At 51.7% G+C, this 57,671-nt stretch carries 54 protein-coding genes and 1 other annotated feature (2 of these 55 running past the window's edge); of the genes, 39 read left to right on the top strand and 15 right to left on the bottom strand.

All coding sequences use genetic code 11. The features are described 5' to 3' along the window. The 4 genes in view from EYB31_RS22650 to dmpG are tightly spaced (at most 29 nt apart) and all read left to right on the top strand, a layout consistent with a single transcriptional unit that may run on beyond the window. Positions 1–306 carry the 3' portion of a UxaA family hydrolase gene (locus tag EYB31_RS22650; protein WP_338119972.1) on the top strand. The gene continues 6 nt to the left of window position 1, outside the view, so the window shows 306 of its 312 coding nt (coding positions 7–312); the start codon falls outside the window, past its left edge; its stop codon occupies positions 304–306. Continuing rightward, a complete protein-coding gene (locus tag EYB31_RS22645; RefSeq protein ID WP_420819464.1) occupies positions 290–1,468 on the top strand; it encodes a UxaA family hydrolase in 1,179 nt (392 codons plus the stop codon). Before EYB31_RS22650 ends, EYB31_RS22645 begins: the two co-directional genes overlap by 17 nt. Positions 1,469–1,497: 29 nt before the next feature. Continuing rightward, positions 1,498–2,391 (top strand): acetaldehyde dehydrogenase (acetylating), encoded by an 894-nt coding sequence (locus EYB31_RS22640; protein ID WP_131015689.1) that lies wholly within the window; start codon positions 1,498–1,500, stop codon positions 2,389–2,391. Continuing rightward, a complete protein-coding gene (gene dmpG / locus EYB31_RS22635) occupies positions 2,391–3,407 on the top strand; it encodes a 4-hydroxy-2-oxovalerate aldolase (RefSeq protein WP_131015688.1) in 1,017 nt (338 codons plus the stop codon). Before EYB31_RS22640 ends, dmpG begins: the two co-directional genes overlap by 1 nt. A 73-nt stretch (positions 3,408–3,480) precedes the next feature. Here the strand turns inward: dmpG and EYB31_RS22630 are convergent, their stop codons facing one another. Further along, positions 3,481–3,690, bottom strand: coding sequence for a hypothetical protein (locus tag EYB31_RS22630; RefSeq protein WP_131015687.1), 210 nt, complete (start codon positions 3,688–3,690; stop codon positions 3,481–3,483). 225 nt (positions 3,691–3,915) lie between these two features. Here EYB31_RS22630 and EYB31_RS22625 point away from each other — a divergent pair, with 225 nt between their 5' ends. From EYB31_RS22625 to EYB31_RS22610, 4 genes are all read left to right on the top strand, one after another. Next, the gene (locus EYB31_RS22625; RefSeq protein WP_131015686.1) at positions 3,916–4,584 is read left to right on the top strand and encodes a GntR family transcriptional regulator; all 669 of its coding nucleotides are present in this window, start codon (positions 3,916–3,918) and stop codon (positions 4,582–4,584) included. A gap of 112 nt (positions 4,585–4,696) precedes the next feature. Continuing rightward, the gene (gene gucD, locus EYB31_RS22620; protein WP_131015685.1) at positions 4,697–6,154 is read left to right on the top strand and encodes an alpha-ketoglutaric semialdehyde dehydrogenase GucD; all 1,458 of its coding nucleotides are present in this window, start codon (positions 4,697–4,699) and stop codon (positions 6,152–6,154) included. A 27-nt stretch (positions 6,155–6,181) separates the two neighbouring features. Next, positions 6,182–7,087, top strand: coding sequence for a dihydrodipicolinate synthase family protein (locus EYB31_RS22615; protein ID WP_131015684.1), 906 nt, complete (start codon positions 6,182–6,184; stop codon positions 7,085–7,087). Position 7,088: 1 nt separating this feature from the next. Beyond that, positions 7,089–8,258: a mandelate racemase/muconate lactonizing enzyme family protein gene (locus EYB31_RS22610; protein WP_131015683.1), complete on the top strand. Its 1,170-nt coding sequence runs from the start codon at positions 7,089–7,091 to the stop codon at positions 8,256–8,258. Between the two features lie 132 nt (positions 8,259–8,390). Here EYB31_RS22610 and EYB31_RS22605 read toward each other — a convergent pair whose 3' ends face one another. After that, positions 8,391–8,942: a CcdC protein domain-containing protein gene (locus tag EYB31_RS22605; RefSeq protein ID WP_131015682.1), complete on the bottom strand. Its 552-nt coding sequence runs from the start codon at positions 8,940–8,942 to the stop codon at positions 8,391–8,393. Positions 8,943–9,261: 319 nt separating this feature from the next. Between EYB31_RS22605 and yhfH the strand changes: the two genes are divergently transcribed. Beyond that, a complete protein-coding gene (yhfH, locus tag EYB31_RS22600) occupies positions 9,262–9,444 on the top strand; it encodes a protein YhfH (RefSeq protein ID WP_131015681.1) in 183 nt (60 codons plus the stop codon). Positions 9,445–9,463: 19 nt separating this feature from the next. Here the strand turns inward: yhfH and EYB31_RS22595 are convergent, their stop codons facing one another. After that, positions 9,464–9,676, bottom strand: coding sequence for a hypothetical protein (locus tag EYB31_RS22595; RefSeq protein WP_131015680.1), 213 nt, complete (start codon positions 9,674–9,676; stop codon positions 9,464–9,466). Positions 9,677–9,863: 187 nt separating this feature from the next. On the opposite strand from EYB31_RS22595, the gene EYB31_RS22590 reads away from it, so the two are divergent. The 18 genes from EYB31_RS22590 (at position 9,864) to EYB31_RS22505 (ending at position 32,248) form a co-directional block, all read left to right on the top strand. Next, entirely contained in the window at positions 9,864–11,006 is a 1,143-nt protein-coding gene (locus EYB31_RS22590) for an MGDG synthase family glycosyltransferase (protein ID WP_165452553.1), read from the top strand. A gap of 99 nt (positions 11,007–11,105) precedes the next feature. Then, positions 11,106–12,281 (top strand): MFS transporter, encoded by a 1,176-nt coding sequence (locus EYB31_RS22585; protein WP_131015678.1) that lies wholly within the window; start codon positions 11,106–11,108, stop codon positions 12,279–12,281. Between the two features lie 241 nt (positions 12,282–12,522). After that, positions 12,523–13,284, top strand: coding sequence for a DeoR/GlpR family DNA-binding transcription regulator (locus EYB31_RS22580; RefSeq protein ID WP_131015677.1), 762 nt, complete (start codon positions 12,523–12,525; stop codon positions 13,282–13,284). 85 nt (positions 13,285–13,369) lie between these two features. After that, positions 13,370–14,464 (top strand): zinc-binding dehydrogenase, encoded by a 1,095-nt coding sequence (locus EYB31_RS22575; protein ID WP_131015676.1) that lies wholly within the window; start codon positions 13,370–13,372, stop codon positions 14,462–14,464. 230 nt (positions 14,465–14,694) lie between these two features. Further along, a complete protein-coding gene (locus EYB31_RS22570; protein ID WP_131015675.1) occupies positions 14,695–15,747 on the top strand; it encodes an ABC transporter ATP-binding protein in 1,053 nt (350 codons plus the stop codon). Next, a complete protein-coding gene (locus tag EYB31_RS22565) occupies positions 15,740–16,618 on the top strand; it encodes a carbohydrate ABC transporter permease (protein ID WP_131015674.1) in 879 nt (292 codons plus the stop codon). The genes EYB31_RS22570 and EYB31_RS22565 overlap by 8 nt, the downstream gene beginning before the upstream one ends. Before the next feature lie 125 nt (positions 16,619–16,743). Further along, on the top strand, positions 16,744–17,484 hold the full coding sequence (locus EYB31_RS22560) for a carbohydrate ABC transporter permease (protein WP_240762742.1): 741 nt from the start codon (positions 16,744–16,746) through the stop codon (positions 17,482–17,484). A gap of 39 nt (positions 17,485–17,523) precedes the next feature. Next, positions 17,524–18,888, top strand: coding sequence for an ABC transporter substrate-binding protein (locus EYB31_RS22555; RefSeq protein ID WP_240762736.1), 1,365 nt, complete (start codon positions 17,524–17,526; stop codon positions 18,886–18,888). An 84-nt stretch (positions 18,889–18,972) separates the two neighbouring features. Then, positions 18,973–19,746, top strand: coding sequence for a glycerophosphodiester phosphodiesterase family protein (locus tag EYB31_RS22550; RefSeq protein WP_131015672.1), 774 nt, complete (start codon positions 18,973–18,975; stop codon positions 19,744–19,746). 1 nt (position 19,747) lies between these two features. Then, on the top strand, positions 19,748–20,812 hold the full coding sequence (locus tag EYB31_RS22545) for a phage baseplate protein (RefSeq protein ID WP_131015671.1): 1,065 nt from the start codon (positions 19,748–19,750) through the stop codon (positions 20,810–20,812). 123 nt (positions 20,813–20,935) lie between these two features. After that, on the top strand, positions 20,936–21,622 hold the full coding sequence (locus EYB31_RS22540; RefSeq protein WP_240762734.1) for a polysaccharide deacetylase family protein: 687 nt from the start codon (positions 20,936–20,938) through the stop codon (positions 21,620–21,622). Beyond that, positions 21,623–22,201, top strand: a complete 579-nt coding sequence (locus EYB31_RS22535; RefSeq protein WP_131015670.1) for a YkoP family protein — start codon at positions 21,623–21,625, stop codon at positions 22,199–22,201. A gap of 118 nt (positions 22,202–22,319) precedes the next feature. Then, positions 22,320–22,579, top strand: a binding site (T-box leader). 201 nt (positions 22,580–22,780) lie between these two features. Further along, entirely contained in the window at positions 22,781–25,867 is a 3,087-nt protein-coding gene (gene ileS / locus EYB31_RS22530) for an isoleucine--tRNA ligase (protein WP_131015716.1), read from the top strand. Positions 25,868–25,928: 61 nt separating this feature from the next. After that, on the top strand, positions 25,929–26,759 hold the full coding sequence (locus tag EYB31_RS22525) for a nucleotidyltransferase domain-containing protein (protein WP_131015669.1): 831 nt from the start codon (positions 25,929–25,931) through the stop codon (positions 26,757–26,759). Between the two features lie 112 nt (positions 26,760–26,871). Then, on the top strand, positions 26,872–28,776 hold the full coding sequence (locus tag EYB31_RS22520; protein ID WP_131015668.1) for a sensor histidine kinase: 1,905 nt from the start codon (positions 26,872–26,874) through the stop codon (positions 28,774–28,776). 136 nt (positions 28,777–28,912) lie between these two features. Then, positions 28,913–30,379 carry a protein adenylyltransferase SelO gene (locus tag EYB31_RS22515; RefSeq protein ID WP_131015667.1) on the top strand — a complete coding sequence of 489 codons (1,467 nt, stop codon included), beginning with the start codon at positions 28,913–28,915 and terminating at the stop codon, positions 30,377–30,379. Between the two features lie 29 nt (positions 30,380–30,408). Continuing rightward, positions 30,409–30,855 carry a DinB family protein gene (locus EYB31_RS22510; protein ID WP_240762732.1) on the top strand — a complete coding sequence of 149 codons (447 nt, stop codon included), beginning with the start codon at positions 30,409–30,411 and terminating at the stop codon, positions 30,853–30,855. 337 nt (positions 30,856–31,192) lie between these two features. Beyond that, on the top strand, positions 31,193–32,248 hold the full coding sequence (locus tag EYB31_RS22505) for a CapA family protein (RefSeq protein ID WP_165452552.1): 1,056 nt from the start codon (positions 31,193–31,195) through the stop codon (positions 32,246–32,248). Positions 32,249–32,418: 170 nt separating this feature from the next. Here the strand turns inward: EYB31_RS22505 and EYB31_RS22500 are convergent, their stop codons facing one another. Further along, positions 32,419–33,159, bottom strand: coding sequence for an SDR family NAD(P)-dependent oxidoreductase (locus EYB31_RS22500; RefSeq protein WP_131015664.1), 741 nt, complete (start codon positions 33,157–33,159; stop codon positions 32,419–32,421). A 122-nt stretch (positions 33,160–33,281) separates the two neighbouring features. Here EYB31_RS22500 and EYB31_RS22495 point away from each other — a divergent pair, with 122 nt between their 5' ends. Together EYB31_RS22495 and EYB31_RS22490 are read left to right on the top strand one after the other, a co-directional pair. Further along, positions 33,282–34,175 carry a LysR family transcriptional regulator gene (locus EYB31_RS22495; RefSeq protein ID WP_131015663.1) on the top strand — a complete coding sequence of 298 codons (894 nt, stop codon included), beginning with the start codon at positions 33,282–33,284 and terminating at the stop codon, positions 34,173–34,175. Positions 34,176–34,385: 210 nt separating this feature from the next. Then, positions 34,386–35,303, top strand: a complete 918-nt coding sequence (locus EYB31_RS22490) for an alpha/beta hydrolase (protein ID WP_131015662.1) — start codon at positions 34,386–34,388, stop codon at positions 35,301–35,303. 25 nt (positions 35,304–35,328) lie between these two features. Here EYB31_RS22490 and EYB31_RS22485 read toward each other — a convergent pair whose 3' ends face one another. The 3 genes from EYB31_RS22485 to EYB31_RS22475 form a co-directional block, all read right to left on the bottom strand. Continuing rightward, positions 35,329–35,691 (bottom strand): winged helix-turn-helix transcriptional regulator, encoded by a 363-nt coding sequence (locus EYB31_RS22485; RefSeq protein WP_131015661.1) that lies wholly within the window; start codon positions 35,689–35,691, stop codon positions 35,329–35,331. A 216-nt stretch (positions 35,692–35,907) separates the two neighbouring features. Then, positions 35,908–36,684: an alpha/beta fold hydrolase gene (locus EYB31_RS22480; RefSeq protein WP_131015660.1), complete on the bottom strand. Its 777-nt coding sequence runs from the start codon at positions 36,682–36,684 to the stop codon at positions 35,908–35,910. A 103-nt stretch (positions 36,685–36,787) separates the two neighbouring features. Further along, a complete protein-coding gene (locus EYB31_RS22475; RefSeq protein ID WP_131015659.1) occupies positions 36,788–37,252 on the bottom strand; it encodes a DinB family protein in 465 nt (154 codons plus the stop codon). 203 nt (positions 37,253–37,455) lie between these two features. On the opposite strand from EYB31_RS22475, the gene EYB31_RS22470 reads away from it, so the two are divergent. Both EYB31_RS22470 and EYB31_RS22465 read left to right on the top strand, forming a co-directional pair. Further along, the gene (locus EYB31_RS22470) at positions 37,456–38,367 is read left to right on the top strand and encodes a LysR family transcriptional regulator (RefSeq protein ID WP_131015658.1); all 912 of its coding nucleotides are present in this window, start codon (positions 37,456–37,458) and stop codon (positions 38,365–38,367) included. A gap of 51 nt (positions 38,368–38,418) precedes the next feature. Next, positions 38,419–39,042, top strand: coding sequence for an NUDIX hydrolase (locus EYB31_RS22465; protein ID WP_131015657.1), 624 nt, complete (start codon positions 38,419–38,421; stop codon positions 39,040–39,042). A 66-nt stretch (positions 39,043–39,108) separates the two neighbouring features. Here EYB31_RS22465 and EYB31_RS22460 read toward each other — a convergent pair whose 3' ends face one another. Further along, positions 39,109–39,537: a DUF4395 domain-containing protein gene (locus EYB31_RS22460; protein WP_131015656.1), complete on the bottom strand. Its 429-nt coding sequence runs from the start codon at positions 39,535–39,537 to the stop codon at positions 39,109–39,111. Between the two features lie 110 nt (positions 39,538–39,647). On the opposite strand from EYB31_RS22460, the gene EYB31_RS22455 reads away from it, so the two are divergent. Then, the gene (locus EYB31_RS22455) at positions 39,648–40,595 is read left to right on the top strand and encodes a helix-turn-helix transcriptional regulator (RefSeq protein WP_131015655.1); all 948 of its coding nucleotides are present in this window, start codon (positions 39,648–39,650) and stop codon (positions 40,593–40,595) included. 80 nt (positions 40,596–40,675) lie between these two features. After that, complete coding sequence (locus EYB31_RS22450; protein ID WP_131015715.1) at positions 40,676–41,209, top strand: DinB family protein; 534 nt, start codon at positions 40,676–40,678, stop codon at positions 41,207–41,209. Between the two features lie 121 nt (positions 41,210–41,330). Here EYB31_RS22450 and EYB31_RS22445 read toward each other — a convergent pair whose 3' ends face one another. The 7 genes from EYB31_RS22445 to EYB31_RS22415 all read right to left on the bottom strand — a co-directional run bounded on the left by EYB31_RS22445 (position 41,331) and on the right by EYB31_RS22415 (position 51,014). Next, positions 41,331–41,651: a hypothetical protein gene (locus EYB31_RS22445; protein ID WP_131015654.1), complete on the bottom strand. Its 321-nt coding sequence runs from the start codon at positions 41,649–41,651 to the stop codon at positions 41,331–41,333. A gap of 236 nt (positions 41,652–41,887) precedes the next feature. Beyond that, the gene (locus EYB31_RS22440; RefSeq protein WP_131015653.1) at positions 41,888–44,395 is read right to left on the bottom strand and encodes a beta-mannosidase; all 2,508 of its coding nucleotides are present in this window, start codon (positions 44,393–44,395) and stop codon (positions 41,888–41,890) included. A gap of 49 nt (positions 44,396–44,444) precedes the next feature. Further along, a complete protein-coding gene (locus tag EYB31_RS22435) occupies positions 44,445–46,037 on the bottom strand; it encodes a helix-turn-helix domain-containing protein (protein WP_131015652.1) in 1,593 nt (530 codons plus the stop codon). Beyond that, a complete protein-coding gene (locus EYB31_RS22430; RefSeq protein WP_131015651.1) occupies positions 46,018–47,784 on the bottom strand; it encodes a sensor histidine kinase in 1,767 nt (588 codons plus the stop codon). The genes EYB31_RS22435 and EYB31_RS22430 overlap by 20 nt, the downstream gene beginning before the upstream one ends. A gap of 41 nt (positions 47,785–47,825) precedes the next feature. Next, entirely contained in the window at positions 47,826–48,710 is an 885-nt protein-coding gene (locus EYB31_RS22425) for a carbohydrate ABC transporter permease (protein ID WP_131015650.1), read from the bottom strand. A 17-nt stretch (positions 48,711–48,727) separates the two neighbouring features. Beyond that, complete coding sequence (locus EYB31_RS22420) at positions 48,728–49,603, bottom strand: carbohydrate ABC transporter permease (protein ID WP_131015714.1); 876 nt, start codon at positions 49,601–49,603, stop codon at positions 48,728–48,730. 79 nt (positions 49,604–49,682) lie between these two features. Then, positions 49,683–51,014 (bottom strand): extracellular solute-binding protein, encoded by a 1,332-nt coding sequence (locus tag EYB31_RS22415; protein ID WP_131015649.1) that lies wholly within the window; start codon positions 51,012–51,014, stop codon positions 49,683–49,685. Positions 51,015–51,217: 203 nt separating this feature from the next. On the opposite strand from EYB31_RS22415, the gene dgoD reads away from it, so the two are divergent. From dgoD to EYB31_RS22385, 6 genes are all read left to right on the top strand, one after another. After that, positions 51,218–52,360, top strand: coding sequence for a galactonate dehydratase (gene dgoD, locus EYB31_RS22410; protein ID WP_338119971.1), 1,143 nt, complete (start codon positions 51,218–51,220; stop codon positions 52,358–52,360). Positions 52,361–52,624: 264 nt separating this feature from the next. Then, positions 52,625–54,019 (top strand): ABC transporter substrate-binding protein, encoded by a 1,395-nt coding sequence (locus tag EYB31_RS22405; RefSeq protein ID WP_131015647.1) that lies wholly within the window; start codon positions 52,625–52,627, stop codon positions 54,017–54,019. A gap of 18 nt (positions 54,020–54,037) precedes the next feature. After that, positions 54,038–54,985, top strand: a complete 948-nt coding sequence (locus EYB31_RS22400) for a carbohydrate ABC transporter permease (protein ID WP_131015646.1) — start codon at positions 54,038–54,040, stop codon at positions 54,983–54,985. Beyond that, entirely contained in the window at positions 54,978–55,814 is an 837-nt protein-coding gene (locus EYB31_RS22395) for a carbohydrate ABC transporter permease (protein WP_131015645.1), read from the top strand. The genes EYB31_RS22400 and EYB31_RS22395 overlap by 8 nt, the downstream gene beginning before the upstream one ends. Further along, the gene (locus EYB31_RS22390) at positions 55,815–56,615 is read left to right on the top strand and encodes an IclR family transcriptional regulator (RefSeq protein WP_131015644.1); all 801 of its coding nucleotides are present in this window, start codon (positions 55,815–55,817) and stop codon (positions 56,613–56,615) included. It begins immediately after the preceding gene. An 88-nt stretch (positions 56,616–56,703) separates the two neighbouring features. After that, positions 56,704–57,671: the 5' portion of an MFS transporter gene (locus EYB31_RS22385; protein ID WP_240762730.1), read on the top strand. It continues 259 nt past the right edge of the window; only the first 968 of its 1,227 coding nucleotides appear in the window; the start codon lies at positions 56,704–56,706; its stop codon lies beyond the right edge, outside the window.

The raw sequence follows: 57,671 nt of genomic DNA, 5'->3' as shown, positions 1-57,671 counted from the left end.
AAATCGGAAAGCGCGTACCGGGCAATCATGATGAAAAAAATCGATAATGTCGCCACAGCTTTGGTGGACATTCCGGCAGGCATACCGGTGGAACTGCAGGTTGAGGGGGCAAGTCTCACGGTAACATTGCTCGACCCGATCCCATTTGGCCATAAATTTGCCGTTAAGCCGATCTTTGAAGCGGAGGACATTCTTAAATACGGTGAAGTGATCGGCATGGCGAACCGCAGTATCCAGCCGGGGGAACATGTGCATGTGCATAATTTAGACGGAAAAAGAGGCAGGGGTGATCGAGTTGGAGCTTAATACGAAGTTTTGGGGATACCGGCGGAGCAACGGAACGGTTGGCGTACGCAACCACGTATTGATTTTGCCTACGATCGTATGTGCGACACAGTCCGCCATGCGCATTACGGAATTGGTGCAGGGCACCGTATCGTTTGTTCATCAGCATGGCTGCGCGCAGGTCGGCGTCGACTATGAGCAGACGTTTCGCACGTATGTCGGCATCGGCTGCAATCCGAACGTGTACGGGGTTGTTGTGCTTGGTTTGGGCTGCGAAACGCACCAAGGGCGCAGCGTAGCAGATGAAATCGCCAAACGGACGGGCAAGCCGGTTGAGCTTGTGTCGATCCAGGACAACAGCGGTACGCTGATGACGATCGCCAAAGGCGCTCAAGTGGCGGCGCGTATGGTGCAGGACGCATCGATGCAGCGCCGGGAAGAATGCGACATCAGCGAACTGATCGTCGCAACCGAATGCGGCGGATCGGATGCCTGCTCCGGCTTGTCGGCCAATCCGGCGGTCGGCGTCGTCAGCGATATGGTCGTGGACGGCGGCGGCACGGCGATATTGGCGGAAACGTCGGAGATCATCGGGGCCGAGCATCTGCTTGCAGGCCGGGCGGTGGATGACAAAGTGGCGAAACGTGTCTACGAAGTGATCGCAGCGATGGAGCAGAAGGCGATCTTTATGGGTGTCGATATCCGCACCGGCAATCCGACTCCGGGTAACATCAAGGGGGGCTTAAGTTCGCTTGAGGAAAAGTCGCTGGGAGCGGCAGCGAAAGCGGGATCCCGTCCGCTGCAGGAGTTGATCGAATACGCGGAGCATCCGACCAAAAAAGGTCTTGTCTGGATGGATACGCCAGGCCAGGATATCGAGCAGTTGACCGGCATGGTGGCCGGCGGAGCGCAGGTTGTCTTGTTCACAAGCGGGCGCGGCACGCCGACAGGTTCGCCGATCGCTCCGGTGATCAAAATTGCGACCAACACGCGGATGTTTGAAAATATGGCCGATAACATGGATATGAACGCTGGAACGATCATTGAAGGAATGGAATCCGTACAGGCCGTCGGCCGTCGTATTTATGACGAAGTGCTGCACGTCGCTACAGGCAAATGGACCAAAGCGGAAATTTTGAAGCAATACGATTTCGGAATCAACCGGATCGGTCCTACGTTTTAACGATCGGTGCGGAGGGAGAGAGACGAGATATGAACAAAATCAAAGCAGCGATTCTGGGATCGGGCAATATCGGAACGGATTTGATGTACAAGCTGGAGCGCAGCGACGTGATTGAACTGACCGCGGTCATCGGCATCGATCCGGAATCGGACGGGTTGAAAAGAGCCGCTTCCAGAGGATATGCAACGTTTGCGAGCGGCATTCAGGCGATTGTCGAGCATCCGGACATCGCAGATATCGTATTTGACGCGACATCGGCCAAAGCGCACGTGCGGCATGCCAAAATTTTAAAAGAGTTGGGCAAAACGGCGATTGACCTGACTCCGGCAGCCCGCGGGCCTTTTATGAGTCCGGCGGTGAATTTCGCCGACCATTTGGACGCTCCGAATGTAAATATGATCACCTGCGGCGGTCAGGCAACCATTCCGATCGTTCACGCGGTCAATAAGGTGGCGGATGTCGTTTATGCGGAAATCGTCGCCACCATATCAAGTAAAAGCGCAGGGCCGGGCACCCGTGCTAACATCGACGAGTTTACGTCGACGACGCGGCGTGGTCTGGAGGAAGTGGGCGGCGCAGACCGGGGAAAAGCATTGATTATTTTAAACCCGGCCGATCCTCCGGTCATGATGCGCAATACGGTGTACTGCGAAGTGCGGAACATGGATCAGGCGGCGATTACCGGCGCTGTGCATGAGATGGTTGCGCAGGTCCAGCAGTATGTGCCGGGCTACCGGTTGAAGCAGGACGTGCTGTTCGACGAAGAGAAAGTAACGATATTGCTTGAGGTGGAAGGCGCGGGCGATTATTTCGAGCCTTACGCGGGCAATCTCGACATTATGACGGCTGCCGCCGCCCGGATCGCAGAACAATTCGCCCGTCATAAGTTGTCTTTGGCAAATAGGAAGGAGGCGAACGCATAATGACGACAAGTCATTCAGCTCCGCTGCGCATAACGGAAGTATGTTTGAGAGACGGCAGCCATGCCGTCGCCCATCAATTTACAACGCAGCAGGTTCGCGACGTGGTCAATGCGCTGGACGATGCGGGCATGCATTATATTGAGGTCAGCCACGGCGACGGGCTGGGAGGTTCAACGCTGCAGTACGGGCGGTCGCGCGTCGACGAGATGGAGCTGATCGAAACCGCTGTGGCCGAGTGCAAGCGCTCGAAAATCGCCGTGCTGCTTATTCCCGGCATCGGCACCGTGCAGGAATTGAAGACGGCGCATTCGCTCGGAGCAAAGCTGGTGCGGGTCGCTACACATGTCACGGAGGCCGACGTGTCGGCTCAGCACATTCAAGTGGCCCGCGAGCTTGGCATGGAGGCGCTTGGCTTCCTGATGATGGCTCATTCGGCTCCCGTGGAGGTGCTGGTGGAACAAGCGAAACTGATGGAAAGTTATGGCGCGCAGGCCGTCTATGTCACCGATTCGGCGGGCGCCATGCTGCCGGAGGATGTCAGAGAACGCGTACGCGCACTGCGTAATGCCGTCTCGTGCGAGATCGGTTTCCATGCGCACAACAACCTTTCGCTGGCCGTGGCGAATACGCTGACCGCGATTGAAGAAGGCGCGACGCGGATTGACAGCAGCGTCCGCTGCCTTGGCGCAGGATCCGGCAATACGCAGACCGAAGCGCTGCTTGCCGTGCTTCAGCGGCGCGGCGTCGATCTGGGCATCGATCTATTTAAAATGATGGATCTGGCCGAACACGTCGTCGCTCCGATTATGCACCGCGTGCCGGAAATCAATAAAGGCAGTCTGGCGATGGGTTTTGCCGGTGTGTATTCCAGCTTCCTGCTGCATGCCGAACGTGCCGGCAAACGGTTTGGCATCGATCCGCGAAGCATTCTCATCGAACTAGGACGCCGCAAAGCAGTAGGCGGTCAGGAAGATATGATCGTTGACGTCGCCGCCGAACTGGCGAAACAAAAATAACCGATGCGTAAATTAGACCGTTATTTCCATACATGCCGTCTTGGCCGATGGAGGAACGGTCTTTTTGCTATTGTCAGTGTCCGTGACGGTGCGCTTCTTCGACGAAAATTTGCATCACTTCCGCAGCAGCAATCAAGATCGTGCAAGCAATCAGCATATATCCGGTCCAACGCACCATTTTACCGCTCCAGTTAGATTGGGCGGGCGAATGGGGTGCTCGTAAAAACATCCATCCAACGGCGGCCAAAATCGCCATCACAACACCGGATTGCACATATTCCATCAAAAGGTTCCTCCGTTTCACAGCCGATTTAGCGCCATGATCGATTGGGCACAGCAGCGCAGATTTCTATATGTATTAAAACTCCCGGGAAAAGGAAAGGTTGCATGTTGATCGTAGACTGGACAAACGCACCTGCCGGTCCACCGATTGACAGAAAGAAATCGCCATTGATATCATATATCTGATATATCATATCCGCAGCAAATAAAAAGGGGAAACATACAGATGGTCCTACGAGTCGACATAAGCGCACAAGTCACATCCATTCGCGAAATGGTTTACGATACGTTAAAAGAAGCGATTTTATCCGGTCAAATCGAGCAGGGAGCGCATTTGAAAGAAAGGGATATCGCACACAATTTCGGTGTCAGCACGACGCCGGTGAAGGAGGCGCTGCGCCGTCTGGACCAGGAAGGTCTTGTCGTGACGAAGCCGCGGGTCGGCACTTTTGTGTCCAATAAAATCATGAGCTCGATCGAGGAGATCAGCTGGGCGCGGTCGGCACTGGAAGGCGTGGCGGCCCGGCTTGCCGCGATCAAAGTGACGGATTCGGACATCTCACGTTTTTCCGAGCATATGGATAAATTAAAGCTGGCTACGGAAGCCGGCGATGGAGCGTTAATATATCAATTGAACGAAACGCTGCACAAGATGATTTTGGACATATCCCAGAACGATTATATCGTCCAGCAAATCTCCGCCGTCCGCGCGTTTGACCGTGCCGTAAGAAAGCAGGCTTTATCCAGCGAAGAGGAGTTTGATCGGGCGTATGCCGAGCATTTTCTCATCTATGAAAAGATTGCAAACCGGGATCCTGACGGCGCAGAAGAAGCGATGCGCAGCCACATCCGCCGAACGGCTTCGTTTGTGACGCAATTAAACCACTCCAAATAAGGCTAAAAATATATGCTTGACGGGATAGGTGTATTGTGGCAATATCTGATATATCAGATATTATGTTTCAAATATTCGGTGTTAAAATAAGATATTAAGGATGTGACCCGGTGTGGCTTTCAAAGCAGGAGAAACGATTTTGAACTATATCAACGGAAGATGGACCGCATCCGTTTCAGGGGAAGTGGATGCCAGCATCAGCCCGGCCGACAAATCGCTGGCCGTAGGTTACATACAGCGTTCCAAGAAAGCGGATTTGGACGGGGCGGCGGTAGCCGCCAAAGCTGCGCAGATGGCATGGCGCAAGCTGTCGGGTCCGGCCAGAGGCGAATATTTGTACAAGGTGGCCGATATTTTGGAGCGGCGTCTGGACGAAGTCGCCGAAACGATGACAAGAGAGATGGGCAAAACGTTCCCTGAAGCCAAAGGCGAAACGGCGAGGGGTGTAGCGATTCTGCGGTATTATGCCGGGGAAGGGATGCGCAAAATCGGCGACGTCATCCCGTCGACCGACAGCGAAGCGCTGATGTTTACATCCAGAGTGCCGCTTGGCGTAGTCGGCGTCATCTCGCCGTGGAACTTTCCGGTGGCGATCCCGATCTGGAAAATCGCTCCGGCTTTAATTTATGGGAACGCCGTACTGTTTAAACCGGCCAGCGAAGCGGCGGTCACAGCGGCCAAAATCATGGAATGTTTCGATGAAGCGAAAATTCCGGCGGGAGTCATCCAGATGATTACCGGCAAAGGCAGCGAACTGGGACAAGCGCTGATCGATCATCCTGTGTTAAACGGAATCACGTTTACCGGTTCCAACCAGGTTGGCAAGCGGATCGCACAGTCGGCGGTGGCCAGAGGTATCAAATATCAGCTTGAGATGGGCGGCAAAAACCCGGTGATCGTTGCTGCTGACGCCGATTTGGAGCAGGCGGTGGAAGCGACGCTGAGCGGAGGCCTAAAGTCCACAGGGCAGAAATGTACAGCAACCAGCCGCGTCATTGTGCAAAGCGGCATTTACGAGGCGTTTAGGAACCGGCTGGTGGAACGGGTACAAGAGCTGAAAATCGGCGACGGCATGGATCCGCAAACCTGGATGGGGCCTTGCGCCAGCGCTTCGCAATACGAAACCGTGCTTTCCTACATTCAAAAAGGCCAAGAGGAAGGCGCGACGCTGCTTTTTGGCGGTACGGTTCCGGAGCAAGCGGGAGACGGCTTTTACGTGACGCCGGCCGTATTTGAAAAGGTAACCCCGGAGATGACCATTGCCAAGGAAGAAATATTCGGGCCGGTGCTTGCGCTTATCCAAGTGGAGACGCTGGAAGAGGCGCTGCAGCTCGCCAACGATTCCGAATTTGGCTTAAGCGCATCGATTTTTACGAAAAATATCGGCAATATGCTGTCGTTTATCAACGATATGGAAGCGGGGCTCGTTCGAGTAAATGCGGAAAGCGCTGGCGTTGAGCTGCAAGCTCCGTTTGGCGGCATGAAGCAGTCCAGCTCCCATTCCCGCGAGCAAGGAACGGCCGCTATCGAATTTTTTACCGCGATCAAAACCGTATTTATTAAATCATAATTTCTTATATCGAAAGGCGGTTCGCGTATGTACAGCCACATCAAGCAGAAAATCAGAGGCATCAATGCAATCAACGTCACACCGTTTGACGCCAACCTGGAAATTGATTGGCCGTCCCTCGAAAAAAACGTCGCTTTTTTAGTGGAAAACGGCATTCAAGCGGTGTATCCTTGCGGCAATACCGGCGAATTTTACGCGCTGACGCTGGATGAAGCCAAAGCGGTAACGAAGTTCGTTACCGACGTTACGGCCAAAAAGGCGCTGGTCATCGCCGGCGTCGGCTATGATGCGAAGACAGCCTGCGAGCTTGCCCGTCATGCCGAGCAATGCGGTGCGGACGGCCTTATGGTGCATCAGCCGATCCATCCTTATCTGATGGAGAACGGACTCATCGACTATTATGAACAAATAGCGGCTTCGACCTCTTTGCCTCTTATTTTATATGTACGTACGGAAACCATTTCGCTCGAAGTGATTCGTCAAACCGCAAAGCTGCCAAACGTAATCGGCGTGAAATATGCGGTGAATCATCTTCCGACCTTCACAAAAACGGTGCAAAACATCGATGAAGATATCGTCTGGATTTGCGGCACGGCTGAAATGTGGGCGCCTTACTTTTTTGCCGCCGGTGCGGAGGGTTTTACGTCCGGTCTGGTGAATGTCGATACAAAGCTGTCGTTCCAGATGCTCGAGGCGCTGCAGCAAGGCCGCTTTGCCGAAGCGATGGCGGTGTGGAACCAGACGGTGGCGTTCGAGGAGCTGCGGGCCAAATTCAGCAACGGCAACAACGTTTCCGTGGTGAAAGAAGCGATGTTCCAGCTAGGCTTGATTCCGAACAGCTTGGTAAGGCCGCCGATCGGCCAGCTGAGCGACAAGGAGAAAGAGCAGGTAAGCGAGATTTTACATACTTGGGGATTAAAGGGGAGAGATTAATATGAAAATATCCGATTTGCGTCTGACGGTTGTAGGTATCCCGCGGCATACCGGTTTTGTGAGCAAACATGTTATCGTTGAAATCATGTCGGATGAAGGCGTCACCGGCATCGGCGAAATGTCCGACTTCTCCCACCTGCCCCGTTTTTCGCTGGATGTCACAGATTTGACGGCCGTGCTGAAATCAATCCTGATCGGGAAAAATCCGCTGGATATTTCGGCGATCAACAAAGAGCTGCTGAGCAACTTCCCGGAAATGATGTTTTATTATGAAAAAGGAAACTTCGTGCGCAACGGCGTCGATGCGGCGCTGCACGACTTAGGCGCCAAGGCGCTGGGCATTTCCGTAGCCGATCTGATCGGCGGGCGCATCAAGGATAAAATCAAAGTATGCTTCCCGATTTTCCGTCATCGCTTCATGGAAGAAGTGGAAGAAAATTTGGCGGTTGTGCGCAAACGCTTCCAGCAAGGCTTTGATGTGTTCAGATTGTACGTCGGTAAAAATCTCGACGCCGACGAAGCGTTCCTGGATGGCGTCAAGCAGGAATTCGGCTCCAAGGTGAAAGTCAAATCGCTTGATTTCAGCCATCTGCTGGACTGGAAGGAAGCAGCTCAGGCGGTGAAACGTCTGTCCGCTTACGATTTTCAAATGGTGGAAAGTCCGGCTTTCCAGAACGATTTTGAAGGGCTGCGCCATTTCCGCTTGAAAGTGGATCATCCGGTCAGCGAGCACGTATGGAGCTTCCGCCAGCAATCGGAGATGATTAAACACGACTCCGTAGATATTTTCAACATTTCCCCGATTTTTATCGGCGGATTGACCTGTGCGCGCAAAGCGGCTGCGGCTGCGGAAGTGGCGGGCAAAGGCTGCCTGCTTGGCACAACTCAGGAGCTGTCGATCGGCACAGCGGCTATGGCCCATCTGGGCAGCTCGCTTGTCAACTTGAACTACACGTCCGATCCGACCGGTCCAGAGTTGTACCAAAGCGATATCGTAAAAAATCCGGTCCAATACGAAAACGGCTATTTGATCGTGCCTGACCGCGATAAACCCGGCTTTGGCATGGAGCTTGATCCGGAATCGATTGCTAAGCACAAGGTCGACGATTTAAGCTGGGGCGACGTATCGGTGCACCAGCTGCAGGACCGCACTTCACAAACAAAAGCTTAATTTGGCATAACGAGAAATAAACAGAGGCCCGACCGGAAAGATTCCATTTCCGCTCGAGCCTCTTCTTTTTTGCAGGCATCATGTGCTGGCATTAAGCCGCGATACAAGCCAGGCCCTCGCCAAGACAAGCCGTTATACCGTTTGTCTGAGCCGTTCACCTGTAACAGACGAGGCCATCTTCCGTTTTTTCAGCAAAAGCAGGTAATACACGACATAATAGGCAAACATGATGAGCGACAGCCCCGAGGTCCATGAGGAATTGGCGCTATAGCCCATGAAAGATAATTTGTCAGCGGCTCCATGTCCGGTAGGTACACCTTGGGTGAATAGCACATACATCCGATAGGAAAATCTACCTAAAAACAGCAGGGTCACGGACCCGCCGATCCACATGTTCGTCAAATACTGCCACTTGCCGTCCCGCTGTTCAAGCTTGGTTAGCGCCGCGCCGTAGTAGGCCAGCACGGAGCCAAGCGCAATCGCCAGCACTTCGGAGATCAGATTGATTGGGTGCAAGCCCTCGGCAACCAAGAAGAGCAGCCCTAAGATGAAAAAGATCGCGGAGCGCAGCTTCATCTTGGTTGGTGACAGCGGCTGCCAGCCGATATTTTGTCTGGCGCGGCGGTAAATACGGAACAAAATGAAAATGCCGATCAGGCACATGATGATCGTTTTAAGTTCCATAACAGTTATGGCCTCCAAGTCGTTATTGGGATGGCTTCATCTTACCGCACTCCGCCAACGGCAACGACTAGCTTCAGGTAGAACTTCATGCTTCAGGTCTATATCTGCAGATAGAGGCGAACCGACACAACCGCACCGGAACAGGCAAAACTTTTTTTGGACTTTGCTGGACAAGTTCGCGAGTTTCTCGCATACAATGTATTATAACAGTTTGAATTTTTTAAAAACAATATTGAACAGTGTGTTATTGTGTTGTATAATAATTTTCATACAAATACACTGTTATACTACAAAATGAAATTTGCGGGAGGAATTGTTCATGCTTCAGAGTCCGGTTGCTTTTTTGGAAACGCTTGAGCCCAAATGTTGTGGGACGTGCGGGGAAGTGATTGAAGAATACGCCGATTGCTACCACAACATTTGTTATAATTGCACGGATACGACCTTTTACGCATTATCCCCTGTGTTTATTACCTTGTTTAATCCTGTTGCCGAGAAATAAACATGCCCTCATTTAGCTATCATATATAACGAACCCGGTCCTTTTCAGGAGCCGGGTTGTTTTTTTGCTCATACATAGCGCCAAACGCGATAAGAGCCGCTGTGATGCGTTTGCCGGTAGCGATCATACAAATTGCTTTGAAGGAAGACAAAGCGGTTACAGCGTGTACTGGAGGCGTGTAAATAGCCAAGCTTGACGGACCAACCCACACTTGAGAAGTTCTCGGCGGCATACACCGGCCTCCGCAATCCGTTATTCCGATATGCAATTATTCTGGCAATTCAAGAAATAAGAAAATTTTAAGACTTGCTTCACAGTCTCTTTATTTTTATTTATTATGATGAATAGGCAGCAGCAGAAAGAGTATCCATGTATTCTTTTGAATGGCTTGCTTATCATACATAGAAGAGGGGAGGCTGATGATGAAACACAATCCGCGAGTACTGATTCTGACCGCATGTTATGGGGAAGGGCATTTGCAGGCGGCCCGTTCATTAAAGCAATCCTTTCATGGTCATGGGGTCGATGACGTTGAGATTATGGATTTGATGAAGGAAGCTCATCCGGTCATTGATAAAATTACGGCCACCTTATATATAAAAAGCATGCTGACGGCCCAATTCGGCTTTGATTATTATGCATGGAGTTATTATATGACCAAAAGCGCCAAGCCTGACGCCGGCTTCGCCCGCTTTATCAACAACCTGGGCAAAAAGAAGCTGAAGGAAAAGCTGGAACGCGACCGGCCGGATGCGGTCATCTGCACGTTCCCTTTCGGGGCCGTACCGGAATTGTGCAGCAGACTTGGTATCGCCGCTTACACGATTGTGACGGATTTTACCATGCACTCCCGTTGGATTCAGCCCAAAATGGACAAATATTACGTTGCAACGGAAGAACTGATGCATCAGCTCGTCTCGAACGGCTTTGGGCGAGAGCAGATTGAAGTAAGCGGCATTCCGATCCGGCCCGTATTTGAGGAGTCGGCCCTGGAATGTAATCCGTACCGCAGCGTATTTGATCCCACCCGCAAGCTGATTCTAATTTTGGCCGGATCTTACGGGGTGCTGGGCAATGTGGATGAAATGATTCAGCAGCTGCAGCAGATCGAAGATGTTCAATTAGCGGTGGTTTGCGGGCGCAATGCAAAGCTTTTGCAGAAACTTAACGAAAAAGTTGCGGGTACAAACCATATTCACATTTTCGGATTTGTAGAGGACATTCATCATCTAATGCTCTTATCGTCCTGTATCGTCACGAAGGCGGGCGGACTTACTTTGTCCGAGGCGCTGGCATTGGAAATTCCGATTTTTATTTATAAGCCTTTTGCCGGCCAGGAGAAAGAAAACGCGCTCTACTTGCAGAACAAACATCTCGCGTTTGTTTCGGATCATACCGAAGCGCTCGCACGCCAGATCGAACAATTTCTTTCGGAAGAAATATACAACACCGACATGAAACGGCGTATAAGGCAATTCAAGAAAGTACAGTCCGCCGATTATATTATTAGCGACATTTTAAAACAAATACGTGCACCCAGGCTGGAACCCGTACTCGTTTAATTTTAACCGGGAAATCGCGGCATGAAATGGGATAGATGAGGGGATACCATAGAGGTAACAGCAAAATAAAAGGCTTTAGCTACCAAGGAAGGCGGACCGATGGGAGCAGAAACCAAATCGTTCAAAGCGGCCCATATGATCCTATACGGGACCGTGTTGTTTATGATTGAATTTGTGCGCGGCGCTTATCTTGTATCCTTCTTGCCAACCTACGCTGTAAATGTGCTGGGCTTCACCGCGGCGGTTGTCGGAATTTCGGTTTCCGTACATTATGCGATGGACACGCTGATCAAATGTTATGCCGGCTATTTGCTCGACCGCTTTCCCATTCGCTGGATCATTCAGGTCGGTTTGCTGATCTCTTTGGCAGGTTTATTGTTTATGCAATATGCGCAGCAACTGTGGGTTCTGATCGCAGCGGCTGCGCTGTTCGGCGTAGGTATCTCGCCATTCTGGCTCGTATGTTTAAGCAAGGTCAAACCGGAGCATCGAGCTGCGAACATGGGGCTTTTGTATACGTGCTGGTTAAGCGGAATCGGCGCAGGCCCGGTCGTGATCAATTTCTTGATCGATAAAAGCTACACGTTGTCTTTTCGCATTATGATCATGATCTGGATAGCGGCGTGGCTGCTTTCTTTGTTGATAACAAACGTGAAGCAATCGGCTGAGGTGCAAATTCCGATCAAACGCCAGCTTGTTTTGTTATGGGAGCGACTGTATACGATGAGGGTGCTGCTGCCGGGCATGATATTGCAAACCGCCGCGGCGGGGATGCTTGTCCCGATCCTTCCCGGCTTTGCCGCCAAGTATCTGGGGCTTCATTATTCGGAATACTCCTATGTGCTCCTTGCGGGAGGGGCGTTTGCCGTTATTTTCCTCGTTCCTATGGGCAAGCTGGCAGACCGTTTTGGGCGCAGATGGTTTCTTGTTCCCGGCTTTGCCGCATTCGCTCTGGCGCTTTATGCGATTTCCCTGGCCACTCTGCTCTGGCAAGCTTTAGTGTTGGCCGCATGCATCGGGCTCTCCTATGCCGCCGTGCTTCCTTCCTGGAACGCGCTGATTGCCCAATATGTGCCCAAAAACCAGCAGGGCCTCGGCTGGGGGTTATTCTCCAGCATCGAAGGCATCGGAGTGATTATCGGCCCCGTAATCGGCGGCTGGATTGCAGATGCTGCCGGGGAACGCCTGGCTTTATGGGTCAGTGCGGCGCTGCTTGCGGCAATCGCCGTATATTATGTGCTCATGCCGCCGGAAAAAGTAAAAGAACGCGCATAAATGCACAAACCAAACAAATCAGCCTTTTTCGGAGCGAAATTCCGGAAGAGGCTTTTTGGCATCACGGTTTTTCTTAAATTTTTGTAAAAGGTCAAAATATGTATTGACAGATTTTTTAGCTCGAGTTAACCTAAAAGAGTAATATCGAGCATAAACGAACACGAAGTTAATATAAAAAAGCGGCTTGGTGTTTGTTTGTACTTTATACCAATGAAGCTCATCCCACAAGAGGTGTTTAATCATGTTGGCTGCTGAAAGAAAAATGAGAATCGTGGAATATGTCCGGCAGCATCGGGTCGCTTCGGTGGCGGATCTGGCCGTGGAGTTCGAAGTGCATGAAGCGACGATTCGCAGAGATTTGGCCGAGCTTGAGCAAGAAGGTCATCTCAAACGAACTCATGGCGGAGTGATCGTGGAGCAGATGACGCATAATGAACCTTCTTTTAATGAACGTTCGAATGTGCGTCTTGATGAAAAAATACGTATTGGCAAAATGGCCGCCAGCCTCGTCGAAGACGGGGAGCATATCATCATCGATTCCGGTACGACAACGCTGCAAATCGCCAAAAATCTCGTTCACCGCTCGAACCTCACGGTAGTGACGAACGATATTAATGTTGCCGCCGAACTGCGCGATGCTCCCGGCGTGAAAGTGACTGTAACCGGAGGCGAGCTGTATCCGTCGAGTTACATGCTTAATGGCATGTTCACCGACCAGGTGCTCCGCTCCATTCATGTATCGAAGGTGTTTCTCGGTACGCCGGCCATTCATCCCAAATACGGACTCACGCATCCGGAGGCACAACTTGTGCTCGCGAAGCAAGGGATGATTAACGCCGCTCAAGAAGTAATCGTGGTCGCCGATGTGTCCAAGGTCGGCAAGCTCTCCTTGCATACGGTCGCCCCCAACAGCGCCATTCATACTTTAATTACCGGCAACGAAATTCCGGAATATGAGAAAAAGCTATTTCAAGATTCAGGCGTCAATGTACTGCTCGTTTAGACGCGGTTGATGAATCATTTGGCCTCCTAATGCGCGGCTGAAGTTCATATACATTTATATTTTGCAACCGGGGGTGTTTACTTTAGTGGCTATTTCAACAAACGGCATTGTAAAATCTCGCACATTGCGTTTAACCAAACCGCATGAGATTGAAGAATCGCTTGAGGAAAGACAACTGCCGGATGGGTATGTGGCGGTAGAGCCGACCATTGCCAGCATCTGTCACGCCGATCTGCGATATTTCGGGGGACTCAGAAAACCGGAGGTACTTGCCAAAAAACTGCCGATGGCGCTGCTGCATGAAGGGATTGGCATAGTGGCTATGAGCCAATCGGACCAATTGCCTCCAGGGACAAAGGTCGTCATCGTACCGAATTTACCGGGGTATATGCTTCTAGGCAAGCAGCCGGAGCAATGTTGTCCGGCATGCCGAAATGAGATTGAGGACAATTATTGCACGCATTCCAAGTTCCTCGGAAGCACCATCGACGGAATTGCCCAAAGCAGACTGGTTCTCCCTGAAGGCTGTGCAATCCCGATTCCGGCATCGATTCCCGATGAAATCGCCGTACTCGCCGAGTTGTGCAGCGTATCGTACCGGGCGGCCAAAGGCGCCAGCCATCTGTTTGATAAAGCGCAAGTCGCGGTATTCGGAGACGGGCCGGTAGGATATTTGACCGCAGCGATTCTGCATCATGCCTTTCAAGTCGGCAAAGACCGGCTGACCGTATTTGGCGCGATCCAAGAGAAGCTGGATCAATTCGATTTTGCCGATACGCAGATGGTGCAGCATTATGATTTTCAAAACGGCAAACCTATGGATGTCGTATTTGAATGCACAGGCGGAAGATTTAGTGAAAGCGCTATTAATCAAGGAATCGAGATTTTAAAACCGGGCGGTCATCTGATTGCTATGGGAGTCAGCGAAGAGTTTGTTCCGATTAATACACGCGATGTGCTGGAGAAGGGGATTACGCTGCGCGGCAGCAGCCGCAGCTCCGTGGCGGATTTTGAGCAGGTTTTGAAAGTAATGGAAAATTCGGAGTGCCAGAATACGTTAAGAAAACTGCTTCCGGATCAGTACACTGGTGTGAGCACGGCAGACGACCTCGCGGGCGCTATGGAAGCTGCCATGGCTCACAGGGACTGGAAAAAAACAATCCTCGACTTTCACTGGTGACACAGTGGAAGTCTACCAGGATTGTATCATACATCCTGCGGATTTGTTAATCAGGTATTGCGCTTTGCGTGTAAATGTTTATTTCAATAAAAAAGGAAGCGCATACATGAGTGTAAGTGAAACTTTTTAGAGCATTAACGAAAATTTTACATCCAGATAACACTCGGAAAATGTAATTTGATTATTCTTAACTCGAATCTACTTTATGTTCGAAGGAAGGAGGATTGCTTTTGGCATCCATTGAGTTCTTAAATGTCACGCAGTCATTTGGCGGCAATGTCATTATCAAGGACCTGAATTTAAAGATCGAGGACGGCAAGTTTACCGTTCTGGTCGGTCCGTCAGGCTGCGGGAAGACAACACTTCTAAGAATGATTGCCGGACTTGATCCGCAAGTTTCGGGGTCGGTGCTCATCGACGGTACCGACGTTACGCGCATCGCGCCGGGACAAAGAGGGGTGGCGATGGTTTTTCAAAACTACGCCATTTATCCTACGATGTCGGTCAGGGAAAATATTGAATTCGGTTTGAAAAACAATAAAGTCGCCAAAGAGGAACGTACACGTTTGGTGGAAAGCATCAGCTCCACCGTCGGCTTATATGAGTATTTGGACCGCAAGCCGTCCACTTTGTCCGGCGGACAAAGACAGCGCGTCGCTTTGGCCCGCGCGATGGTGAAGAAGCCTTCCGTCTTTCTGATGGATGAGCCGCTCTCCAACCTGGACGCTAAACTTCGCGTACAAATGCGCATAGAGCTCATCGAAATGCACAAGAAGCTGGGCAGCACCTTTGTGTATGTCACGCACGATCAGGTGGAAGCCATGTCGATGGCGGATACGATTGTGCTGATGAACCGCGGCAGCATCCAGCAGGAAGCTCCGCCGGAAATCATCTACCGTCAGCCTAACAATTTGTTTGCGGCGCAGTTTATCGGCGTGCCGCCGATGAATGTGGGCGAGCTTGGCGCGGATGGAGCGAAGTTCGGCTTCCGCCCGGAAAGCGCGGTGCTCACGACGGAGCCCGGGGACAAGCACTTCTCGGATAAAGGTACGATCATCACAAGAGAAATGCTTGGCTCGGAAACGATTTATCAGGTTCGGTCGGAAAATCATTCGTACATGATTAAGTGCACCGAAGATCTGTTTTCGGTGGATCAGCAGGTTTATGTCGGCGTCGATGCGGATAAGCTTTACTTTTTTGGAGCGGATGAGAACCGGATCGCAGTTCAAGATTCCCGTTACGGCGAATATATGAACGTGATCAGAGGACAACGCAATGGATAAGAAAAAAGCATGGGAGCTGATCCGTCCGTATCTGATGATTTTGCCGGCTATGGTGGGCATTATCCTGTTCGTTATTTACCCGGTGCTCTACTTGATCAAGCTGAGCTTTTACAAGTACAACCTGATGAACAAGGACAAAAGCAAATTTATCGGGTTTGACAATTTCACGCAAATATTTACACGCGAGGATTTCTACGCCTCGCTCGTCAATACGATCGTTTATACCGTTGGAGTCGTTTTGCTGACGATACTGATTTCGCTGCTGATCGCCGTATGGCTGAATAAGAAATCACGCTTTAATGCATTTGTGCGGGCAGGCATTTTTACGCCTCACATCATTTCCATCGTGTCTATCGCATTTGTATGGATGTGGCTGATGGAGCCGGGACACGGCTTGTTGAACTTCTTGCTGAAATCGCTGGGCATGCCGACATCGCAGTGGCTGCAAAGCTCGCAAACCGCGATGATATCGATCATCATCGTATCGGTATGGCACGGGATCGGCTACTACACGCTGATTATTGTAGCCGCTCTGCAGGGCATTTCGCCCAGCATTTACGAAGCGGCCGCGCTTGATAACGCAAGCAAGTTTAAGGTGTTTTACAAAATCACCTTGCCGCTCATTTCACCGCAGCTGTTTTTTATTCTTATCATCATGACGATTGGTTCCTTTAAAGTGTTCGATACTGTGAAAATTATGACCGGCGGCGGTCCGAACGGCGCCACGACGACACTTGTGTATTACATTTACGAATTCCGCTCCAACAGTATAGGTTATGCTTCCGCTACCGGAGTCGTCTTAATGGCAATTATTGCGCTGCTGACATTTGTTTACTTCCGGTTGCTGTCTAGCAAAGTGCACTATCAATAACTGCCTAAGGCTCGCAAAAAGGGGGGAAGCAATCGGTGTCAGTTGATTTAAAACATGTCAAGTCGGCAATCGGATTTGTATTAAAAATTGTAGTATTGATCGTATTCATTTTCCCGTTCTTGTGGATGATATCCACCTCGCTGCAGACGCTTCAAGAAACGTTGACCTTTCCGCCTACCTGGCTTCCGGCGTGGCCGCAATGGATCAACTTTGTTAACGCGATGAACGCAGGACCGTTTTTAACGTATTTTCAAAACTCGGTCATCATTACCGTATCCATTATTGTGCTGCAGATGGCGATTATGATTCCGGCCGCCTATTCGTTTGCGAAATATAAGTTTTTCGGTAAAGAGTTTTTGTTTGCTTTGGTGCTGCTGGCGTTTATGATTCCAGGCCAGGTCACCTTCATTCCGGTCTATCTGATGCTGGCCGATTGGGGCCTCATCAAATCGCTGCTGCCGCAGATCATTCCTTTTATGTCCAACGCGTTCGGGGTATTCTTGCTGCGCCAATATTTTATGCAAATTCCGCAGGAAATCATCGAATCGGCAAGGCTGGACAATGCCAGCGAATTTAAAATCATCCGCAAAATCATGATCCCGATGTCGATGCCGGCCCTGGCGACGATTGCGCTGTTCAGCTTCGTCAGCCATTGGAACGATTATTTCTGGCCTCTTGTCATGACGGATTCTGCCGAAGTACGGCCGCTGACCATGGGGATCGCCATGCTGAGGGAAACCGAAGGCATTACGAACTGGCATGTCATTATGGCAGGCAACGTCGTATTGGTTGTGCCGATCCTTATCGTCTATTTGTTCGCTTCCAAGCAAATCGTCAATGCGTTTGTTTATTCCGGTATCAAGTAAAAATATACAGGTATGATTCATATTAAACGGGAGGTTGTTATGATGAAAAAGAAGTTGTCCACTGTTTTGATGGCTACGGCCATGTTATCCGGTGTATTGGCAGGCTGCGGCGGCGGAGGCGGCGGGGCACAATCATCCAGCGGCACCGGCAGCACGCCTGCGCCAGCTCCTGCGGCATCTACGCCGGCACCTGCGGCGTCCACGACTCCGGCTCCCGCTGCGGGCTCCGGCGGCAAAGTGACCGTCAATTTCTGGCATTCCTTAGGCGGGAAAAACGGCGAATATATCGATGCGATGATCAAGCGGTTTAACGAATCGCAAAGCAAAGTTCAAGTCGTCGGCACATTCCAAGGTTCTTACGACGAAATGGTCACGAAGCTGCAGCAGGCCGTCGCCGCCAAAAGCGGTCCGGACGTAGCTATGCTGGAACGCGCATACATCCAGATGTTTGCCGACTCGGACGTGCTGGAAGACATGACCCCGTTCCTGAAAAAATCGAATATGAGCGCCGACGACTTCACTCAAGGGCTCATGGGGCATTCCGTTTTCAACAAAAAGCTTGTATCTTTGCCGTTTAACCGCTCGACACCGATTCTCCATATCAATAAAACGATGCTGGACGAAAAAGGACTGGCCATTCCAAAAACGTGGGATGATCTGAAGAAAGTAGCAAACGCCCTTGTCGTCAAAGAAGGCAACGAATACAAACGTTACGGCTTGACGATGCCTTACGATACCTGGTATCCGATCGCTATGATTTATGAAGCCAAAGGCAAGTTCTTCAACGATGCCGGCACTTCAGTAGGTTACACCACAGAAGCCGCAAAAACGTTCCAATTCTTGAAGGATATGCAAAACACAGGCGCATTGTATTATCCGCCTGCTCAAGACTCCGGCAATATTGCCAACACGATGTTTACGAGCGGCAAAGTAGGCATGATGTTCCAATCGACCGGTACAATCGGCAGTCTTGTTGACAATGCCAAGTTTGATTATGTTACTGCATTTATGCCGATGGACCAAGTATATGCTACCCCGACGGGCGGCGCCAACGTCTCGCTGATGTCCGGTTCCAAAAACAAAGACGCCGCTTGGGAATTTATGAGCTGGGCGATGACCGATCCGAAAGGCGGCCTGCAGTTCGTGCTTGACTCCGGTTACCTGCCGTTCACGAAGAAAATGGTCGAGTCGCAGCAAATCAAAGATCAATGGGCAAAACAACCGGCGCGTAAAGTCGCTTACGACCAATTGCAATACGCTACCGATTCCAATAAACACGTAGCATGGACGCAAGTCAACCAAGAATTCCTGAAGGCGATTCAGGCGATTATGTACGACAATAAAGATGTCAACGCTACGCTGGATACGTTTAAGAAAGAAACCGAAAGAATCATGAAGCAATAGTATAAAACAGAGCTGTCCGATGACTGAGTGAGGTTTGCACCTGAGCCTCGTTGTCGGGCAGCTCCATTTTGGAGGGAATTTCATATGATCGAACGGCTGCAAACCGACCCCACTCAAATTGTCGTGGCTGCACATAGGGGCTTAAAATGCCATTACCCGGAAAATACGCTGCTGGCGTTTCAGAAAGCGCTGGAGACCGACGTTGACATGCTGGAATTTGACCTTCGCTTATCCAAGGACGGCGTTGTTGTGGTTATCCATGACGAGACGGTGGACAGGACGACCAACGGCACAGGCAAGGTTAGCGATTTTACGCTGGCCGAGCTGCAGCAGCTGGATGCCGGCGGCTGGTTTGGCAAGGTGTTCGAAGGGTTGAAGATTCCGACCTTCGAGGAGCTTTGCGAAGTCATCAAGCCTTATCCGGACATCCTGCTGAACGTAGAGGTGAAGTCGAGCCCCGATGCCAAGCAGGTTACCGATCAGGCTGTAGCGATGCTGAAAGAGTACGGATTTTTGCCGCGCTGCGTATTTACTTGCTTTGATGCGGAGATCATCGCTTATATGCACGATGTTCACGGATTAAAAACGCAAGGATTTATGGGAGATGTGATGTACCATTTTGTTCCCGGCCCGGAGGGCACCTATTCGAAGATGTGGGCGCTTGCGATGAGTATGAACTTGCTGACGCCGGAGCGGGTGAAACAATTTGGCGAAATGGGGCTGCTGACTTGGAGTTACTGCCCGGACGATGAGGAGCAGGTTCGTTATTCCATCGATTGCGGAGCGACATTAATGACCAGCAACAATCCGTTTCCGGCGCTGGCCGTCCGCAAGCAATTGGCAGCCGATGGTGTATAAGGTGAAAAAACGTCTGCAGCGCTTGATCGCTATTGCCGCCGGAGTAGCGGCATTAAGCCTCCTGTCTCCGTCGGCAGCGGTGACAAATGCGCAAAAACCGCTCTTGCATTCCAAAATGTTCGTGCTTTCGGAAGATGCAAATGAAGTGATCCGCGATAAGGCGCTTCATAACGGGACGGTGATGCAGTCCTTTGCCTTCGACAACGTTAACGGGCGCATCTATGTAGTTCAGCTGATGGCCGGAGGGCAGCAGCTGCCGGGAGAAGAAGCGCCGGTCAGCGGAGCAAACCGCGATAAAACCGGCGATCTTGCGCTCACCGAACTGGATATGTCGGGGAACGAGCTGGGCTATATGTTCCTCAAAGGATTTGGCCACGGCGTGCAGATCGGCGTGCAGCCAAGCGGCGACTCGGCTTATCTTTGGACGGAAACGGACGCCGTAACGGAAGGCAGCAGCGGATGGGGAACTCGCATCGCCAGATTTTCTTTTGAAAACGGCAAAGTGTTGACACCGGGCTCGCCGGAGCTGGAAAAGTTCCAGCTTATCGACGGCGCGGACCGCACCACCGTAAATATTGATCCCGCCCGTGAGCTGCTGACGATGCGCTACCGCATCGACGGCGCATTCCGTTACGGAGTATACCGTCTCGCGGATGTGCTGCAGCACGACTATACGCCTGTTGCGGATGTGCCCCAGCCTACAGTAGGCACGTTCCAAGGGTTTGCCTCCTATGGCCGCTATCTCTATCTGCTGGAGGGCACGGCTTACGGCACGACCGGTTCGGTTGCGCCCGTAGGCAATACGTACATCACCGCTGTTGATTTGAAAACAGGCGATGTGGCGGATAAACAGCTGATTGCTGCAGGAGACACGCTTACTTTCAGGGAGCCGGAAGGGATGGCGATCCGTCTTCCCGATGTTCAGCATCCCCGGAAGGCGGAGCTTGCGTTTGGTTTCGCCTCCGATTTTACGCCAACTCGCCTTGCCAACATCTATTCGCTCGACCGTCTGCAGCCGGCTCCCGCTATCCAAGACAAGGATCAGCTTGAGACGGATCACGATTAAAAGAACAACGGCTTGTACCTGTTGCCCGGGTGCAAGCTTTTTTGCATATTCAGTGGCGGGATTAACCAAAATATAAAGTGACTGGAATGCTCGGAATTCGAAAAAAGTCTAGGAGGGACGGGTGTGCATTTCATCGTTTGGTTCATTATCGGATTGATGTGCTTGTATACCGTTATTCCAACGCTGATCGTGCGGTTGCTCGGAGTTGGGGTTTTCCGCCAAGCTGCTGCAGACCGCGGCATTCTGCTTACCTTTGATGATGGTCCCGACCCCGATTATACCCCGCAGCTGCTTGATTTGCTGCAAGAGCATGGGATTAAGGCGACGTTCTTCGTGCTTGGCCGCAAGGCGGAGCAGTACCCACAGTTGATTGCGCGGATGCATGAGGAAGGGCACCTGATCGGTCTTCACAATTACGTGCACCGGGCCAACGGATTGATGTCTCCGCGGTCCGTCAGACGGCAGCTGGAGCAATCCGCCGACGTGATTGAACATATAACCGGACAAAGACCGGTGTATTACCGTCCGCCATGGGGAGTCATCAATATGTTTGATTTTATGCTGCTGGGCCGGTTTCGCATGGTGCTGTGGTCGATCATTGTAGGCGACTGGAGAAGCCGGGGAGGCAAGGGGAAAATCAAACGCAGGTTATTGTCACGCCTCAAGGACGGCGCAGTGATCGTGCTTCACGACAGCGGTGAAACACTTGGGGCGAACCGCGACGCTCCGGCCCATATGCTGGAGGCGCTGCACGAATGCATCGATGAGATTGCAGCCCGGGGGTATTCCTTTTTAAGGGTGGATGAGTAGGTGGCGATAAGCGCAGGGAAAAAGTCGATTGTTTATTTGTGGTTAAAATGGGATGAGTTGTTTCATCTTATGTTCCGGCTGCGGCTTGTCGACGAGAACCGCCCGATGTTTTATTACCGGATATGCGCATACCGCGGACCGGTCATTACGCTGCCGGGCGGCGAGGTCATCGCCAAAGGAGACCGCGTCGTCGAACTGCATTTCAACAACCGGATGCTGGTCGGCATGGCGGCCGCCTCGCGTTCTTCGGTGCATTTGGCCGTACAGCTCATTCGAAACGCAAGAGACGTATTGCCTGCCATTGCGGACAAGCTGTCCGGCGATCCCGCTTACCATGGAGTGAAAGGCGTCTACGGAATTACGATGATTCACCGGGGCACGGAGCAGCTCGGATTTACGCAGGCCGATTTGCCGGGACGCTGGCTTGTTTGGATCATGGGGCTTTATTTGCGCGGGCTGCTCAGCGGGCTTCACTCAGCGGGCAAAATGCGGCTGCGGGAAAATCCCGAGGCGAATGTGCCAAAAGTTATTGTGATGTCCGCTCGGGAGCTAGTGCAAAGGTATGCCGCGAAAGGTTGAAGGGGAAGCTTAACCAACAATGCATTTCGCTGCATCGCCCAAATTGAGCATAGAGACGATATTCATATTTGACAACACATCCGGAATCGTGTAAAACTTAATTTAACTGAATGCTCTAACAAATTCGTTGACGAGAACGAGTACGTTAATCCCTTGTTCCCCAGAGAGTTGGCCCTGCGCTGAAAGCCAACGTTCAAGACTTAACCGAAAATCCTCTCCGAGAAGGAAGGCTGAAGCTGCTGCAGTAAGCCGACCCGGGATCCCGCCGTTACAAGGGCCGCGTATGTTGGTACGTAGTTGATGAGGCGCCGCAAGATCATATATTTTTGATTCTGCGGAATAAGGGTGGTAGCGCGAGAATACAATCTCGTCCCTTACGGGGCGGGATTTTTTTGTTTTCCCGATGCAATGGCCGTTCCGCTGCTCCGTACCGCTGCTCCGTACTGCTGCACGGCAAGGGATCCGGCACAGGTCGGGGCTCGCTCGAAAGTGATAGAGGCGAGCAGACTATGGCTTCACTTTTGGGGAACCTGATGTTAGGGATGTCAGAAAATGAGTCCGATGAAAGGGAAGATGGATATGGAAAAAGTGGATGTTAAGGAAAAAGCGAGGACTCGCGATCTGCGCATATTAAACCGCTGGAAGGATGAAGATACGTTCCGCCGCTCGATCGAAAACCGTGCGGGCAAGCCGTCTTTTGTGTTCTACGAAGGACCGCCGACGGCCAACGGCAAACCTCATATCGGGCATGTGCTGGGAAGGGTCATTAAAGATTTTATCGGCCGCTACAAAACGATGTCCGGTTACCGCGTCGTCCGTAAAGCGGGCTGGGATACCCACGGACTGCCTGTCGAGCTGGGTGTGGAGAAGCAGCTGGGCATATCGGGCAAACAGGAGATCGAAGCTTACGGCATCGCCGAATTCGTGGAACAATGCAAAGGCAGCGTGTTCGAATATGAAAAGCAATGGCGCGAGCTGACCGAAGCAATCGCTTATTGGACGGATATGGACGATCCGTATGTGACATTAACAAACGATTACATCGAAAGCGTCTGGCACATCTTGTCCGTTATTCATCAGAAAGGGCTGCTCTACAAAGGCCACCGCGTCAGCCCGTATTGTCCGGCCTGCCAAACAACCTTAAGTTCGCATGAAGTGGCGCAGGGCTACGAGGACGTCAAGGATTTGAGCGCTACCGTCAAGTTTAAAAGCAAGCGGGACGGCCATCTGTTTCTGGCTTGGACGACAACGCCGTGGACGCTGCCGGCGAATGTCGCTTTGGCGGTCAACGCGGACATCGATTATGTCAAGGTCAAGATGGACGGAGAAACGTACGTCGTCGCCAAAAATTTGGCCGGCAAAGTGATGAAGGAAGGGTACGAAGTTGTATCAACGCATAAAGGCTCCGAATTCGTAGGAATGGAATACGAGCCGCCGTTTGGTTATGTCCGGCCGAACAAAGGGCATGTGGTGATAGCGGCGGATTTTGTCAGCGATACAAGCGGGACGGGAATCGTTCATATCGCCCCCGCTCATGGGGAAGACGATTACCGGGTAACCCGCGCGAACGGGCTCGATTTTGTCCATGTTGTAGACGCTGCAGGAAAGTATACGGAGCAGGTCGCCGACTTTGCCGGCCGCTTCGTGAAAGATTGCGACGTCGATATCGTGAAGCATTTGTCCGGTCGCGGGCTGCTGTTCGCCAAGGAGCGTTACGAGCACTCGTATCCGTTCTGCTGGCGCTGCAAATCGCCGCTGCTGTATTACGCCATGGAAAGCTGGTTTATCCAAACGACGGCGGTCAAGGATCAGCTGATCGCCAACAACAGCCAAATCGAGTGGTATCCTTCCCATATCCGGGACGGCCGTTTCGGCAAGTTTCTGGAGGAACTGGTCGATTGGAACATCAGCCGCAACCGCTATTGGGGAACCCCGCTGAATGTATGGGTATGCCGCGACTGCGGATTGGAGTATGCGCCGGGGAGTTATCAAGAGCTGCAGATGAGATCGGTGCAGCCGATCGGCGATTCGCTGGAGTTGCACAAGCCGTACGTGGATGAAGTGAAGCTCCGCTGCTCTTGCGGAGGCACGATGGACCGTACGCCGGAAGTGATCGACGTCTGGTTCGACAGCGGTTCGATGCCTTTTGCACAATACCATCAGCCGTTTGAGGACGAAGAGAAGTTCCGCGACCAGTATCCGGCCGACATGATCTGCGAAGGGATCGACCAGACGCGGGGCTGGTTTTTCAGTCTGCTGGCCGTATCGACGTTATATACCGGCAAATCTTCGTACAAAGCGGTGCTGTCGACAGGACATGTGCTTGACGAGAACGGGCAAAAAATGTCCAAAAGCAAAGGCAACGTCATCGACCCTTGGAGCATCATCGACGAGTACGGGACCGACGCGTTCCGTTGGGCTTTGCTTGCCGACAGCGCGCCGTGGAACAGCAAACGGTTCTCCAAGACGATTGTGGCGGAAGCGAAGTCGAAGGTGGTCGACACGATTCATAACACACATGCATTTTACACGTTGTACGCGATGATCGACGGATATGACCCATCCGAACATGCTTCCGTGGTATCGGCGAATCTGCTGGATCGCTGGATATTGTCAAGACTCAATAGCGTGCTGCGGCAGGTGTTGAACGGACTTAACGGCTACGATTTTCTCAACCCGGCCAAACAGCTGGAAGCTTTTGTCGACGAGCTCAGCAACTGGTACATCCGGCGATCGCGCGACCGCTTCTGGGGCAGCGGCTGGACTGCGGATAAAGTGTCGGCTTATCAGACACTGCGCGAGGTATTGCTGACGCTCGCCCGGATGATCGCGCCGTATGCGCCGCTTATCGCCGACGACATCTACAGCAACCTCGGCCCGGGCGGCAGCGTACATCTGGCCGACTACCCGCAGGTGAACGAAGCGCTGATCGACGCAGAGCTCGAGCGGGAGATGGAAACCGCAAGGCAGATCGTCGAGCTCGCGCGAAGCGTCCGCAACGATACCGGGATCAAAACCCGCCAGCCTTTATCCGAGCTGATCGTTTCGCTGGACCGCGAGATGGACTTGAACCGTTTTGCCGAGATCATTCAAGACGAGGTTAATGTCAAGTCGATCCGCACGGAGCGGGGCGACCGCGGTTTTGCCGATGTAACTCTCAAGCTGAACTTAAAGCTGGCCGGCAAAAAATATGGAAAACGCGTGGCCGATGTGCAAAATCATCTGAAGGCGTTGTCCGCTGCTGTTGCCGGGCAAGCGATGGATCGCGGTTATCTCGATATCGTGGTGGAAGGCGAAGTCCTTCGCATTACCTTAGAGGAGCTGCTTGTCGAGAAGAAAGCGAAGGAAGGATTTGCTTCCGCCAGCGGTTATCAGATGACCGTCGCTTTGAACACCGACATCACGGAGGAGTTGGAGCAGGAGGGGCTGGTCCGCGAGGTGGTGCGGGCCGTTCAAGATTACCGCAAGAAATTGGAGCTGCCGATCGATCAAAGGGTAAAGCTTGTCCTGGCGGCCGATGAGCGGTTAAAGGAAGCATTGGCGCGATTTGATCACGTGCTGCAAGAAAGTGTGCTGCTCTCCAGTGTCCGGTATACGCACGAATTGGATGGCATGGAGACGGTTTTTATCGGAGAAAAGCAGCTTGGGCTGCGGATAGAAGCTTAAGGTTGATGGCGAGAAAGGGATGACGCTTCGCCGCCAATTCGATTGAACAAGGAGTGATCAGATGCTGCCTGAAATTGTCGGCAAAACGATGAGCGCTTTGTGCGGTTGTTTGGAAGCGCGTTTGCCCGGCGTTGTAGAGTCCGTGTATGTTTACGGCTCTGCAGCGCTTGGCGCTTATATCGAAGGCTCAAGCGATATCGATTTTATCGCGGTCACCGGCCGTTCGTTAAGCAGTTGGGAAGTGGAAGCCGTCGCGGATGTTCACCGTGAAATGGAACGCCTGTTTCCCGATGCGGACATCATGGGAGCTTATATCGTCAGCGAACAGGTCGGCAAGCAACCCGAGAAAAACGATCCCGTCCTTACTTATTTCAATAAAACACTGCACATCGACGGCACAGGCGCCGACTTGAATCCGATAACATGGTGGGTATTGAAACGGCACGGAATTTGCGTGTATGGACGCAAAGCGTCTTTTGCTTATGAAATTTCCGCCGGCGAACTGGCCAAATACGTGATTGGGAACATGAACAGTTACTGGGCGGGGTGGATTGATCGTTTGCAGCAGCCTGATGTAAGCGATGTACTGCAATCATCCGCTACAGCCAAAAGGCTGGACCAAGCGGTGGAGTGGTGTGTCTTGGGCATGCTGCGGCAGTATTATACAATTAACGAAGGCGATGTGACCAGCAAAATCGGCGCAGGAACCTACGGTCTTGCCAAGCTGCCTGAGAAATGGCATCCGTTAATCAGGGAAGCTGTGTCCATCAAGCTGCAAAAACCGGAAAGGGAATATGAGTCTCAACTGCTGCGGCATAAGGATCTTGTGGATTTGCTTCAGGAAATTGTTACGGCAAGCAACGAGCAGTATAAAGCGAAATATATAACTTGAACAGCAGCTGTTTCTTTTGAACAGACTGGTTTTCAGTCATAATTCAATGTAACGGAACGGCAGCTTTCATGATAAAATCAAACTATTGCTGGAGGAGCAGGGAGAATGATGGATGCAATATCGCCAACTCGTCGGAATCGGTTTGATTTTTTCACTTAGCATCGCGTTGTTCCTTGCTGTTTTTTTCCAAACGATACCCAGCGGTAGCGATCCGATTGCGCAGCGGGGCGTGTTGGACTTGACGAATCGGGATATGCGCCAGGGCGTCGTGCTTTTGGACGGTGAATGGGAGTTCTATGAAGGTGAGCTGCTGGAACCCGCCGATTTTCGGAACGGTGGGCAAGAGCAGATGTCCTATCTGAACGTACCCGGTACATGGAAAGGAAAAACGGCGGATGGCGGCATGAACCGCAAAGGCTACGGCACGTATCGGCTGAAGGTGCTGATCCGTAATCCGGATGACGTTCTCGGTTTAAAAGTAAGAAGTATCCGCATGTCCCACCGGTTGTTTATCAATGGTAAGCTGGAAGGCGGGAGCGGCGTTCCGACGGCTGGTATCGAAGGAAATAAACCCGGCAATACGCCATATACCGCCTTCTTCAAACCGGATGCCCGTGAAATCGAAATTGTCATACAGGTTTCGAATTTTGAGTTTATCACCGGAGGTATCGTCGGATCGATCCAGCTGGGGTCCCACGCAGCAGTGACGAAGCTTAACGGAATCCAACTAGGGACCGATATCGGAACGGTATTAATGCTGGGCATGTTTGGCGCTTATCATCTTGGTTTCTATTTTGTCGGACGGAGAGAGCGAACGTATTTTTTAAGCGGTTTGTACATGCTGTTTTTGCTGCTCGAGCATCTGCTTTATGGTGAGAAAATATTGCAAAGAGCGCTGCCGGGGCTTCCGTTCGAATGGGCATACAAGCTGCTTGACTTGAGCGAATTTTTAAGCGCCGCGGTAATTATATTGTTTTTCCGCAGGGTGGATACAAGGCTGATGTCTTCCCGCAAGCTGGCGGTTGTGCTTGCGCCTATCCTTTTGTACATTGCAACCGTACTGCTGCTGCCTTATCGGGTTCACATTACGTTTAAATATGCCTGTTTTGTTTATATGGCGTTTGTCGTATGTTTCATTATCGGCAGAATGATTTATTTGTACCTAAAAAGCAGTAAGGCGTCGGCAAACCGCAAAGAGCTGATGTTGTTTATCGGCGGCAGCTTTTCCTTAATGGTCTTTTTGGTAAACGGTTCCCTTTATTCCGAAAATATCGTTTCAACCGACCTTGCCGGAAAGTTTGGAGTCATTTGCTTTGTGATTTTTATGAATATATTACTGGCCGTCCATTTTTCCAATGCACATGAGAAGACCGAGATTCTTTCACACCAGCTCGATCAAGCTCAGATCAAACCTCATTTTTTATACAATGCGCTAAGCAGCGTGATTTCGTTCTGTTATACGGACGGGGTTAGAGCGGCCCATCTTTTGTCCATGCTCAGCCATTACTTGCGGTATATTCTGGAATTGGACCGTTCTCAATTGTATGTGCCTTTGTACCGTGAGCTGGAATTGGTTGAAGCATACGTCGAGATTGAAAAGGCGCGTTTTGGCGAACGGTTCGATTTTGTGCTTCATGTTGACGAAGGTCTTGAACATCGAAATATCCCGTCTTTGTGCATACAGCCATTAGTGGAAAATGCGGTCCGGCATGGTCTGTTCGAAAAGCTGAGTTATGGGATCGTCTCGCTTTCCATCCTGCGCAACCAAGACGGTTATATGGAAATTATTATTAAAGACGACGGTATAGGCATGACTCCCGAGCTGTTGCACCAAATTTCCAAAGGCCGAGGGTTGAGCGGCAGCATTGGGATAGCCAATATTCGCAACCGATTGGACTTGATACATGGAGCGGCGTGGAACGTCAGCTCCGAGGTTGGACGGGGGACGCAGGTGACGATGCGGATTCCTTTGAATTTGGGCGGGACGCAGAGCATGCGGGAGAATCAAGCCGGGTAAAAGGGTGTCACGGTTAAGCTTGGATGGGGTTATTGGCGGTATTCGTCCATGAACACGGTATATGAAATGAAGGGACGCGTACACTAACGGATGCACGGCGATCCATACGACAAACGGTAAATGGAGATACGAAAAAGTGAACAATGCCAATAAAGCAGGTTGGAATTTCGATAACAGTTATGCCCGTCTGCCGGGCACTTATTTTACACGCCAAAACATAAATCCCGTGCGCGCACCGAAATTAGCCGTATTGAATGAACGGCTTGCCGCAGTGCTGGGATTGGACGTTCAATCGCTGAAGAGCGATGAGGGCGTTGCAGTGCTCGCAGGGAACAAAGTTCCCGCGGGAGCGGACCCGCTCGCACAAGCTTACGCGGGCCATCAATTCGCTTATTTTACGATGCTGGGTGACGGTCGTGCGTTACTGCTGGGGGAACAAATTACTCCCCAGGGGGAGCGGGTCGATATACAGCTTAAAGGTTCGGGCAGAACGCCATATTCCCGCGGCGGTGACGGACGGGCGGCGCTTGGGCCGATGCTGCGCGAATATATCGTCAGTGAAGCGATGCATGCGCTTGGCATCGCTACCACCCGCAGCCTAGCGGTAACGGAAACCGGGCAGGGCATTCAGCGCGAGATGGAGCTGCCGGGCGCCGTTTTGACCCGTGTGGCTTCCAGCCATCTGCGCGTCGGCACGTTTCAATACGCGGCGAAATGGGGGACTCTGCAGGAGCTTCAAGCCTTGGCCGACTACGCCTTGCAGCGTCATTTTCCGGAGGTGGGGGATGATGCCGACCGTTATCTGATGTTGCTTCGCAACGTGATCGGACGTCAGGCCGCGCTGATTGCCAAATGGCAGCTTGTCGGTTTTGTTCACGGAGTGATGAATACGGACAACATGGCCGTCTGCGGAGAAACCATCGACTACGGCCCTTGCGCTTTCATGGATACTTACGATCCCGCTACGGTATTCAGCTCCATCGATCGTCAGGGGCGTTACGCATACGGCAACCAGCCGGCAATTGCCGGGTGGAATCTTGCGCGATTCGCCGAAACGCTGCTCCCGCTGCTGCATGACGACGAACAGCAGGCGATTCAGCTGGCTGAAGATGAACTTGCGGATTTTGCCGGTATGTTTCGCCGGCATTGGCTTGCCGGTATGAGATCCAAGCTGGGGATTGTTGGCGAAGAGCCGGAGGATGAGGCGCTCGCGGGTGATCTGCTGGATATGATGCAGCAGCATCGGGCGGACTTCACCAACACGTTCCTCGCCTTGACCTTCGAACGTGCGGAGGATACGGCCATGCATGGCACCGAGGGATTTGCGCAGTGGCTTGAGCGGCGGCAGGCGAGATTAAGCAGGCAGACGGCATCCGCAGCGGAAGTGCATGAGCTGATGCGAAGCAGCAACCCTGCAGTTATACCTCGCAACCACCGGGTGGAGGAAGCGCTGGAGGCCGCGGAAAGCGAAAGGGATTACCGCGTAATGGAGCGGCTTGTGGATGTGCTGTCCCGCCCGTACGCGCACACACCGGAGCAAGCTGAGTATGCCGCAGCGCCTGCGCCGTCGACTGAGCGTTACCGGACTTATTGCGGAACGTGACATAGGGGGCTTATGGAGCGCTGGTTATCGTGATTCACTTGCGCGAATTTTCCTACAGAAGCAAGATTGCTCAATTGGCACGGTTTCTTGGGCAGCTGCCGCAAGAGCGTTCCCTTTACCGTTATGCTCCGGGAAAATGGAGCCTGAAGGAAGTGCTGGGCCATATTACGGATAACGAGCGGATTATGAGTTACCGGCTGTTGCGGATCGCCAGAGGAGACCGGACGCCGCTTGCCGGCTACGATCAGGACGTGTTGATGAGCGGAGCGGCTTTTGACTTGAACCCGCTGTCCGATGTGCTGGAGGATTATACGGCCGTCCGCCGCGCTACGCTTTCCTTGCTTAAAGGCCTTCCCGCGGAAGCTTGGAGCCGAAAAGGCGTTGTCGGCGGCAATGAATCTACCGCCTTAGCGTGGGCATATATTCTCGCCGGACATGAGATTCATCATATGAATATAATTAGCGAAAGATATTGATTCTCGCATGAGGCCGTCCCCAGGGGGGGCGGTTTTTCTTTTTCACCGTCATGTTATCGGCTGTTTGTGAAGGTTTGCTCAGGCTGCAACCAGCTGGAAAAAGCTGCTCCGCAAGGAGCACTTTAGAAAAATCGCAGAGGGGCATACTAACCGGCAAGATTTCTTACCGGAGGTTCACGTCATCATGAGAAAAATTGCCGCAATTGTATGTTCCCTACTGTTGATAGCCGGATGCAGACATAACTCTACGCCACCAAACCCCGAATCTGGGCTTAAGGCACAGCAAGCCGTTCCTCCTGCTTTACCTGCGGAGCCGATAGGGCCCGGGGATTCGGTCGTGCCTGCGAAGCCAATCGTGCCCGAAGAGCCGAAACCCGAAGTAAGCAAGGCGACCTTAAGTGCGATCGGCGATGTTCTGATCCACAGTGAAGTGTACGAGGATGCCCGGCAGCAGGACGGCACTTACAACTTTGCGCCGATGTTTGCGGGGGTGGCGGATTTTATGCGTAAGCCCGATGTCCTCATCGCCAATCAAGAAACGATGATTGGAGGTACGAAATTCGGACTTTCCGGTTATCCGATGTTTAACAGTCCCCATGAGGTGGGCGACGCTTTGAAGGCCGCGGGGGTGGACTTGGTCACAGTCGCCAACAATCATACGCTGGACCGGGGGGAAAAGGTCATTCAAAGCGCACTTGCTTATTGGGACGCCATTGGCATGCCATATACGGGGGCGTTTAAATCGCAGGACGACAGCGCTCGTATACGGACGATGGTCAGCAATCGCATCGTGTTTTCCTTTTTGAGTTACACTTACGGAACTAACGGAATTCCAACACCCGAAGGCAAAGCTTATTTGGTCAACAGGCTGGAGGAAGCAAAATTCGCCGAAGATATCGAAAAGGCCAAACAACAATCCGACGTCGTTGTAGTTGCAGCGCACTGGGGGAACGAATACGAACCTATGCCAAGCAGCGCCCAACAAGAGCAAGCGCAAAAATTTGCCGATCTTGGCGCCGATATCGTCATTGGCAACCATCCTCACGTGCTGCAGCCTCCGGCATGGGTGAAGGGAAAAAACGGCCGTCAAACGCTTGTCTTTTACTCGCTGGGCAATTTTATATCGGCTCAAGGAGGTACAGCCAGGCGTGCCGGAGGCATGGCCACGGTCGACGTTGTCAAAACCAAAACAAACGGCAAAACGTCCATCGAGCTGAAAAATCCGAGTTTTTTGCCTACTTACACTTATTTTCGCAACATGTCCGATTTCCAGGTCGTACCTATGGATCGCTTATCGGACGGGCAGTTGAAAAATGCCCGCGGCCAATACGAAGCTATAAAAAAACATATGAGCACATTTATCCCGGACTTAACGTTTCTCCCCTCTAAATGAAGCGCTGAAGTCCGATTTTCCTCCAACGCTCTCCAAGGTTATTCGACTCGAAACGGGCATGCCAATGTGGCGGGGCGGATATTCAAGTTACGCTCATGCTTATGCCCATTGTTCAGGTCACACCTCCGGCCGTCTGAATGTGAAATGTACACGTGGCGTCAAACGCAGCGTTACAATGTCTGTCCGCTATCCACGGTAATGATTTGACCCGTCATCGCCTCCTGTTCCAACACTGCACATACCATGCCTGCGATATCTTCAGCTGCCGATATGCGCCGGAGCGGGAGATGGGGGGCGAGCTGCTCCATCCGGTCTTCTCTGTCGGACCACCAGCGGGTCAGGACGGCTCCGGGCACGACGCAATTGACACGAATAGCGGGAGCGAGGGCGTGGGCCAGCGATTTCGTCAAACCATGAACGGCGGCTTTTGATACGGCGTAAGGAAGCGACGAACCTAAACCGGTTTGGCCGGCGATACTGCCGATATTGACGATCGCGCCTTGGCCGCTTGTTCTCATATAAGGCGCGGCAGCTCGCGCGCAGAAGTACATGCCCTTGACATTGACGGCATATAACTCATCCCATATTTGCTCCGTTGCCGCTTCCAAATCTTCAAAAGCGATGTGCCGCGTGATCCCGGCATTATTCACGAGCAAGTCTACGGTCCCGAATTGCCGGACCGCCGCTTCGACCATACCTCTTACCTCCGTGTCCCGGGAGACATTGGCTTGCAGCGCGATGGCGCGTCCACCCTCGGCGGTGATGAGGTTCACCGTTTCTTCCGCATCTTCCTTGGATCGCGAGTAGTTGACGACAACCGCTGCGCCGCGCGCAGCAAGCTCAAGGCAGACGGCTCTGCCAATGCCTGTTCCGCCTCCCGTAACCAGCGCTACTTTGTTTTCCAATTTCATGTGCAGTCAGCCCCTTAACATTCATTGATATATATGATTGTAAGCCGCTTTCGTTTATTTGTATAATTGAATTAACTGAATAGCTAATTCAAAAAAACTGAACAGAGGACTCGAAAACCGCAATGGATCTGAAAACATTAAAAACGTTTCAGCTGATCGTAAAATACGGCAGCTTCAACAGAGCAGCCGAAGAAATGAATTATGCGCAGTCGACCGTTACCATGCAAATGCAGAAGCTTGAATCCGATTTAGGCGTGCAGCTTATTGAACGCGGGAAGAAGCTCGGGTTAACGGAAGCCGGGCGGCTGTTTTACGAGCAATGCGTGCAAATCGTAAACCAGATGGAGCAGGTGCAGGCCGATATGGCAGCTCTGCAGTCAGGCGAAGCGGGTTCGATTCGGCTTGGCGTGACCGAACCTACGGCAAGCTGCCGTCTGCCGGCAGTATTAAGTGGATTTTCTTCGCGGTATCCCAAAATTCGCTTGACCGTCGATGTGGCGAGTACCCCGGTATTAAGCGAAAGGCTTGATAGCGGGGAGCTTGATTTGGCGTTGTGCTCGACGCCTGAGATAAGCTCTGGATTATTTTTTGAGCCGCTGTTCCGCGAACCGTTTGCGGTAATTATGCCGCACAACCATCCGCTCGCCCTGCAGGATGCCGTATCGCCGCTGGACATGACGGAGCACCGTCTGCTGATTACGGCGGCGACTTGCCCGTACCGGAGGAAGCTGGAGACGGTACTGCGGGAGCTAGGCCATACTCGGCTGGAGACGATGGAGATCGGCAGCATGGCGGCATTGCCATATTTTGTTGCTGCAGGATTGGGCATTGCGCTTGTGCCGACCATCGCTTTGCAGCCGGCTCCCGCCGGAACGACGGTTCGCCCATTGCAAGGCGATCCTATCGATATGCTTTTCGGCATCCTCTCCAAACCCTCAGCGTCTTCTTCCAACCGTGCTTGTATGAAGTTTTACCGCTATCTCAAGCAGGAGCTGTCTGATGACCCAAATGTGTAAGATTAAGAAATGGAATCGCCCACAAAAAAGCGGCGGCGGATTAGGTGACCCAATGACCTAATCTGCGGCTGTTTTTATTTGTTCAGCAAAAAAGCCACTTTTAAGTAGGTAAGCCACTTTAAAGTGCCTTCTTCTGCATGAAGAAAATATGAGTTATTGTTAGCTCACGGAACAAAAACAAAATAAAAAATGCGAAAGAAGGAATCGAATATGAACAACCGGATGCCGGAAGCAACAAAAAAATTTTTAGCGGATATAGCCGGATTTCCGTCTCTGCATAATTTGTCGCCTGAGGAAATCAGAAAAGTTGTTGTAGCCAATATGATCTCCGATCACGTGAATCTGGCCGATACAGAAGATGTTCAATTGGACGGCCCGCACGGAACGTTAGCCGCTAGAATTTACCGTCCGAGTAAACAGCGGGAGTTGCCCGTGATCGTATTCTACCATGGCGGGGGATTCGTCTTTAACAGAATGGAGCACTACGACCCGATGTGCGGCAAGCTGGCGGCAGAAACCGGCCATGCCGTCGTCTCCGTCGACTACCGTCTTGCCCCGGAGCATAAATTTCCGGTACCTGTCGACGAAGCTGTCTATGCCGCGCAGTGGGTGTACGATAACGCTGCTGCGCTGGGTTTTGACCCATCGAAAATGTCAGTAGCCGGTGAGAGTGTCGGAGGCAATTTGGCCGCTATTGTGGCCCAGCAAGCCAGGCAACGCGGAACCTTCTCCATCGCCCATCAAATATTGCTTAGCCCGTTGACCGACTGGTCCGGAGATTATGAGTCGAAGCGCACGTACGGTTCCGGTTATTTCCTTGAGACTGCGCTGCTCGAATATTGCGCCGGTCACTATCTGAATTCGGATGCCGAAAAAACCGATCCTCTCGCTTCGCCGCTGCTGGGTGACGTAACCGGAGTAGCCCCTGCGTTAGTGGTGACTGCAGAATACGATCCGCTGCGCGATGAGGGTGAAAGGTACGGTCAAACGTTGGCGCAAAATGGCGTTCGCGTCGTGCAAAAACGCTATCCCGGCATGATCCATATGTTTTATGCCATGACGGATGTATTTGAAGACGGTCATGAAGTGTATGCGCTAATCAACGAGGAACTTCAAAGACTGAAATGAAAAAAGAGCTTTGCTTGCGGCAAGCTCACGGTGATGAATTGTCTTGGTCAAACACACTTCTTGCTTTCAGCACGGAATCGTAGTGAGCATCGGTCCATCTGTGCAGCACACGCATCGGTTCAATCAAAGTTTCACCTAAAGGCGTCAGCTCATATTCAACGGTAGGAGGGACGGTCGGATACACATAACGAACGACAAGACCGTCTCTTTCCAGTTGGCGCAGCGTTTGGGTGAGCATCTTTTGCGTCACGCCTTCAATCCGCTTCTTCAAGTCGCTGTAACGCTTCTTGCCGAATTCCAGCTCATAGAAAACAAGCACCGTCCATTTGCTTGAAACGACCTCCAGGGCTCTGCGGTAATGGCATGGCGACTCGCTCTCTTCCAACATGCTACATTCACCTTCCTCTGCAAATGATTTTGGTGCAAACCCGTAATAACCAAACTCTTGGATTTCCTTAAACTAGCGCTATTTTCATCATTGATGAAAAACTTGCCTGTATAAGCTAGGTGCGAAATTTAATGTCATTATATTACGAATCCATAAAGGGATAAAGTGGAAATGGTTGCGCGAAGTGAAAAGGCAAGACTTTGCTTTGCCGCCAAGTCAAATAAGGAAATTCAAGACCTCAGCCATAAAACGTTCAGGTTCTTCTATACTCGGCGCATGGCCGGAAACTTCAAATTCGGCGAAGGTGGAATTGGGAATTAATGCGGCGATTTCTTTTCCCCGTTCCGGCGGATTCAGGCCGTCGAATTTGCCGCTAATAACTAATGTACGAGCCCTGATCTTCTTTAGATCAGTGCGGTAATCAAAACCTTCAAGCGCTTTGTTCGCGGCGGCTTGCTCTTTGGGATCGGTCAACATCGCATGCTCTTGCTGCCATTCACTCATCGCATTCTGAACCGCAGCATCGTTATGAAACATGTAATTGAAAACGTGACTGAATTTTTGTTCGGTCGTGAGATCTTTCATTTCATCTGCATGCCGCTCGAAAAGCTGCTGCATGGAGGATGTTTTTCCATTGCTTTTCGGTACGATAAGCACAAGTTTTTTTATCCTCTCGGGTATTGCGATGGCAACTCCTTGCGCAATATAACTCCCCATCGATACTCCAAGAAGATACGCTGCTTCAATACCCAGAAAATCGAGCAGCGCGATCACATCTTGAACATGATCTTCCAGTGTGTAGTGGGGCGGTTTATGCGATTTTCCATGTCCGCGCGAATCTAAGGCAGTGACTCGAAAATGCGCTTTGAAGTGTCCCATTTCATGTTTTAACGTCATGCTGCTGCCCATGAGCCCATGAAGCATTACTAAAGGAAAACCGGCACCTTCCTGCTCATAAAAAAGCTCAGTTCCATTGGAGATAAACGTTGGCATCTGTACATTTCCTCCCGATTATATGAATTTGGTGCATGCGCGGCCCGCCGTTCGCAGCTTGCAGACAGCGGCCGCGCTGCACCGTTAGGCGACAGCAGAGCCTCTAAGAGATCAACTTGATCTGGCTCGAAATGACTCCAAGGTGAATAGCTTCGTGCATCAGAGCGAAGTTGAATAATTCGCCCGATGTGCCGAATTGGAACGGCCCCATCTCAAACGGCGTTTGCAAATGTTTGTCCAGCATTTCAGGTGTCAGTTCGGAGAAACGGGCAAGCTGAGCCGCCAGCAATTGAATCAATTCTTCCTTTGGCGGCGGAGCGATCTTCCAATCCGCGGGTTTTGTTCCGCTATTAAATAAGTTTTCGTATACGGCTGGAATGGTGGACGGCGATCCGAAGGCGAAAGTGGAATATCGATCCATCCAAAAAATCATATGGCCGATGTTCCAGCGAATGGTATTACGAAAGCCTTCCGGTTGAATATCCAATTGATTCTCCGGTACGTTCTGCAGCTGCCCGATAACGATTTGACGCAAAATGCTTCCGGAATTAACGATCGATTGTGACATGATTACAACGCCTCCCGATAATGGTTGTTTGTGTTTCGTTTTTTACATCCTCAGTGTATCTTGGCTGCTGTGAAGCAACAATCGCGAGATTCCGATGAGAGTGATCGGTTTCAGTAATGATAACATTCAGAACATTGGGGTATATGGAAATATCCGCTATAATGGAAACAGGATGGTTGCTTTAAGGAAGGGGCTTCTTAAGAATGGAGCTGAGACAGCTTGAATATTTTACTGCCGTTTGTAAAGAGATGCATTTCTCGAGGGCGGCAGAGAACCTGTGCACCACGCAATCAAATCTTAGCCAGCAGATCAAGTTTTTGGAGAACGAGCTGGGGCTGCCTTTATTTGACCGCATCGGCAAACGGATCGCTCTTACGGATGCCGGTAAGATTTTGCTGGAGCAATGTCAGCTCATCTTTGAACGCATCGATTACGTAAAAGGAGCGATAACCGATCTTAAACGAATGGAGGGCGGCAAACTCGATATCGGGATTCTCCCCGGCGATGGGGATTTGCTCTTTGATTCGCTGCTAATCAATTTCCATCTTGCGTATCCGAAGCTTTCAATAAGTGTAACGGAGACCATGGATGTGTATGGGCAAGTGATCGACGGAACAAGAGACCTTGGAGTGACCACGATGCCCCAAAATCCGGACGACCGGATTGCCGTCATTCCTTTGTTCCACGAGGAGTTTGCTTTAGCGATTCGTTCGGATCACCCGTTTGCCATATCGAAGGCGGTCCCTTTCGAACAACTGCAGCAGCTGAAAATGGTCATGTTTGGCCCGGAACACCAGATCACAAAGGTTTTCCACACTTGCTGTCAGGAAAAAGGAATATCCATCTACAATCCGATTGTAACCTCAACGTTATCGATACTCCTGTCCTTAGTCGAGCAGGGGATCGGAGCGTCCATTCTTCCGCGGATGCTGCTTGAATATCTGGACCGCGATAACATCTCGGCGGTTACGCTGCTTGATCCTACACCCAGCCAAGATATTTGCATCATCCATCGAAAGGACAAGTTTATGGGGCAAGCGGCAAAGTTATTTATCGGCGAATTGCAGTCATTTATTCAAGGCGTTACGGAGCGTTCGCAACGGTCTTTGGGGTGATCCGGAGGCACGAAGTTACTATGATTACAACAACATTTAGGAGGAGAAAAGATGTCGCAGGATGAACTATTCGATATTTTTAACGAACAGATGGAGCGAATCGGGACCGATACGCGGCGCAATGTGCATGCGAAGGGACTGTGGCACCAGACGTTCCACTGCTGGATTGTAAACAAAACGCCCGGCGGGGAGGAGCGTGTTCTGCTTCAGCTGCGGCACAAGGACAAGGATACACATCCGAACTCGCTCGACATCTCCTGTGCGGGACACCTTCAAGCCGGCGAAACCGCGTTGGATGGACTGCGCGAGCTGGAAGAGGAGCTGGGTTTAACGGTGCAGGCCGACGAGTTGGTCTACTGCGGCCGAATTGCGGAGGAGCATTACCTTGCAACCGGATTGATTGACAGGGAATTCCATCACGTGTTTGTTTATGCTTGCGACAAAACGCTTGATGAATATGAAATTCAGTTGAGCGAGATATCGGGGTTGTTTTTTGTATATACGAGCGATTTAAAGCAGCTGCTGAACGGGGAGAGGGCGTTTATCCAAGCGGAAGGCATCGTTGTTGACGAAGAAACGCAGGGAAGGAAGCGCGAAAGCCGGGAGATCGGCCTGCAGCATATCGTGCCGCGGTCTGAAGTTTACTGCAAGCTGCTGTTTGAGCATATCGGATAACTTCAGGCCGGGAGAAAAAAAGCGAACCCGTCTGATAGGGTTCGCTTCAAGTTTAAATAGAGGTCCTTACGTTTTTCGCGATTTCCGGTACCGGTATTGCGTCCATTGGTAATAGATAAAGCAGCCTATGCAAAATCCCAGAATGGCGATGGTGGCGGCTAAAGCAACCATAATGGTGGCGATATAGGCCAATGCCGTCCAACCGACAAAGAAACTGAAATATCCAAGAAAAAGCAGAAAGATCGCAATCAATTGGTTGAATTTTTGCTGGTTGGCATCCTCAGGGGTATATTCCGAAGGATGTTTGGTGAGGAATCTTTTGGCTAAACGAATGACGGGATTATAATCAAACAAGATGCCGGCAAGTCCCGCGATCAAAGGTAAAAGCAATATCCAATAAGCTCCCGTAATCCATGTCAGCACAACGGAAAGCACGATGAAGGCTTGATTTGTTCTGACTAACGGACGGGGAATTGAGTGTGCAGGCTGGTTCATCTAATTCATTCCTTCCCTATCGGTTATTACAATTATATATGGAATGTTTGCCATATGCACTATTTTACTTCAATTTTCTTTTGGATTCAAAGGAAGGAGCCGCTTTTTCGATGAATAAAACGGATCGCATGTTGGCCATCGTCCTTGAACTGCAGCGTAAAAAGCAAATGAGAGCGGAGGATTTGGCGGCAGTATTCGAAACAAGCGTCCGCACTATTTACCGGGATATTCAGGCTTTAAGCGAAGGGGGAGTCCCGGTCGTCGGCGCGCCCGGCATAGGGTACTCCTTGATGGAAGGGTATTTCCTGCCGCCCGTAAGTTTAACTGTTGAGGAAGCCGTTACGCTGCTGATCGGCGCTGATTTTGTGGAGCAGCGGTTTGATGCCAGTTATGGACGTAAAGTGCAGTCGGCCCGTGGCAAGATCGAAGCCGTCCTGCCCGATGGCGTCCGCAGCGAGGTGTCCCGGGTGCATTCATCGATCCGGCTGCTGGCCCTTGGCGATACCTTTACGGATTCGAACGAAAAGAAATGCCTTGAGGTGCTGCGGACCGCCGTATTGGAGGAAAGAAAGGTCAAATTTGATTACTCCAAAAAAATTCCCGGCGACGACGGGCGACGCGACAGCGTTCGCACAGCTGCGCCTTATGGGCTTGTGTTTACGCACGGCGCATGGTTGCTGATCGCAAAATGCGATCTGAGACAGGATCTGCGCCATTTCCGCTTATCGCGCATGAGCGGTTTGACGATGCTGGACGAAACGTTCCAGCGTCCGGCCGATTTTGTCCTGCACCGGTATCAGCCGCTGGATGACCGGAACACCATCATACGTGTGCTGGCCGATGCCGGTATTGCCGATAAACTTAAGGAATCGAACAACTTTTTTATGGAAGATGCGGAGGATCGTCCGGAGGGGTGTCTGTTTACGTTTCGGGTGCGCCGTCCCGAGGAGCTGCTGCCGTCGATATTAAGCTGGGGAGCAGGCGTTGTTGTGCTGGAGCCTGTATCGTTTCGAAACCGGGTACGTGAAGAAGTGGAAAAAATGCTGAAACGCTACTGACACACAGCTGTCAGTAGCGTTTTGTTATAGTAAGGTCAGACGATAAGAAAGGAGCTAAACAACTCATGACCACATTTAAAATAAGTACAACGGAGTCGCTGCAGCGTCTGGAGGACCTTACGAACCACTATATTGGCGAGCTGGACGGATTTAGTATGGAGCAGCTGACCCAAAAAGCAAGCGAAGACGACTGGTCGCTCGGACAAATGTATGTGCACCTCATCAACACGGCGTTATATATGCAGTTACGCAATATCGAGGTATGCCGCAATGCACAGCCCGATGCTGCCGAGGCGGCCGGGGGCGGAGGGAAATCGGAGATGGTGGAAGAAATTTTTGCTCAAGGAGCCCTGCCGGCTGTAAGAGTACATGTACCTCCTTCACCGCAGTACACCCCAGGACAGCCGGAAAGCAAGGAGCAGCTTGCTGCCGGAATGCGCGACGTTTTGAGCCGGGTGAAAGCGGCGGAACCCGGTCTTGCCGAGCTGTCCCCGCAGCAAACGGCGGCGCACCCGCGTTTTGGCAGGCTGAATGCTACGGAATGGTTTTTGCTGGTGGAAATGCACTATCGACACCATCTGATGCAGAAGGAACGGCTGAAAAGCTTGCTGTAGAGCGGCGAGCAGCCGTTCCGGACTCGGATGGGCAGCACTGGCGGCAGGTTTCCCTGGTGATGAACATACGCCTCCAACCTCCTATGTCGTAGGGGGATGAAGGCGTATATTTTGGCAGCAATCATATTTTCGTTATCGGGTTGTAGGTGTAGTCTTTGCTTGTGCGAATGACTTTAATTCCCCGAAGGTCCTCGCCGGAGCTTTTCAAAATTTTATATTCCATCATGTAGTAATTGGTATTGTTTTGCGAAAAAATGTCTTTAATCTCCGTTTCCGCTCCGAGTTTCTCTCTGAATAGATCGATATAGTCTTTTATGGTAGGGATTCTGCCGATTTCAATCAGCATCTCCATTGTCGTTCTACGGGCGCTGTACTTTTCTTGAAGTTCAATTGTCGTGATGTATCTGTCGTGAGTTTTTATCGGTGCATCGAAGTTGTCCATGACGAGCCCACCCTTTAAGTTTAATGACAGCCGAAATAATTAAACCAAATTATTACACATGTAAACGCGTACTTACAATCGGTCAGCATACCTATTTCTGCTTGATGACCGATAGTGACATGTCATGCCGTGTATTGGGCAGTCATATAAAAGAAACCGGGAAAAGCAAAACCGCCCGGCTGCTGCGGGCTAAACGAAAAATTCGTTCAGCCGCAGGACGGGCGGTATGGAGTCAATTATTGGTTGATGGCGCTCACTCTCAGTTCGCTCCAAAGCAGCTTGTCACCGGAGACGGAACGGATATGCACCGTTTTGCTTTCCCCGGCCAGCAGGTCGAAGAAGTTGTCGCTGAACCGGATACGGCCCTGCGGGAGATCAAGCTTGACCATACGCGCATGCGCGTGAACGGCGGTAATGCGGACGGTCTGCGCCGCTTCGTCGATCTGCACATCAAGCTGGACGGCAGGCAGCAGCAAATCTTTATGGTCGCGCAGATAAAACAGATTGTCGGGCGCCTTCCAATCCTTCGTGCTTACTTTGACTACAACGGACCGCGGGTCTGCGCCCTGCAATATGTCGCTTTCCGGAAGGCTGCCGAGCTGACAAGCGGAGTTCGGAGAAACATGCGCGTCATACGTTTGGCTGAACAGCAGCTCACCGGCGAAGGTGTGCACCGTCAGCCGGACTTCTCCGCGCAGCTCATCCAATGTGTCGTTGACCGCCCATATGCGCAGCGGCTGTTCCGGTTCGTGATCGATAGAGAGCAGCAGCGGGTGATAGAACTGGCGGGCATAATAATAAGACGCCTTTGGCAGCAGCTCATAATCGATCAGCGACCAACTCGTTCCGGGCCAACTGTCGTTGAGCTGCCAAATGAGCGAACCGCTTGTCCGATGTTTGTTGCGGCGGTAATGCTCGATGCCGTATTTCAAGCCTTCGGCTTGGGTCAGCATCGAGAAGTTCATGTACTCCTCGATATTGCTTGGGATGCCTGTGTAACCTTCCATCAGCAATATGCCTTTTTGATGATTCGTATCTTTGTTGCGGTAAGCCATCTCTACGCTGTTCCAATAGAACTGGCCGTCCGGGATATTTTTCTCCAGCGTGTAACGGTTGGCGGAAGCATGCATGCCGAATTCGCTGCTGAACAAGGTGAAGTCTTTTTTATAGTTTTTAAAGGTGACGCCTTCCATGCTGTAGTCCAGCAGCGGCGGCTCGCCGAACTTGCGCGGGTAAACGGAACCGTGCCATACCTGCCAGTTATGGCGGTCGCCGATGTCCGGATCGTTGGCGTCATTGCCGCCGTACGGGGAGGACGGCCAGTAGGCCCGGCTGTCGTCGAGCGCCTCCAGCGCCTCCGGGATCAGTTCGTGGTAGATGGCTTCGCCGTAGAACGGGCATGTAATGTCGCCGCCTGCCGTCTTCATGTCGTACAGCCAATCGATTTCGTTGTTCCCGCACCATAAGGCCAGCGAAGCGTAATTACGCAGGCGTTTGATATTATATACGACTTCCTTGCGGACGTTGTCCATAAAATCGCGGTTGAAATCCGGGAAAAGCGCATTGGCAAAAGCGAAGTCCTGCCACACGAGCATCCCCTGCCGGTCGCACTGCTCGTAAAAAACGTCTTTCTCGTAGATGCCGCCGGCCCACACCCGGAGCATATTCATATTCGCTTCTACAGACAACTCGATTAGTTCCCGGTACCGGTGATCGGGGATACTTCCGATAAAATGGTCGGCCGGTATCCAGTTGGCTCCCTTGGCGAACAGCTTAACGCCATTCAGCAGGAAAGCGAAGGCATGTTGTCCCTGCGCGTCTTGCAGCTGAAGTTCGATGGTGCGGATGCCAAATGGCTTGCGGTAAGTATCGACAAGCTCGCCGTCGGCGTAAAGATCGACCTCCAGAAGGTACAAATACGGCTTGCCTAAGTCATGCGTCCACCATAGCTTTGGTTTGATGATCTCCAGACTGACGTGTGCCGCGCTGCCATCCACTGCGGCTTCCGCAGCTGCGGCGGTGCCGCCTTCCGCATCCGCTAAACGAATCTCGCAGCGGTAGTTGGCGTTTTTGCCAAGCCGGGTCACATCGACGTCGATTTTAACGGCCGCGGCTGTGCCGGAAATCGCCGCCGTTCTAGCAAATACGCTGTCCAGCTTGGCCAGCCGTTTGCGCTCGATGCGGACATGGCCCCATATGCCGACCGTCACCATTCGCGGTCCCCAGTCCCAACCGAAGTTCATCGCCGCTTTGCGCAGCCACGGGCGCTCCTTCGTGTAAGACGACCATTGGAATAGCTCTTTGTCGCGGTTGTGCAAATGTAACGGATCGAATTTGACGGCAATGGTGTTTTTCCCGTTGCGGATGACCCGGGTCACGTCAAAAGCATGCGCCATCAGCATGTTATTTGTAGTTCCGATTTCCATTCCGTTAACATAAACGGTAGCAAATGTGTCCAAGCCGTCGAAGATTAGCTCATGTTTCTCGCCGCTGCCGGTTTCCAGCGTATAGTTGAAGGAGCAGCGGTACCACCATTCCTTCTGCTCGATCCAGCGGCTTTTTGCGTCGTTGTGTCCGAAATACGGATCGTCGATCAGTCCGCGTTCGATCAAAGCGGAATGCACGTCGCCTGGCACCTTCGCCGTAATCCAGAAGCGGTCGTCCAGTCCTGCCGCTGCGGCCTCAAGCGGACGCGCTTGTCCGACCTCGAATTGCTGTAATCTCCATAAGCCTGATAATTCCATGCCGTTCTCTCCCTTGAGTGATAAATGATCTTATGTCAATAATAGGGTTTTAAGCTTTTGGAGGTTGAGGCTGTCCCGTTGCCCGGGAGGCTTCCTCCCTGAATTCGCTTGGCGTCATGCCGGTTATTTTTTTGAATACTTGGCTGAAGTATTTGAAGTCGTCAAAGCCGACCGTTCCGGCAATTTCGGCTATTTTGGCCGGGGATACGGATAATATTTCCTTGGCCCGTTCGATTTTTTGTCTTGTTACGTAATCTCCAAAAGTCAAACCGGCTTCTTTCTTGAAAACTTCGCTTAAGTGGTTTGGATGAAGATGGACGTATTTCGCAACCTGCTGCAGACTGATGTCCTTGCCCACATGCTCCCGAATATATGCCATTGCTTTCTGGGTATGCGTCGTTTGCCCGCCGGCGAGCCGGTGGTGGAATAACTCCATTATGGACAGCAAATGCTGAAACAAGGCATCCTTGAGAAAAACTTGATCCGCTTTAAGCTGAAACGGCTGCAGCTGCTCTTCGATCATGCCAGAACGACCCGTTGCGGAAACCGCCCGTTCCAGCCAGCGGTGTGCGGAAAGCGCCGCGGAATGGACCAAGCTCTCCAGCGAGTCGATGGTCGTTTGCGGATTATCGAGTTCGGGCTGCACATAGCTGATCACCCAGTTTTTCAAAGCGACGGAATCGTCCTCCAGTAATATCGCCGACAGCTCGTGCTCCTCATCTTGCGTGCATACCGTCTTGCCGCCCTTCCGCGCGGCGATGTCTGCAAACATCAACACCGGCTGATCGAGCACGGTTTTGTAGCTGAACGCATAATCCGCGGCGCGGTAAGCATCGTGCAATTGCTCGCGGCGGCGGACGGTTTTGCCGATGGCGATGTGCAATCTGCACTTGAGCAGGCTTTTGATTTTTTGCAGCACCGCCGCGGGATAAGCGTCGAGCTCTACGGCTTGCTGCTCCCGGCAGGTTACAAGCACGATACGCTGCTTGTAAATGAGCGTTTCCCCGGGCAGCAGCTCATGCAGCATATTGTCGACGGCAAACAGCAGCAGCGAAACGGACCCGGGAGAATCCCCCCAGCCCTCGGCTGTGATGATGAACACTTGCAGCCTGTCTCCGGAAGCGGTTTGGCCTGCGAACAGCTGCGGCAGGTAGAAAGGCAGCAGCTCGGCATCGACCGGGGTTGTTTCGCCTTCGATGATCCACCGTTCAAACAGCCGCTTGCGGATTTCCTGGTTTTTGTATTGGTCCTGATTATGATGTTTCCACTTATCTTCGATGCGCTGCTTGACCTGCAGCACCGTTTTCATAATTTCTTCCGGCCTGCTTGTTTTGAGCAAATAATCGCTGACGCCCTGCCGGATCGCCTGCTGCATATAGACGAAATCGTCATAGCCGGAAAGAATGATCGTCTCCAGCTCGGGAATGATTTCACGAGCTTTCTCAGCGAGATCCAGACCGTTCATATGCTTCATGCGGATATCGGTCAGCAAAATATGGGGGCGTTCTTCGGGAATACGCCGCAGCGCTTCTTCAGCCGAAGCCGCCGGGTCCAGCAGCTCCAGACCGATTTCCTTCCATTTAATCACCTTGGCCAGCCCGGTGCGAATGATCACTTCGTCGTCAACGATTAGGATTTTCATCGGTGTCCTCCAACATAGGGATCGAAAAGGAAACACAGGTTCCGGCATTCAGCCGGCTTTCAATGACCAGCCCGCAGTCGCTGCCGTAGTGCAGCCGCAGCCGCTCGTGCACGTTGCGAAGTCCGTAACTGGCGTCGGCAGCGTAACTTCCCGTCTCGGCGTTTAGGCTGTCATTAACTTCCTGCAGCCGTTTCTCCGTCATGCCGGCACCGTCGTCCATCACCCTAAAACCCATCATATTTCCTTTCTGCTCGGCAAAAATCGAAATTGTGCCCGGCGCCTCCTTCTTCTGGATACCGTGAATCATGGCATTTTCGACCAGCGGCTGCAGCACCAGCTTGAGCATATACGTATCGCTCAACCGGGCGTCGACCGTAAATTCGGCCTTGAATTCATCCGGAAAACGAATCGATTGCACCTGCACATAATTGCGGATATGCGCCAATTCCTGGGCCACGGTGCAGTATTCCTTGCCCTTATTTAAGCTGAAGCGGAGAAAATCGCTTAACGCTCCGACCATTTCGGCAATCCGGTTTTCTTCGGTCATCAGCGCAATCCAATGGATGGACGATAAGGTATTGTAAAGAAAGTGCGGATTGATTTGCGCTTGCAGCGCCCGCATATCCGCTTCCTTCTTCCGGCTTTCGTTATGGATCAGCTGTGTCTTCAGCGCTTCGATATGCGTCCCAAGCAAATTGTAGCTTTGTGTGAGACGTCCGATCTCGTCCCCCGTGTAGACCGGGTACTGGGGCAGCGGCTCGCTCGGATTCACCTTGGATAAGAGGCGAGTCAAACCGCGGAGCGGATTCGTAACCCGCTGAATCACAAACAAAGTAAGAATTGCATTAGTCACGACGGAAATGACGATGGCGATGCCCGTTAGCTGCAATATATACCGGTTTTGCGCACTGTAGGTTTCGGCGGGAATGCTGCCGATGATCGTCCAGCCAAGCTGCGGCTCCCGGACATACAAAATATTTTGCTGTTCCTTGTCGCTGCCATAGGTCCACTCTCCGGACAAGCTGCCGGCGATGCCGTCCTTCAATCCCGGGAATATCGTTTCGGCCGAGCGGGTAAGCCAGCTCTTGTCGGTGGAGGAGATGATCTCCAGCTTCTGATTCAGCAGCGCAACCTTGCCATGCCCTTGCGCCAGCTGCGGCTCCGACCAAATACGCGAGAGAATTTGCTCGTCCAAACTGATGGACAGCCAGCCGAGCGTCTGGTAATTGTTGTAGTTGCGAAGCGGGCGGACGAAAGAAAAGACCTGCCGGTCGCCCATATAATTTTCGATATGATACAGTCCTGTCCATATTTTGTCCGTGACTTTGCGGATGTCAAGCTGCTTATCGATTTCGGTCGAATAGATCGTCGATGTTGACATGGGTGAGCCGGAAGGCGGATAAATCGTAATGCTGGAAACGTAATTTTTGGAGTACATTAGATTGGTCATCAATCCGAGAATACGGGACTGCGTTTCAAAATTGTCGTCCGGCTTGCTCATATAAGCTTGAATTTCACGTTGGCCGATGAGGAACAGCGACATGTTTTCCACGTCTTTGAGAATAAACTGAAATTTCGCGTCCATTTGCGCAAGTGTATCCAGACCGTCCTGCTGCGCTTTTTCTCCGGTAATACGCGAGGAGGTGGTGAAAGCGAAAGTGCCCAGAAACAGCAGAGGGATCAAGGTGGTGACGAGCATGATTAAGGAAAGCTTGCGCTGCAGAGAGTATCCCAACCATTTTCGCATGTCCTGTGATTCCTCCTTGAAATTTCAAAATTGGCGCCGCGTCAGCCCTTGACGGCTCCGGCTGTCATACCTTTCATGACCTGTTCCTGAAAAGCTAGATAAACGGCAATCGTCGGAATGACGGCGATGGTCATGGCGGCAAGCGTTAAGCCGTAGTCGGTTTGATAGCCGTCGGCGAAGCCGGCGATGGCGAGCGGCAGCGTTTTTAGGGCGCTTTTGCTAATAAAAATAAGGGCAAACGAGAAGTCGTTCCAGAAATGCAGAAAACTTAAAATGACAACCGTGGACAAAGCGGGCATGGAGATGGGCAGCATGATGCGCCAGAAAACGCCCCACAGCCGCGTGCCGTCGATATAAGCCGCTTCTTCGATTTCTTTCGGAACCGAAGCGAGATAAGCGGTTAAGACGAAAATCGCCGTCGGCAGCGCGAAGGCGGTATATGGCAAAATCAACGCCCAATACGTATTAAGCAGTCCGATTTGCTTCATCAATATAAATAAAGGCACAAGCGTGCTGTGGATCGGGATCAGCATACCGATGACAAAAAACGTCAGAATGACGCCTTTGAACCGGAATTTGATCCGGGCCAGCACATACGCGGCAAGCGAAGTTACAAATAATGTAAGTGCTAACGAAACGACCGATACGATGACGGAATTCACAAAAGCGATGCCCATCTTGGAGGACTGCCAGGCTGTAATAAAATTGGCGAACTGCCAGCTTTCGGGCAGGCTGAATGGCTTGTTGAAAAACTCCGCATTTGTTTTGAAGGAGGAGATGATCAGCCAATACAGCGGGTATAACGTTAAAATAGCATAAAGCGTCAAAAACGTCCAAAGTGCCGCCTGTCTTCCATGGCGCAATGAACGTCGCGGCCCGTTAGCAGAAGCTGGCAGCGATGCAGCGGTAGTTGGAGTTGAGTTCATGGGGATCCTCCTTTCCATTATGATTTTGGCTTGCGTGAGGTCAGCCATTGGCTGATGCCGATGAAGACCAGGCTGATCAGCACGATCGAAGTCGAGATGGCGCTCCCGAAGCCGTAGCGGTATGACGAGAATGTCGAATTGTACATATAGGTTGCAAGCAGCTCGGTTGCATGTGCCGGCCCGCCCTTGGTCATCACATAGACGAGGTCGAACGATTTCAAACTGCCTGAGATGCATAAAATAATCGCGATCTGCACGGTGCTCCAGATCATCGGCAGGGTGACGGAGACAAGCTTGCGCGCCCCTTCGGCGCCGTCGATTTGCGCGGCGTCATGGATCTCTCCGGGAATGTTTTGAAAGGCGGATATAAAAATAATTAAATACAACCCGACAAAGCTCCATACAAGCGGCGGAGCCAAAGCAAATATCGCAATGTTGGCGTCGGACAGCCACTGCAGTTTCCACCCGGACAGCCCAAGCGAGTCGAGCAGAAAATTGAGAATGCCGATCTGCGGATGATAGATGTACTGCCAAATTAAGCCGATGACCACGGAGGACAGTACCATGGGAACAAACACGGCCGAGCGGATGAACCGCTGCAGGGCGTTGCTTTTATGCAGCACGATGGCAAGCACCAAGGCAAGCGGCAGCTGGCCGAAGACGGATACAAGCACGAAGATGAGGTTGTTCTTCAGCGCCCGCCAAAATACCGGATCATGGATAATTTCCACATAATTTTTGAGGCCGATGAATTTAGAGGCGCCGATGCCCTTCCAGTCGAAGAAGCTGTAATAGCTGGACCAGATGACCGGGACGAAAACGAACAAGGCGTAGATCAGCAGGGCGGGTGCGAGGCTAAGCGCAACAAATTTGCGGATGTAGGCTGCGTTCATAAGTGTCGATTCACTTCCTTTGCTGGCGAAAGTAGTCAGCCCTGCCACGAGCGTGGAGGGCTGATTGATGGAGCTTGTACTATTTGCCGACTGCGCTTGCTTGCGCATCCTGGATTTTTTTGGCGACAGCCTCCGGACTTGCGCCCATCAGCAGCTCCTGCAGGCCGTTGTTGATCACTTCCGTAGCGGCGGAGCCCAGCTTGGAATCGTAAACCGGACTGATCTTTGTTGTTTTCATCAGCTCGTTCAGCTCGACAAACAACGGATGCGCCTTGGAAGGATCAAGGTTAATTTTGTAGCTGACAAGCGTGCTGCTGTTCAGCGTCGCTTGTTGGCCGTCAGGTCCGGCCAGCGCGTAGAACAGTTTAAGCGCGGCGTCTTTTCTGGCGCCGGTCAGTTTCTTGCTGACGCCAAGCCCCGTGCCGACAACGCCGGCTGTGGACTGCGCTTCGCCTTTGCCGCCGGAGATCACCGGAAGCACGGCGATGTGGGTTTGGTCAAGCACTTCCTTCGGCGCGTTCTTCACGACATCCGCCATTGCCCAGCCGCCGTCGATGAACATCGCTGCTTTGCCTTGGAAGAACAGCTGTCTCATCTGATTTTGGTCGATGCTGTTGTAGCCGTCTTGGAACGCTTTGGAGGTTTCCAGCTCTTTCAGCTTATTCAAGGATTGAATAAATTCCGGGTCGGTGAATTTGGTTCCGTTCTGGTTTACTGCCTTCAAGAACCAATCCGTTCCTGTAATCCGGTCGGCGATAGCGCTAAAAATTGTGGATTGTACCGCCCAGTTGGCTTTGTTGCCAAGCGCAATGGGAATGACCTTGTTATCGTTGAACGTTTTAATGCCGGCGAGAAGCTCGTCCCACGTTTTTGGCACTTGCACCTTGTATTGATCAAAAATCGCTTTGTTGTAGAAGATAAAAGAGCTCGGCGATAAATTCATCGGCACGGAGTAAACTTTTCCGTCAATGGTGTAGCCGTCCAGAGCGCCTGAGATAAAGTTATTTTTCCACTCGGGTTTGCTGTCGAGAAACTCGTTGATCGGCTGAAGCAGATTGCCGCTGACAAATTCTTTGGTCATCGCATCGGGCCACATCACGAACAGATCGGGCATATCGTCGGCAGCGGCTACCGTTTTTAATCTTGTTTTCAAGCCGTCTGTCGGCAAACCTTCCGCTTCCAGCTCGATATCGGGATTGGCTGCTTTAAAATCGTCCAATATCTTGCGCATGGCTACTGCTTTGGCGTCCTGACCGGACCAGTTATGCCAAATGGTCAGCTTTACTTTTTCTTTGGAGCCGCCGGCAGCCGCAGGCGCTGAATTGGTTGGGGTTTGATTGCCGCCGGCGCATCCGGCAAGCAAGACGGATGTTGCCAGCACGGCCGTGGAAAGTTTAGTTAATGTTTTCATGGTCGACCTCCTGTTTAATGTCTAGTACTATTGTACGTAAATTGAACCGTTTCGAAAGGAGAATCGGATAAGGAGCAGGGTAGAAAATAATCGGATTAAGTAAATGGAAATAATTAGTTGACAGCACATTAAGTAAGCGCTATCATTTATTTATCGAACGAAGTTCGCATATGCGAACTTAAAATGCATTACATAAGGAGGGAATGATTCATTTGCGTATTACAAAGCTGGAGTTATTTCATGTCAAACCAAGATGGTTGTTTTTGAAGGTGCACACGGATGAAGGCATTACCGGCTACGGCGAGCCGATCGTCGAGGGCAGGGCTCGCACGGTGGAAGCGGCGATCCGCGATTTGGAGTCTTATCTGATCGGGCAGGATCCGCTGCGCATCGAGCATCATTGGCAGTCGATGTACCGCGGGACGTTTTATCGCGGGGGACCAATCCTGGTCAGCGCGATCAGCGGCATTGAACAAGCGTTGTGGGACATCAAAGGCAAGTACTACAATATGCCGGTGTATGAGATGCTGGGCGGATCATGCCGCACAAAGATTCGCATGTACAGCCACTGCTCCGGGGAGACGCCGGACGAAATCTCCAAAAATGCCGTCAAAAAGCAAAAGCAAGGTTTTACAGCGATCAAAATCGGCATCGATCCTCCCGTGCTGAACGTCGACAATTTGGCTTTTGTGGAGAGCCAGGTTGCCAAGCTGGCGGCGATTCGAGCGGCCGTCGGCAAAGAAATGGACATTGCGATCGATTTTCACGGCAGGGTTAGCCCGGCTATGGCGATCCGCCTCGCGCGCGAATTCGAGACGTATTATCCGATGTTTATCGAAGAGCCGTGTTTGCCGGAAAACGTCGATACGATGGTGCGGGTGGCCCAATCGACTTCGATTCCGATCGCTTCGGGCGAGCGGCTGTTTACCCGCTGGGGTTTCCGCGAGGCGCTGGAGAAACAGGCGATTGCCATCGTTCAGCCCGACCTGTGCCACGCCGGAGGCATTCTGGAAGCGAAAAAAATCGCCGCCATGGCTGAGGTTTATTATGGCTCGATTGCGCCGCATAATCCGCTTGGTCCGATCTCGCTGGCTTCCTGTCTGCAGCTTGATGCGTGCACGCCGAATTTCCTTATTCAAGAGCACCCTTCGCTTCACGAGAAATGGGACCTTGGCGTCGGTTATTTGAAAAATCCGTTTGTCATCGAAAACGGCTATATCAGCTTGCCGCAAGGACCTGGCCTGGGCATCGAGGTCATCGACGAGGCGCTGATAGAGAGAGCTTACCCGGGAGATTGGGATACGCCAAGGCTTTATTACGAGGACGGGTCATTTGCCGAGTGGTAGGCAAGGAGTCTGTAGGGCGAAACCTAAAATGATGAATTATTATTCATGCATATAGTTATTGCGGGAAAGGGATGTCACTCCACCGCCAAGGAAAACCGCGTTTTTTTAAATTTACCTTGCGGTAAAAATACGTTTTTCAAAGCGGACGTAAACTTTTCGTACCATTCCCTTTCCTTTCATACACTTGCAGGAATAAAAATTCGCCAAATTCATTCCTCTCTACGGACTCCTAGAAGAATAAATAATAAATAGGAGGCGCAAACGATGTTAACCAAAAAGTCCAAAAAGATGAAGGTTTTGTTTGGCAGTCTGATGTCGGTCAGCGTGCTGCTGACCGCTTGCGGCGGCGGTGGAACCACTGGAGGCTCAGCCGGGGGTTCGGGCGGCTCTGCGGCCCCCGCTGCTCCGGCTTCCTCCGCTCCTGCTGCCGCTCCGGCGGCCAAAGCGCCCGAGCCAAAAAAAGATGAGCCGGTCACGCTTACCATCGTATCCACCACGATCCTCGAGAAGCCGGAAGCGACCGTCGAACAAGAGATCGCCGACGCGTTTATGAAAGCGCATCCGAATGTCAAAATCACATTTGTCGGCGTGCCGATGAACGATTTATACGCCAAGCTGACGACAATGGCCACAGGCAAGCAGCTCCCCGATATTTTTACGAACAATCCCGAATTTGCAGCGAAAGCCGATGAAATGGGCATTGTAGCGGATATGACAAAGCTGATGGGCGACGACTTCCTGAAAGGATTTTACCCTTCCAATCTGAAAGAAGCTTCTTATAAAAATAAGCTGCAGTTCGTTCCGTGGTTTACCGCGCCGACAGGGCTGCTGTACCGGGCGGACTGGTTCCAGGAGAAAGGGCTGAAAGCGCCCGAAACGTGGGACGATTTCCGGGCGGCCGCCAAAGCGCTGACCGATCCGGGCAAACGCTGGGGTTTCGCTATGGTCGGTGCGAAGAACGGCTCCGGCGCAGGCCGCTTCATGCACATTCTCCGTTCGTTCGGGGTCGACGAGCTGCGCGAGGAAAACGGCAAATGGGTGACCGATATGGATAAACCCCAGGCGATTGAAGCGCTGAAAATGTTCGGCGAGCTGTATACCAAAGATAAAGTTGTTCCTCCAGGGCCAACGCAGGTCAGCTATGCCGAAGCCGTCACCCTGATGGCTCAGGAGAAAACCGGGATGATCATTACCGGGCCGCATACGACCGGCGCAATTTACGCGCAAAATCCGAATCTGAAGGGCAAACTTGCTTCCGCTCCCGTACCAAAAGCCGCTAATGGCGGCAAGCATATTACAACACTCGGCGAACTAGGCTTCTCCATTTCCAGCAGCTCCAAGAACCAGCAGGTTGCCGCCGAATATTTGAAGTTTCTGGTCAATAAAGAAAATGCCGTGAAGTTCAATGAGGTAACGGGCAGAATGCCAACCCGCACGGAAGCCGGCGATCAGGTGAAAAACAGCGGCCCGACGTTTACCGGTTTCATCCAGTCGTTGGACTATGTCACCACATTCCCGCAGGTTGCGTTTATGCCGAAGGTTCAAGATATTCTTGGGGAAGCGTATCAGGCGCTCATTACCGAGCAATCGACGCCGGATGCGGCGGCCAAAAAAGCGGCGCAGGCGATCCGCGATGAAATCCAGAAAAGCGCTAAGTAGCCTCCAAATTGTCCGCATATGAGGGGAAGAGCGACCTTTTCCTCTCCATTTTTAACTTCGTTTATTATTGCGCCAGGGGGAGGGATTGCCCTGAAAAGGCAAGTTGTGCAAGGCGAATGGGCAGGGTTTTATTTTGCGCTGCCCGCGATTTTTATTATGCTGGCGCTTATCGCTTACCCGCTTGTTTACGGCGTGGGCATCAGCTTTTTTGATACAAATCTGCTCAATAAGTATGATTTTCGCGGGCTGACCAATTATTTGGACGTCCTAACCGACTCCGGTTTTTTGAAAAAGCTGTACATTACCGTGAAGTTTACGATTATGGTCGTAGTCGGCAACTTTGTCGTCGGATTCGCATTTGCCATGCTGCTGAATATGAACATCAAGGGGAGGGCATTTTTTCGCGCTATTCTTGTGCTGCCGTGGCTGTTTCCGGAGGTCGTGGTCGCCTTGATCTGGAAATGGCTGTTTAATCCGCTGTATGGGCTGCTGAATTATTATTTGATGGAATTTCATCTGGTCAAGGAGCCGCTTGACTTGCTTGGCAATCCGCAGCTGGCGCTCATCAGCGTAGCCGTTCCGGCTATCTGGAAAGGATTCTCGCTTGTGCTTGTGATGATTTTGGCCGGATTGCAGTCGATCTCGCAGGATCTTTACGAAGCAGCGGAAATCGACGGCGCCAACGTGTGGCAGTTGATCCGGAATGTCACGGTTCCGGGACTGATGCCGGTGCTGACGGTCACGCTTATTTTGGAGACGGTATGGTGGTTTAAGCATTTTACGATCATCTATTTGCTGACCTCCGGGGGACCGGTGGATGCAACGAGCGTGCTCAGCATCGATATTTACAAGCAAGCTTTCGAGCAGTTCCAATTCGGCAGAGCTTCGGCTATGGCGGTTCTTGTGTTCCTGATCTGCCTGCTGATCAGCTATGTGTACAGGAGGATGCTGAAAGAACATGACTAAAGTGCGGAATCCGGCGCTGCTGACGCTTGTTTATGCGATTTTGGCCGTTGCTTGTCTATTCATATTGATTCCCGTATTATGGATGATATCTACGTCCATCAAAGCGGAAACCGATATTTTCGCAATCCCTCCAAGGTGGCTTCCGGAGAAAGTGACTTTCGACGCGTTCAGCCGGATATGGACCAACTATCCGTTTGGCACTTATTTCGTCAACAGCCTGCTGTCCGTTTCGCTGGCTACCGTGCTGTCGCTGTTTTTTTCCACGTTGGCCGGTTTCGGCGCTTCGCGGTTTCAGTTTAAAGGGAAAGGCGCATTCCTGACCTTCCTGCTCGTCACGCAGATGTTCCCTTCGATTATGCTGCTGATTCCATTTTATAAAATCATGCAGATGTTAGGGCTGCTCGATTCTTTGGCGGGACTTGTGCTTACGTATATTTCGTTTACCATTCCGTTCTGCTCGTGGATGATGATGGGCTACTTCAATACGATTTCCAAAGAAATCGATCAGGCTGCGATGATTGACGGCTGCAGCCGGTTAAGGCTGTTTTGGCAAATCCTGCTGCCGCTTACGCTGCCGGGTGTCGCCGCCACGGCAATCTATTCGTTTATCGCCGGCTGGAACGAATATATTTTTGCCTTGGTGCTGATTACGACCGAAACGAACAAAACGCTGCCGATCGGTATCGGACAGCTGATCGGACAATACAAAATCGTTTGGAACGATCTTATGGCCGCGTCGCTGGCGGCTTCCGTCCCGCTGACCATATTGTTCCTCTTTATGCAGAAATATTTTATTTCTAGCTTAACTGCGGGGGCTGTGAAATCTTAAATGAAAGAAAATAAATCTGCGGCACGAACCATTGATCTGCTTGTGTTGATCCAAAGCCGCAATTCTTCCTTGACTCTGACGGAAATTTGCGACGGGCTTTCCATTCCCAAAAGCAGTGCCTTCGAGCTTGTACAAACACTGACGAACAAAGGGTTTCTGGAAGTAGAGGACGAGCGGCTCAAAACTTACAAGCTGGGTCTTAAGCTGTACCAGGTCGGCGTCTCGTATTTGACCGGCAGCGACTTGCACCGCATCGCCCGCCCGATTATGGCCGAGCTGGCAGAACAAACCGGAACAACGGCGTTTTTGGCGATGGAGGACAAAGGGGAGCTCGTTTACCTGGATCAAGCCGAGCCTTCTACCTCGGTCAGAACGGCCACCAAGCTGGGCTCCAGGGCGCCGATGCATACCACCGGCCTGGGCAAAGCGCTGCTCGCCGCTTATTCGGAGCAGGAGGTGCTGCGCATCACTGGAGGCGGAGATTTATCCGGCCAAACGGCATACTCCATAACCGGATACAGCCAATTGGAAGCGGATATTGAGCTGACCCGATCCCGCGGATATGCGGTGGATCTGCGGGAAAGCGACATCGATATTGCCGGCGTATCTTCGGCTGTTTACGATTGGAAGCATAATGCGATCGCCGCGCTTGGCGTCGCCACGCTTCACAGCCAAATGGACGACGAGCGGATCGATGCGCTTGGCAAGCGGGTATCGGAGGAAGCGCTGCGAATATCGCGAAAACTTGGCTACGTCGGTACCCGATTATATGAAATATACAAAGATGACAAACTGGTGTAAGATGGAAATAACGTCTTTAATTATTAACAAGACCGACATCTTGCGGTGAAGCAGCAATGCCTTTACCGGCTCAGGAGAGGATCACCGTTTGTTTACCAAACTGAAAGGCAATGCGCGGGGCTGCTTGATCTATGAGCCGATGTTTATTTTGCCCTACAGCCTATACCTCACATACGCTTCGGTATATATGCTGGAGCTCGGGCTAACGGAAAAGCAGATCGGTTGGGTAACCTCGCTGGGACTGGTGCTGCAGCTGTTCACCTCGCTGATCAGCGGTTATTTAACCGACCGGATGGGACGAAAAAAAGCGCTGCTGTTATTTGATCTTCTCAGCTGGAGCGTTGCTACCTTGCTGTGGGCATTTGCCCACAGCTATTGGTTTTTTGTGGCGGCGGCGGTGTTTAACAGCTTCCAGAAGGTGCCGAACACGGCATGGTATTGCTTGCTGGTGGAAGACTCGGAGCCGAAGGAACGGGCGTACACGTTCTCTGCGCTGCAATTTATCAGTGTGGCGAGCGGATTGTTTGCGCCTCTCGGCGGGCTGCTTGTCAGCCAATTCTCCCTGGTTGCGGCGGAACGGGTCATGTATGTGATGGCTTTCATCAGCATGACGGTGATGTTTTTTCTACGGCATTTTGCACTGTACGAAACGGACATCGGACTTCGCAAAATGTCCGAGAATGCATCGCTGCGCTGGAAGCCGCTGCTGAAGGAATATGGCGATGTGTGCAGGATGATAATACGCGACCGCATGTTACTCATCGTGTTTGGCATGTACGTACTGTACCAGTTCCAGCTGACCATGAAAAATACGTATCTTTCCATCTATCTTGTGCAAGCGCTTCACTTTGAAGATGCGTTTATCGCCTGGTTTCCGGCGATCACCTCCGTGGCGACGCTGCTGCTGCTGTTTTTTTACATTCCAAGAATCGACCGCGACCACACGAATCGCTATATGATTGTTGGAATGCTGGTGTGTATGGCAGCCAATGTGATTCTGATCGCTGCTCCGCAGCAGTCGTTTTTGCCGATTGTGATCAGCACGATCTTGACGGC

The sequence above is a fragment of the Paenibacillus thalictri genome, from assembly GCF_004307995.1.
Classification (GTDB): Bacteria; Bacillota; Bacilli; order Paenibacillales; family NBRC-103111; genus Paenibacillus_AF; species Paenibacillus_AF thalictri.
This window is presented reverse-complemented; position numbering and strand designations above follow the sequence as displayed.

Coding starts and splice junctions, on each gene's coding strand:
- EYB31_RS22640 (WP_131015689.1), top strand. CDS start 1,498: ATGAACAAAATCAAAGCAGCGATTCTGGGATCGGGCAATATCGGAACG.
- dmpG (WP_131015688.1), top strand. CDS start 2,391: ATGACGACAAGTCATTCAGCTCCGCTGCGCATAACGGAAGTATGTTTG.
- EYB31_RS22630 (WP_131015687.1), bottom strand. CDS start 3,690: ATGGAATATGTGCAATCCGGTGTTGTGATGGCGATTTTGGCCGCCGTT.
- EYB31_RS22625 (WP_131015686.1), top strand. CDS start 3,916: ATGGTCCTACGAGTCGACATAAGCGCACAAGTCACATCCATTCGCGAA.
- EYB31_RS22615 (WP_131015684.1), top strand. CDS start 6,182: ATGTACAGCCACATCAAGCAGAAAATCAGAGGCATCAATGCAATCAAC.
- EYB31_RS22610 (WP_131015683.1), top strand. CDS start 7,089: ATGAAAATATCCGATTTGCGTCTGACGGTTGTAGGTATCCCGCGGCAT.
- EYB31_RS22605 (WP_131015682.1), bottom strand. CDS start 8,942: ATGGAACTTAAAACGATCATCATGTGCCTGATCGGCATTTTCATTTTG.
- yhfH (WP_131015681.1), top strand. CDS start 9,262: ATGCTTCAGAGTCCGGTTGCTTTTTTGGAAACGCTTGAGCCCAAATGT.
- EYB31_RS22595 (WP_131015680.1), bottom strand. CDS start 9,676: ATGCCGCCGAGAACTTCTCAAGTGTGGGTTGGTCCGTCAAGCTTGGCT.
- EYB31_RS22590 (WP_165452553.1), top strand. CDS start 9,864: ATGATGAAACACAATCCGCGAGTACTGATTCTGACCGCATGTTATGGG.
- EYB31_RS22585 (WP_131015678.1), top strand. CDS start 11,106: ATGGGAGCAGAAACCAAATCGTTCAAAGCGGCCCATATGATCCTATAC.
- EYB31_RS22580 (WP_131015677.1), top strand. CDS start 12,523: ATGTTGGCTGCTGAAAGAAAAATGAGAATCGTGGAATATGTCCGGCAG.
- EYB31_RS22565 (WP_131015674.1), top strand. CDS start 15,740: ATGGATAAGAAAAAAGCATGGGAGCTGATCCGTCCGTATCTGATGATT.
- EYB31_RS22560 (WP_240762742.1), top strand. CDS start 16,744: ATGATATCCACCTCGCTGCAGACGCTTCAAGAAACGTTGACCTTTCCG.
- EYB31_RS22555 (WP_240762736.1), top strand. CDS start 17,524: ATGATGAAAAAGAAGTTGTCCACTGTTTTGATGGCTACGGCCATGTTA.
- EYB31_RS22550 (WP_131015672.1), top strand. CDS start 18,973: ATGATCGAACGGCTGCAAACCGACCCCACTCAAATTGTCGTGGCTGCA.
- ileS (WP_131015716.1), top strand. CDS start 22,781: ATGGAAAAAGTGGATGTTAAGGAAAAAGCGAGGACTCGCGATCTGCGC.
- EYB31_RS22525 (WP_131015669.1), top strand. CDS start 25,929: ATGCTGCCTGAAATTGTCGGCAAAACGATGAGCGCTTTGTGCGGTTGT.
- EYB31_RS22520 (WP_131015668.1), top strand. CDS start 26,872: ATGCAATATCGCCAACTCGTCGGAATCGGTTTGATTTTTTCACTTAGC.
- EYB31_RS22500 (WP_131015664.1), bottom strand. CDS start 33,159: ATGAAATTGGAAAACAAAGTAGCGCTGGTTACGGGAGGCGGAACAGGC.
- EYB31_RS22495 (WP_131015663.1), top strand. CDS start 33,282: ATGGATCTGAAAACATTAAAAACGTTTCAGCTGATCGTAAAATACGGC.
- EYB31_RS22490 (WP_131015662.1), top strand. CDS start 34,386: ATGAACAACCGGATGCCGGAAGCAACAAAAAAATTTTTAGCGGATATA.
- EYB31_RS22485 (WP_131015661.1), bottom strand. CDS start 35,691: ATGTTGGAAGAGAGCGAGTCGCCATGCCATTACCGCAGAGCCCTGGAG.
- EYB31_RS22480 (WP_131015660.1), bottom strand. CDS start 36,684: ATGCCAACGTTTATCTCCAATGGAACTGAGCTTTTTTATGAGCAGGAA.
- EYB31_RS22475 (WP_131015659.1), bottom strand. CDS start 37,252: ATGTCACAATCGATCGTTAATTCCGGAAGCATTTTGCGTCAAATCGTT.
- EYB31_RS22470 (WP_131015658.1), top strand. CDS start 37,456: ATGGAGCTGAGACAGCTTGAATATTTTACTGCCGTTTGTAAAGAGATG.
- EYB31_RS22465 (WP_131015657.1), top strand. CDS start 38,419: ATGTCGCAGGATGAACTATTCGATATTTTTAACGAACAGATGGAGCGA.
- EYB31_RS22460 (WP_131015656.1), bottom strand. CDS start 39,537: ATGAACCAGCCTGCACACTCAATTCCCCGTCCGTTAGTCAGAACAAAT.
- EYB31_RS22455 (WP_131015655.1), top strand. CDS start 39,648: ATGAATAAAACGGATCGCATGTTGGCCATCGTCCTTGAACTGCAGCGT.
- EYB31_RS22445 (WP_131015654.1), bottom strand. CDS start 41,651: ATGGACAACTTCGATGCACCGATAAAAACTCACGACAGATACATCACG.
- EYB31_RS22440 (WP_131015653.1), bottom strand. CDS start 44,395: ATGGAATTATCAGGCTTATGGAGATTACAGCAATTCGAGGTCGGACAA.
- EYB31_RS22435 (WP_131015652.1), bottom strand. CDS start 46,037: ATGAAAATCCTAATCGTTGACGACGAAGTGATCATTCGCACCGGGCTG.
- EYB31_RS22430 (WP_131015651.1), bottom strand. CDS start 47,784: ATGCGAAAATGGTTGGGATACTCTCTGCAGCGCAAGCTTTCCTTAATC.
- EYB31_RS22425 (WP_131015650.1), bottom strand. CDS start 48,710: ATGAACTCAACTCCAACTACCGCTGCATCGCTGCCAGCTTCTGCTAAC.
- EYB31_RS22420 (WP_131015714.1), bottom strand. CDS start 49,603: ATGAACGCAGCCTACATCCGCAAATTTGTTGCGCTTAGCCTCGCACCC.
- EYB31_RS22415 (WP_131015649.1), bottom strand. CDS start 51,014: ATGAAAACATTAACTAAACTTTCCACGGCCGTGCTGGCAACATCCGTC.
- dgoD (WP_338119971.1), top strand. CDS start 51,218: ATGATTCATTTGCGTATTACAAAGCTGGAGTTATTTCATGTCAAACCA.
- EYB31_RS22405 (WP_131015647.1), top strand. CDS start 52,625: ATGTTAACCAAAAAGTCCAAAAAGATGAAGGTTTTGTTTGGCAGTCTG.
- EYB31_RS22400 (WP_131015646.1), top strand. CDS start 54,038: ATGAGGGGAAGAGCGACCTTTTCCTCTCCATTTTTAACTTCGTTTATT.
- EYB31_RS22395 (WP_131015645.1), top strand. CDS start 54,978: ATGACTAAAGTGCGGAATCCGGCGCTGCTGACGCTTGTTTATGCGATT.
- EYB31_RS22390 (WP_131015644.1), top strand. CDS start 55,815: ATGAAAGAAAATAAATCTGCGGCACGAACCATTGATCTGCTTGTGTTG.